Origin of the sequence: Pseudomonas sp. DL, from assembly GCF_047199225.1 — a bacterium.
Classification (GTDB): Bacteria; Pseudomonadota; Gammaproteobacteria; order Pseudomonadales; family Pseudomonadaceae; genus Pseudomonas; species Pseudomonas aeruginosa.
In genome coordinates this window covers 6,403,826-6,459,062 of sequence record NZ_CP178323.1, presented here as the reverse complement: position 1 = coordinate 6,459,062, position 55,237 = coordinate 6,403,826, and the positions used below count along the sequence as shown (strand labels likewise).

At 64.2% G+C, this 55,237-nt stretch carries 56 protein-coding genes (2 of these 56 cut by a window edge); 37 read left to right on the top strand and 19 right to left on the bottom strand.

Annotation, left to right across the window (positions count from 1 at the left end):
- The 19 genes from mnmE to glmS all read left to right on the top strand — a co-directional run.
- Window positions 1-313: the end of a tRNA uridine-5-carboxymethylaminomethyl(34) synthesis GTPase MnmE gene (mnmE, locus tag ACI766_RS30090; protein WP_003100248.1), read on the top strand. 1,055 nt of this gene lie to the left of the window's left edge; the window shows 313 of its 1,368 coding nt (coding positions 1,056-1,368); its start codon lies off the left edge, out of view; the stop codon is at window positions 311-313.
- A gap of 486 nt (window positions 314-799) precedes the next feature.
- Window positions 800-1,024, top strand: coding sequence for a hypothetical protein (locus ACI766_RS30085; RefSeq protein ID WP_003100246.1), 225 nt, complete (start codon window positions 800-802; stop codon window positions 1,022-1,024).
- Between the two features lie 473 nt (window positions 1,025-1,497).
- Window positions 1,498-3,390, top strand: coding sequence for a tRNA uridine-5-carboxymethylaminomethyl(34) synthesis enzyme MnmG (mnmG, locus tag ACI766_RS30080; protein WP_014603452.1), 1,893 nt, complete (start codon window positions 1,498-1,500; stop codon window positions 3,388-3,390).
- Window positions 3,390-4,034: a 16S rRNA (guanine(527)-N(7))-methyltransferase RsmG gene (gene rsmG, locus ACI766_RS30075; protein WP_003100242.1), complete on the top strand. Its 645-nt coding sequence runs from the start codon at window positions 3,390-3,392 to the stop codon at window positions 4,032-4,034. Before mnmG ends, rsmG begins: the two co-directional genes overlap by 1 nt.
- Window positions 4,035-4,052: 18 nt before the next feature.
- Window positions 4,053-4,841, top strand: a complete 789-nt coding sequence (gene soj, locus ACI766_RS30070) for a chromosome partitioning protein Soj (protein WP_033943560.1) — start codon at window positions 4,053-4,055, stop codon at window positions 4,839-4,841.
- A 9-nt stretch (window positions 4,842-4,850) separates the two neighbouring features.
- A complete protein-coding gene (locus ACI766_RS30065; RefSeq protein ID WP_003100240.1) occupies window positions 4,851-5,723 on the top strand; it encodes a ParB/RepB/Spo0J family partition protein in 873 nt (290 codons plus the stop codon).
- A 163-nt stretch (window positions 5,724-5,886) separates the two neighbouring features.
- A complete protein-coding gene (locus ACI766_RS30060) occupies window positions 5,887-6,267 on the top strand; it encodes a F0F1 ATP synthase subunit I (protein WP_003118473.1) in 381 nt (126 codons plus the stop codon).
- A 16-nt stretch (window positions 6,268-6,283) separates the two neighbouring features.
- The gene (gene atpB, locus ACI766_RS30055) at window positions 6,284-7,153 is read left to right on the top strand and encodes a F0F1 ATP synthase subunit A (protein WP_003100237.1); all 870 of its coding nucleotides are present in this window, start codon (window positions 6,284-6,286) and stop codon (window positions 7,151-7,153) included.
- A gap of 49 nt (window positions 7,154-7,202) precedes the next feature.
- Window positions 7,203-7,460 (top strand): F0F1 ATP synthase subunit C, encoded by a 258-nt coding sequence (gene atpE, locus ACI766_RS30050; protein WP_003097235.1) that lies wholly within the window; start codon window positions 7,203-7,205, stop codon window positions 7,458-7,460.
- A gap of 57 nt (window positions 7,461-7,517) precedes the next feature.
- Window positions 7,518-7,988 (top strand): F0F1 ATP synthase subunit B, encoded by a 471-nt coding sequence (locus ACI766_RS30045; protein ID WP_003100235.1) that lies wholly within the window; start codon window positions 7,518-7,520, stop codon window positions 7,986-7,988.
- 11 nt (window positions 7,989-7,999) lie between these two features.
- Complete coding sequence (locus ACI766_RS30040; RefSeq protein ID WP_003097135.1) at window positions 8,000-8,536, top strand: F0F1 ATP synthase subunit delta; 537 nt, start codon at window positions 8,000-8,002, stop codon at window positions 8,534-8,536.
- Window positions 8,537-8,554: 18 nt separating this feature from the next.
- Window positions 8,555-10,099 carry a F0F1 ATP synthase subunit alpha gene (gene atpA / locus ACI766_RS30035; RefSeq protein WP_003097134.1) on the top strand — a complete coding sequence of 515 codons (1,545 nt, stop codon included), beginning with the start codon at window positions 8,555-8,557 and terminating at the stop codon, window positions 10,097-10,099.
- Window positions 10,100-10,149: 50 nt separating this feature from the next.
- A complete protein-coding gene (gene atpG / locus ACI766_RS30030; RefSeq protein ID WP_003097132.1) occupies window positions 10,150-11,010 on the top strand; it encodes a F0F1 ATP synthase subunit gamma in 861 nt (286 codons plus the stop codon).
- A 30-nt stretch (window positions 11,011-11,040) separates the two neighbouring features.
- Window positions 11,041-12,417 carry a F0F1 ATP synthase subunit beta gene (gene atpD, locus ACI766_RS30025; protein WP_003097130.1) on the top strand — a complete coding sequence of 459 codons (1,377 nt, stop codon included), beginning with the start codon at window positions 11,041-11,043 and terminating at the stop codon, window positions 12,415-12,417.
- A 41-nt stretch (window positions 12,418-12,458) separates the two neighbouring features.
- Window positions 12,459-12,884, top strand: a complete 426-nt coding sequence (locus ACI766_RS30020) for a F0F1 ATP synthase subunit epsilon (protein ID WP_003097128.1) — start codon at window positions 12,459-12,461, stop codon at window positions 12,882-12,884.
- A gap of 120 nt (window positions 12,885-13,004) precedes the next feature.
- Window positions 13,005-14,369: a bifunctional UDP-N-acetylglucosamine diphosphorylase/glucosamine-1-phosphate N-acetyltransferase GlmU gene (gene glmU / locus ACI766_RS30015; RefSeq protein WP_003114651.1), complete on the top strand. Its 1,365-nt coding sequence runs from the start codon at window positions 13,005-13,007 to the stop codon at window positions 14,367-14,369.
- 13 nt (window positions 14,370-14,382) lie between these two features.
- A complete protein-coding gene (locus ACI766_RS30010) occupies window positions 14,383-14,892 on the top strand; it encodes a M23 family metallopeptidase (RefSeq protein WP_003114652.1) in 510 nt (169 codons plus the stop codon).
- Window positions 14,893-14,959: 67 nt separating this feature from the next.
- Window positions 14,960-15,733: a DeoR/GlpR family DNA-binding transcription regulator gene (locus ACI766_RS30005; protein ID WP_003114653.1), complete on the top strand. Its 774-nt coding sequence runs from the start codon at window positions 14,960-14,962 to the stop codon at window positions 15,731-15,733.
- 15 nt (window positions 15,734-15,748) lie between these two features.
- Window positions 15,749-17,584, top strand: a complete 1,836-nt coding sequence (glmS, locus tag ACI766_RS30000) for a glutamine--fructose-6-phosphate transaminase (isomerizing) (RefSeq protein WP_003097120.1) — start codon at window positions 15,749-15,751, stop codon at window positions 17,582-17,584.
- Between the two features lie 54 nt (window positions 17,585-17,638).
- On the opposite strand, the gene ACI766_RS29995 is transcribed toward glmS, so the two are convergent.
- The 9 genes from ACI766_RS29995 to ACI766_RS29955 form a co-directional block, all read right to left on the bottom strand.
- Window positions 17,639-18,844, bottom strand: a complete 1,206-nt coding sequence (locus ACI766_RS29995; RefSeq protein WP_003122302.1) for an MFS transporter — start codon at window positions 18,842-18,844, stop codon at window positions 17,639-17,641.
- Between the two features lie 159 nt (window positions 18,845-19,003).
- A complete protein-coding gene (locus tag ACI766_RS29990) occupies window positions 19,004-19,894 on the bottom strand; it encodes a 2OG-Fe(II) oxygenase family protein (RefSeq protein WP_003100219.1) in 891 nt (296 codons plus the stop codon).
- 47 nt (window positions 19,895-19,941) lie between these two features.
- The gene (locus ACI766_RS29985; protein ID WP_014603451.1) at window positions 19,942-20,889 is read right to left on the bottom strand and encodes a 2OG-Fe(II) oxygenase family protein; all 948 of its coding nucleotides are present in this window, start codon (window positions 20,887-20,889) and stop codon (window positions 19,942-19,944) included.
- A gap of 28 nt (window positions 20,890-20,917) precedes the next feature.
- Window positions 20,918-21,799 carry a 2OG-Fe(II) oxygenase family protein gene (locus ACI766_RS29980; protein ID WP_023132409.1) on the bottom strand — a complete coding sequence of 294 codons (882 nt, stop codon included), beginning with the start codon at window positions 21,797-21,799 and terminating at the stop codon, window positions 20,918-20,920.
- Between the two features lie 25 nt (window positions 21,800-21,824).
- The gene (locus tag ACI766_RS29975) at window positions 21,825-23,255 is read right to left on the bottom strand and encodes a cytochrome P450 (protein WP_003100210.1); all 1,431 of its coding nucleotides are present in this window, start codon (window positions 23,253-23,255) and stop codon (window positions 21,825-21,827) included.
- Window positions 23,252-24,193: a 2OG-Fe(II) oxygenase family protein gene (locus ACI766_RS29970; RefSeq protein WP_003100208.1), complete on the bottom strand. Its 942-nt coding sequence runs from the start codon at window positions 24,191-24,193 to the stop codon at window positions 23,252-23,254. Before ACI766_RS29970 ends, ACI766_RS29975 begins: the two co-directional genes overlap by 4 nt.
- The gene (locus tag ACI766_RS29965) at window positions 24,190-25,158 is read right to left on the bottom strand and encodes a 2OG-Fe(II) oxygenase family protein (RefSeq protein WP_003100204.1); all 969 of its coding nucleotides are present in this window, start codon (window positions 25,156-25,158) and stop codon (window positions 24,190-24,192) included. Before ACI766_RS29965 ends, ACI766_RS29970 begins: the two co-directional genes overlap by 4 nt.
- Before the next feature lie 2 nt (window positions 25,159-25,160).
- Entirely contained in the window at window positions 25,161-25,895 is a 735-nt protein-coding gene (locus ACI766_RS29960; protein ID WP_003158562.1) for a tRNA-dependent cyclodipeptide synthase, read from the bottom strand.
- A gap of 457 nt (window positions 25,896-26,352) precedes the next feature.
- Window positions 26,353-26,976 (bottom strand): HAD-IB family phosphatase, encoded by a 624-nt coding sequence (locus ACI766_RS29955; protein ID WP_003099642.1) that lies wholly within the window; start codon window positions 26,974-26,976, stop codon window positions 26,353-26,355.
- Window positions 26,977-27,213: 237 nt separating this feature from the next.
- Here ACI766_RS29955 and cfaB point away from each other — a divergent pair, with 237 nt between their 5' ends.
- From cfaB to ACI766_RS29930, 5 genes are all read left to right on the top strand, one after another.
- Window positions 27,214-28,398, top strand: a complete 1,185-nt coding sequence (cfaB, locus tag ACI766_RS29950; protein ID WP_003099645.1) for a C17 cyclopropane fatty acid synthase CfaB — start codon at window positions 27,214-27,216, stop codon at window positions 28,396-28,398.
- A 163-nt stretch (window positions 28,399-28,561) separates the two neighbouring features.
- Window positions 28,562-29,521, top strand: coding sequence for a TAXI family TRAP transporter solute-binding subunit (locus ACI766_RS29945; RefSeq protein WP_003097103.1), 960 nt, complete (start codon window positions 28,562-28,564; stop codon window positions 29,519-29,521).
- 74 nt (window positions 29,522-29,595) lie between these two features.
- Entirely contained in the window at window positions 29,596-31,620 is a 2,025-nt protein-coding gene (locus tag ACI766_RS29940; RefSeq protein WP_003099653.1) for a TRAP transporter permease, read from the top strand.
- Complete coding sequence (locus ACI766_RS29935) at window positions 31,617-32,015, top strand: DUF1850 domain-containing protein (RefSeq protein WP_003458383.1); 399 nt, start codon at window positions 31,617-31,619, stop codon at window positions 32,013-32,015. The genes ACI766_RS29940 and ACI766_RS29935 overlap by 4 nt, the downstream gene beginning before the upstream one ends.
- Window positions 32,016-32,101: 86 nt before the next feature.
- Entirely contained in the window at window positions 32,102-33,346 is a 1,245-nt protein-coding gene (locus ACI766_RS29930; protein WP_003458380.1) for a serine hydrolase domain-containing protein, read from the top strand.
- A 44-nt stretch (window positions 33,347-33,390) separates the two neighbouring features.
- Here ACI766_RS29930 and ACI766_RS29925 read toward each other — a convergent pair whose 3' ends face one another.
- The 3 genes from ACI766_RS29925 to folE2 are packed head-to-tail and all read right to left on the bottom strand — an operon-like array spanning window position 33,391 to window position 36,184.
- The gene (locus ACI766_RS29925) at window positions 33,391-34,728 is read right to left on the bottom strand and encodes a dihydroorotase (protein WP_003161087.1); all 1,338 of its coding nucleotides are present in this window, start codon (window positions 34,726-34,728) and stop codon (window positions 33,391-33,393) included.
- A gap of 2 nt (window positions 34,729-34,730) precedes the next feature.
- Window positions 34,731-35,291 (bottom strand): hypothetical protein, encoded by a 561-nt coding sequence (locus ACI766_RS29920; RefSeq protein WP_003099663.1) that lies wholly within the window; start codon window positions 35,289-35,291, stop codon window positions 34,731-34,733.
- On the bottom strand, window positions 35,288-36,184 hold the full coding sequence (gene folE2, locus ACI766_RS29915; RefSeq protein WP_003099665.1) for a GTP cyclohydrolase FolE2: 897 nt from the start codon (window positions 36,182-36,184) through the stop codon (window positions 35,288-35,290). Before folE2 ends, ACI766_RS29920 begins: the two co-directional genes overlap by 4 nt.
- Window positions 36,185-36,283: 99 nt before the next feature.
- Between folE2 and ACI766_RS29910 the strand changes: the two genes are divergently transcribed.
- Complete coding sequence (locus ACI766_RS29910) at window positions 36,284-37,477, top strand: N-acetylmuramoyl-L-alanine amidase (RefSeq protein ID WP_003114144.1); 1,194 nt, start codon at window positions 36,284-36,286, stop codon at window positions 37,475-37,477.
- Here the strand turns inward: ACI766_RS29910 and ACI766_RS29905 are convergent.
- On the bottom strand, window positions 37,455-37,871 hold the full coding sequence (locus tag ACI766_RS29905) for a hypothetical protein (protein WP_003099671.1): 417 nt from the start codon (window positions 37,869-37,871) through the stop codon (window positions 37,455-37,457). The genes ACI766_RS29910 and ACI766_RS29905 overlap by 23 nt on opposite strands.
- Before the next feature lie 112 nt (window positions 37,872-37,983).
- On the opposite strand from ACI766_RS29905, the gene dksA reads away from it, so the two are divergent.
- Genes dksA through ACI766_RS29890 form a run of 3 tightly spaced genes read left to right on the top strand, consistent with a single transcriptional unit; the run spans window position 37,984 to window position 40,243 of the window.
- Window positions 37,984-38,388, top strand: a complete 405-nt coding sequence (gene dksA / locus ACI766_RS29900) for an RNA polymerase-binding protein DksA (protein WP_003097086.1) — start codon at window positions 37,984-37,986, stop codon at window positions 38,386-38,388.
- A 14-nt stretch (window positions 38,389-38,402) separates the two neighbouring features.
- Window positions 38,403-39,605 (top strand): zinc metallochaperone GTPase ZigA, encoded by a 1,203-nt coding sequence (zigA, locus tag ACI766_RS29895; protein WP_003097084.1) that lies wholly within the window; start codon window positions 38,403-38,405, stop codon window positions 39,603-39,605.
- A complete protein-coding gene (locus ACI766_RS29890; RefSeq protein WP_003122314.1) occupies window positions 39,602-40,243 on the top strand; it encodes a DUF1826 domain-containing protein in 642 nt (213 codons plus the stop codon). Before zigA ends, ACI766_RS29890 begins: the two co-directional genes overlap by 4 nt.
- A 152-nt stretch (window positions 40,244-40,395) precedes the next feature.
- On the opposite strand, the gene ACI766_RS29885 is transcribed toward ACI766_RS29890, so the two are convergent.
- Window positions 40,396-40,764, bottom strand: coding sequence for a hypothetical protein (locus ACI766_RS29885; RefSeq protein ID WP_003121401.1), 369 nt, complete (start codon window positions 40,762-40,764; stop codon window positions 40,396-40,398).
- A gap of 102 nt (window positions 40,765-40,866) precedes the next feature.
- On the opposite strand from ACI766_RS29885, the gene ACI766_RS29880 reads away from it, so the two are divergent.
- Window positions 40,867-41,835, top strand: a complete 969-nt coding sequence (locus ACI766_RS29880; protein ID WP_003099680.1) for a CobW family GTP-binding protein — start codon at window positions 40,867-40,869, stop codon at window positions 41,833-41,835.
- A 92-nt stretch (window positions 41,836-41,927) separates the two neighbouring features.
- Window positions 41,928-42,959, top strand: coding sequence for an energy transducer TonB1 (gene tonB1 / locus ACI766_RS29875; RefSeq protein ID WP_003121399.1), 1,032 nt, complete (start codon window positions 41,928-41,930; stop codon window positions 42,957-42,959).
- Between the two features lie 415 nt (window positions 42,960-43,374).
- On the opposite strand, the gene ACI766_RS29870 is transcribed toward tonB1, so the two are convergent.
- Complete coding sequence (locus ACI766_RS29870) at window positions 43,375-44,682, bottom strand: MFS transporter (protein ID WP_003097074.1); 1,308 nt, start codon at window positions 44,680-44,682, stop codon at window positions 43,375-43,377.
- A 315-nt stretch (window positions 44,683-44,997) separates the two neighbouring features.
- Window positions 44,998-46,755, bottom strand: coding sequence for a cation:proton antiporter (locus tag ACI766_RS29865; RefSeq protein WP_003099684.1), 1,758 nt, complete (start codon window positions 46,753-46,755; stop codon window positions 44,998-45,000).
- A 361-nt stretch (window positions 46,756-47,116) separates the two neighbouring features.
- Here ACI766_RS29865 and ACI766_RS29860 point away from each other — a divergent pair, with 361 nt between their 5' ends.
- From ACI766_RS29860 to ACI766_RS29850, 3 genes are all read left to right on the top strand, one after another.
- Window positions 47,117-47,971, top strand: coding sequence for a Tim44 domain-containing protein (locus ACI766_RS29860; protein ID WP_003099685.1), 855 nt, complete (start codon window positions 47,117-47,119; stop codon window positions 47,969-47,971).
- 196 nt (window positions 47,972-48,167) lie between these two features.
- Complete coding sequence (locus tag ACI766_RS29855) at window positions 48,168-48,569, top strand: SMI1/KNR4 family protein (protein ID WP_003099687.1); 402 nt, start codon at window positions 48,168-48,170, stop codon at window positions 48,567-48,569.
- A 217-nt stretch (window positions 48,570-48,786) separates the two neighbouring features.
- Window positions 48,787-48,999 carry a YgdI/YgdR family lipoprotein gene (locus ACI766_RS29850; protein WP_003097061.1) on the top strand — a complete coding sequence of 71 codons (213 nt, stop codon included), beginning with the start codon at window positions 48,787-48,789 and terminating at the stop codon, window positions 48,997-48,999.
- 16 nt (window positions 49,000-49,015) lie between these two features.
- Here ACI766_RS29850 and ACI766_RS29845 read toward each other — a convergent pair whose 3' ends face one another.
- Together ACI766_RS29845 and ACI766_RS29840 are read right to left on the bottom strand one after the other, a co-directional pair.
- Window positions 49,016-49,696 (bottom strand): GntR family transcriptional regulator, encoded by a 681-nt coding sequence (locus ACI766_RS29845; RefSeq protein WP_010792434.1) that lies wholly within the window; start codon window positions 49,694-49,696, stop codon window positions 49,016-49,018.
- A 64-nt stretch (window positions 49,697-49,760) separates the two neighbouring features.
- A complete protein-coding gene (locus ACI766_RS29840; protein ID WP_003099690.1) occupies window positions 49,761-50,543 on the bottom strand; it encodes an SDR family NAD(P)-dependent oxidoreductase in 783 nt (260 codons plus the stop codon).
- Window positions 50,544-50,658: 115 nt separating this feature from the next.
- On the opposite strand from ACI766_RS29840, the gene ACI766_RS29835 reads away from it, so the two are divergent.
- From ACI766_RS29835 to ACI766_RS29825, 3 genes are all read left to right on the top strand, one after another.
- Window positions 50,659-52,053, top strand: coding sequence for an aspartate aminotransferase family protein (locus tag ACI766_RS29835; RefSeq protein WP_010792435.1), 1,395 nt, complete (start codon window positions 50,659-50,661; stop codon window positions 52,051-52,053).
- A 1-nt stretch (window position 52,054) separates the two neighbouring features.
- On the top strand, window positions 52,055-53,422 hold the full coding sequence (locus ACI766_RS29830) for a glutamine synthetase family protein (RefSeq protein WP_003114138.1): 1,368 nt from the start codon (window positions 52,055-52,057) through the stop codon (window positions 53,420-53,422).
- Between the two features lie 94 nt (window positions 53,423-53,516).
- Complete coding sequence (locus tag ACI766_RS29825) at window positions 53,517-54,275, top strand: SDR family NAD(P)-dependent oxidoreductase (RefSeq protein ID WP_003097046.1); 759 nt, start codon at window positions 53,517-53,519, stop codon at window positions 54,273-54,275.
- Window positions 54,276-54,322: 47 nt separating this feature from the next.
- On the opposite strand, the gene ACI766_RS29820 is transcribed toward ACI766_RS29825, so the two are convergent.
- Entirely contained in the window at window positions 54,323-55,066 is a 744-nt protein-coding gene (locus ACI766_RS29820; protein WP_003118448.1) for a hypothetical protein, read from the bottom strand.
- A 160-nt stretch (window positions 55,067-55,226) separates the two neighbouring features.
- On the opposite strand from ACI766_RS29820, the gene ACI766_RS29815 reads away from it, so the two are divergent.
- Window positions 55,227-55,237 carry the 5' end (the start) of an acyl-CoA thioesterase gene (locus ACI766_RS29815; RefSeq protein ID WP_003097040.1) on the top strand. Its footprint extends 472 nt past the window's final position, so the window shows 11 of its 483 coding nt (coding positions 1-11); it begins with the start codon at window positions 55,227-55,229; the stop codon falls past the right edge of the window.

Sequence of the window (55,237 nt, the reverse complement as noted above, 5' to 3'; positions counted from 1 at the left end):
CCACGTCACCATCACCCTCTCGGCGCGCACCGGCGCCGGCCTGGAGCTGCTGCGCGAACACCTGAAGGCCTGCATGGGCTTCGAACAGACCGCGGAAAGCGGTTTCAGCGCCCGCCGGCGCCACTTGGAAGCGCTACGCCTGGCAGGGCAGGCGCTGGAGCATGGCCACAGCCAACTTATCCACAATGGCGCCGGCGAACTGCTGGCCGAGGATCTGCGCCAGGCCCAGCAGCACCTGGGCGAAATCACCGGCGCATTCACCCCCGACGACCTGCTGGGTCGCATCTTCTCGAGTTTCTGCATCGGCAAGTAATGGGGCTCGGCCCACGCCGAGTTGTGGATAACCAGGGCAAGGTTCGCTGCGTACTTTCCTTTCACTGTGCCCCTTGCCGCCGGCACTCAACCACGCAGGCATGGATTGCCGGCGCGCCGCTTCGTCCCCGAGAAAACCATCTGCGCCGATGTCGGTCTGCATGGGATGGATATCCACCTGGGAGAGGTTTATGCACAGGCACCGCGCTCCGATCCGGCGTCCGCGAAGGCGCTGCGCTGTGGTCAATCTCTATCTGCTCGCCCCTCTCGAACGGCGTATCTATCCCGTTGTCTCGCCTGGCGCTATCGCCACGCGCCGGGACGTTCCGTGCACGCAAGTCAACCCGGTAAGCGGTTTATCCACAAGCCTGGAAGAGATTCTGCGAAAAGAGCTGTTGCAGACCCTGGACTCCGTCGATACCGGCCAGGCGGGGCCCTCGCCTTCGGCTCCCAAGGCGTCCCACGGCGAGCACTCGGACACTACAGCATGGAGATCGTAGCCAACCTGGCGGTGTGGCTCGGCGGCGAATGCCAGGTCGGACAGATGATCGACTGGTTCGGCAGTTACGACCGCACTAGCGGGCTCAGTGCTCGGCTACTGCTGCGCAAACCCGCTAACGAGGGCTCCGAGCGGGATTTCCAGGTCTCCGCCAAGCGCCGCTTCGAGCGCCTGTCGTCATCCATCGATACGCTGGAAAGCGGCAACGACTGAGCCTTTCCCACGCCTTGCCATCTCCTTCTTCCTACCTGGCTGCGGTCCTGCCGCGGCCCGGATACGCTCGCCTGAAACCTGTGGAAAACCCCAGGGACAGGAGGGTAGATAAACCCGCCGAAGCTCTGTGCATAACTCCACATGTTGATAACGAGCCATTCCATCCACAGCTAAAAAACGCTTATCAACAGGGCCCAGATAGGGTTTGGGACAGCCTTATCATTCGCTACAGGCTATGTCTTTACTGGGCTCGACGTACTTATCAACAGAAAAGCCGCTGCTAAGTAATAAACACAAGTTCTAAAAAGATATAAACATTCCTTTCCTTTTATTTTTTGTAAGCCCGCCGAGCCGTTTTGCTCCCTCGATCTGGATTGGCTATTTTTTGTCCAGGAGTCTTCATTCAGGTTCGCTAAATCCTTATACTGTCCGGCTTTCCTGAATTCCTGCTTCTGAACAGGCCGAGGTGCGTGGTGGATTTCCCTACCCGTTTTGACGTAATCGTGATCGGCGGTGGCCATGCAGGCACCGAAGCCGCACTCGCGGCTGCGCGCATGGGTGTGAAAACCCTGCTGTTGACCCACAATGTGGAAACCCTGGGGCAGATGAGCTGCAACCCCGCCATCGGCGGCATCGGCAAGAGCCATCTGGTCAAGGAAATCGACGCCCTTGGCGGCGCCATGGCCGAAGCCACCGACAAGGGCGGTATCCAGTTCCGCATCCTTAACAGCCGCAAGGGGCCGGCAGTGCGCGCCACTCGTGCACAAGCCGATCGCGTGCTCTATAAGGCCGCTATCCGCCATACACTGGAAAACCAGCCGAACCTGTGGATATTCCAGCAGGCCTGCGACGACCTGATCGTCGAGCAGGATCAGGTCCGCGGCGTAGTGACCCAGATGGGACTACGCTTCCATGCCGACAACGTGGTCTTGACTACCGGCACCTTCCTCGGCGGACTTATCCACATCGGCCTGGAGAACTACTCCGGCGGACGCGCCGGCGACCCGCCGTCCATCGCTCTGGCGCGGCGTCTGCGTGAATTGCCGCTGCGGGTCGGCCGGCTGAAGACCGGCACGCCGCCGCGGATCGACGGGCGCAGCGTGGACTTCTCGGTGATGACCGAGCAGCCGGGCGACACGCCGATCCCGGTGATGTCCTTCCTCGGTTCGAAGGAACAGCATCCCGAGCAGGTCAGTTGCTGGATCACCCATACCAACGCACGGACCCACGAGATCATCGCCGCCAACCTCGATCGTTCGCCGATGTATTCCGGTGTGATCGAAGGCATCGGCCCGCGCTACTGCCCGTCGATCGAAGACAAGATCCATCGCTTCGCCGATAAGGAAAGCCACCAGGTCTTCCTCGAGCCGGAAGGCCTGACGACCCACGAGCTGTATCCCAACGGCATTTCCACGTCCCTGCCGTTCGACGTGCAACTGCAGATCGTGCGTTCCATCCGTGGCATGGAAAACGCCCACATCGTGCGGCCGGGCTATGCGATCGAGTACGACTTCTTCGATCCCCGCGATCTCAGGTACAGCCTGGAGACCAAGGTCATCGGCGGCCTGTTCTTCGCCGGCCAGATCAACGGCACCACCGGCTACGAGGAAGCTGGCGCCCAGGGCCTGCTGGCCGGCGCCAATGCTGCGTTGCGTTCGCAAGGCAAGGACAGCTGGTGCCCGCGCCGCGACGAGGCCTACATCGGCGTGCTGGTGGACGACCTGATCACGCTCGGCACCCAGGAGCCGTACCGCATGTTCACCTCGCGGGCGGAATACCGCCTGATCCTCCGCGAGGACAACGCCGACCTGCGTCTCACCGAGAAGGGACGCGAGCTGGGCCTTGTCGACGATCGGCGCTGGGCTGCCTTCGAAGCCAAGCGCGAAGGTATCGAACGCGAGGAACAGCGGCTGAAGAGCACCTGGGTGCGGCCGAATACCCCGCAGGGCGACGCCATCGCCGAGCGCTTCGGTACGCCGCTGACCCATGAATACAACCTGCTCAACCTGTTGAGCCGCCCCGAGATCGATTACGCCGGCCTGGTGGAGATCACCGGCGACGCTGTGGATAACCCCCAGGTGGCCGAGCAGGTGGAGATTCGCACCAAGTACGCCGGCTACATCGACCGCCAGCAGGAGGAAATCTCCCGTCTGCGCGCCAGCGAAGATACCCGCCTGCCTGTGGATATCGATTACCTGGGGATTTCCGGCCTGTCGAAGGAAATCCAGAACAAGCTGAACCAGGCCCGTCCGGAAACCCTCGGACAGGCTTCGCGGATCCCCGGCGTCACGCCGGCTGCGATTTCGCTGTTGTTGATCCACCTGAAGAAGCGTGCCTCTGGCCGCCAACTGGAGCAGAGCGCTTGATGTCTGCGGTAACCCAACACCACGCCGACGAACTCGCGCGCGGTGCTGACGAGCTAGGCGTCGCCCTCGACGCCGACAAGCAACGCCAGCTGCTGGCCTACCTGGCCCTGCTGATCAAATGGAACAAGGCCTACAACCTGACCGCCGTACGCGACCCGGACGAGATGGTTTCGCGCCACCTGCTCGACAGCCTGAGCATCGTGCCTTATGCCGAGGCTGGGGATAACTGGCTGGATGTCGGCAGCGGCGGCGGCATGCCCGGCGTGCCGCTGGCCATCCTGTTCCCGGAAAAGCGCCTGACCCTGCTCGACAGCAACGGCAAGAAGACCCGCTTCCTGACCCAGGTGAAGCTCGAGCTGAAGCTGGCCAACCTCGAAGTCGTGCACAGCCGGGTGGAAGCCTTCCGTCCCGAGAGCCCCTTCGATGGCATCGTTTCCCGCGCTTTCAGCAGCCTGGAGGACTTCGCCAACTGGACCCGCCACCTCGGTGGCCAGGAAACCCGCTGGCTGGCGATGAAGGGCGTGCATCCGAACGAAGAGCTGGCGGCACTCCCGGAGGATTTCCGGGTCGAAGCCGAGCACGCGCTGGCGGTACCCGGTTGCCAAGGTCAGCGGCATCTGCTGATACTGCGGCGCACAGCATGAGGGGGAACAGGGATAACCATGGCTAAGGTATTCGCGATCGCCAACCAGAAAGGCGGTGTCGGCAAGACCACGACCTGTATCAACCTCGCGGCCTCCCTCGTGGCGACCAAGCGCCGCGTCCTCCTGCTGGACCTGGATCCCCAGGGCAACGCCACCACCGGCAGCGGCATCGACAAGCACAACCTGGAGCACTCCATCTACGACGTGCTCACCGGCGAGTGCAACCTCGCCGAGGCCATGCAGTTCTCCGAACACGGCGGCTACCAGTTGCTGCCGGCCAACCGCGACCTGACCGCCGCGGAAGTGGTGCTGCTGGAAATGGACATGAAGGAAAATCGCCTGCGCAACGCGCTGGCGCCGATCCGCGAGAACTACGACTACATCCTCATCGACTGCCCGCCGTCGCTGTCGATGCTCACCGTCAACGCGCTGACCGCCGCCGACGGCGTGATCATCCCCATGCAGTGCGAGTACTACGCGCTGGAGGGGCTGACCGACCTGATGAACAGCATCCAGCGCATCGGCCAGTTGCTCAACCCGACGCTGAAGATCGAGGGTCTGTTGCGGACCATGTACGATCCGCGCATCAGCCTGACCAACGATGTCTCCGCGCAGTTGCAGGAGCATTTCGGCGACACCCTCTACAGCACCGTCATCCCGCGTAACGTGCGCCTCGCCGAAGCCCCCAGCTTCGGCATGCCGGCGCTGGTTTACGACAAGCAATCCCGCGGCGCCATCGCCTACCTGGCGCTGGCCGGCGAGCTGGTCCGCCGCCAGCGCGCCAAAGTCCGCGCCGCAACCGCATAAGGAACCCGCATGGCAGCCAAGAAACGTGGACTGGGACGCGGGCTCGATGCCCTGCTGGGCGGCTCGAGTCCCGCCAAACTGCAGGAGGAAGCCGTACAGGCCGACCGCCGCGAGTTGCAGCAGATCCCCCTCGACCTGATGCAGCGCGGCAAGTACCAGCCGCGTCGCGACATGGACCCTCAGGCGCTGGAGGAACTGGCGCAGTCGATCAAGGCCCAGGGCGTGATGCAGCCCATCGTGGTGCGGCCGATCGCCAATGGCCGCTACGAGATCATCGCCGGCGAGCGGCGCTGGCGGGCCAGCCAGCAGGCCGGACTGGAAAAGATCCCGGCGCTGGTGCGCGACGTGCCGGACGAAGCGGCCATCGCCATGGCGCTGATCGAGAACATCCAGCGCGAGGACCTCAACCCGATCGAGGAAGCCGCTGCCCTGCAGCGCTTGCAGCAGGAGTTCCAGCTGACCCAGCAGCAGGTCGCGGAAGCGGTCGGCAAGTCGCGCGCGACCATTACCAACCTGCTGCGCCTGATCGGCCTGCCGGAAGAGATCAAGACCCTGCTTTCCCATGGCGACCTGGAGATGGGCCATGCCCGTGCGCTCCTCGGTCTGCCGGCAGAACGGCAGGTGGAAGGGGCGCGACATGTTGTCGCACATGGGCTGACCGTACGTCAGACCGAAGCCCTGGTTCGGCAGTGGACGCATGCCCCGGGCAAGCCTGCGGGACCGGTCAAGAGCGACCCGGACATCGCCCGCCTGGAACAGCGCCTGGCCGAGCGCCTGGGCGCTTCGGTGCAGATCCGGCATGGTCAGAAGGGCAAGGGACAGTTGGTCATCCGCTACAGCTCCCTGGATGAACTGCAGGGCGTTCTCGCCCACATCCGTTGACACACTTTGGGTTGTAGCGGGTAGTCGGAAATCACTACCAGCCAGTTGAACAGGGGGGACTCCCCCCCTATACTCTGCGCGCTATTTTGTGGGCACTTTTTATGCCAAGTCGTTGATTTGGCAGTGCCGACACCAGAAGACTGAGAGCGCGATGGAGTCCCGCATGCCAAGTCGCCTGCCGGCATTCAGATTGCTGCTCGTCCAACTGGTAGTAGTGCTTGTTGCTGCGATCTCCCTGTGGATTTCTTGGGGACCGGTAGCCGGATATTCCGGACTGCTGGGAGGGATGATCGCCTGGTTGCCGAATTGTTATTTCGCCTACAAGGCGTTCCGTTTCAGCGGAGCGCGGGCTGCCCGGGAAATCGTTCGCTCTTTCTATGCGGGCGAAGCCGGGAAACTGATTCTGACGGCGGTGCTCTTCGCACTGACGTTCGCAGGCGTGAAGCCACTGATGGCGCCGGCTCTGTTCGGTGTCTATCTGCTGACCCTGATGGTCAGCTGGTGCGCACCCCTGCTGATGGGAAAAACATTTACAAGACCTTAGAGCGATTGAGGCAAACATGGCAGCAGAAACCGCTTCGGGTTACATCCAGCACCACTTGCAGAACCTGACCTTCGGGCGTCTGCCTAATGGTGATTGGGGGTTCGCCCACACCGCCGAGCAAGCCAAGGAAATGGGCTTCTGGGCATTCCACGTAGACACCCTGGGCTGGTCGGTACTGCTCGGCGTGGTGTTCCTGTTCATCTTCCGCCTGGCGGCCAAGAAGGCCACCAGCGGCCAGCCGGGTGGACTGCAGAACTTCGTCGAGGTGATGGTCGAGTTCGTCGACACCAGCGTCAAGGACACCTTCCACGGGCGTAACCCGTTGATCGCGCCCCTGGCCCTGACCGTGTTCGTCTGGATCTTCCTGCTCAACCTGATCGACCTGGTACCGGTGGACTACCTGCCGATGCTGGCCGCGAAGATCACCGGCGACGAGCACCTGTTCTTCCGCGCGGTGGCCACCACCGACCCGAACGCCACCCTCGGCCTGTCGATCTCGGTGTTCGCCCTGATCGTCTTTTACAGCATCAAGGTCAAGGGCATCGGCGGCTTCCTCGGTGAACTGACCCTGCACCCCTTCAGCAGCAAGAACATCGTCGTTCAGATCCTGCTGATTCCGGTGAACTTCCTGCTCGAGTTCGTGACCCTGATCGCCAAGCCGGTTTCGCTGGCGCTGCGTCTGTTCGGCAACATGTATGCCGGCGAACTGATCTTCATTCTGATCGCCGTCATGTTCGGTAGCGGAATGTTCCTGCTGAGTGCCCTGGGCGTAGCCCTGAACTGGGCGTGGGCTGTGTTCCACATCCTGATCATCACCCTGCAGGCCTTCATCTTCATGATGCTGACCATCGTCTACCTGTCGATGGCGCACGAAGACAACCATTAATCGATTCGCTTCAACCTTTAACCAACACGACAAAAAGTCGGGAGGAAAAATGGAAACTGTAGTTGGACTGACTGCTATCGCCGTTGCTCTGCTGATTGGCCTGGGTGCCCTGGGTACCGCCATCGGTTTCGGTCTGCTGGGTGGCAAGTTCCTGGAAGGCGCAGCTCGTCAGCCTGAAATGGTTCCGATGCTGCAGGTGAAAATGTTCATCGTCGCCGGCCTGCTGGACGCCGTGACCATGATCGGTGTGGGTATCGCCCTGTTCTTCACCTTCGCGAATCCCTTCGTTGGTCAAATCGCCGGCTAATCACTCGAATCATTCGATTTGAGTGTTTGACGGACAACGAACGAGCGAGGTGTTGGCGTGAACATTAATGCAACCCTGATTGGCCAGTCCGTTGCGTTCTTCATCTTTGTGCTGTTCTGCATGAAGTTCGTGTGGCCTCCGGTCATCGCGGCTCTGCAAGAGCGTCAGAAGAAGATCGCTGACGGCCTGGACGCTGCCAACCGCGCGGCTCGTGATCTGGAGCTGGCTCATGAGAAAGCGGGCCAGCAACTGCGCGAAGCCAAGGCTCAGGCAGCCGAAATCGTCGAACAGGCGAAGAAACGCGCTAACCAGATCGTCGATGAAGCCCGCGACCAGGCCCGTACCGAAGGCGAACGCCTGAAGGCCCAGGCCCAAGCGGAAATCGAACAGGAACTGAACAGCGTCAAGGACGCCCTGCGTGCCCAAGTGGGTGCCCTGGCCGTCACCGGCGCAGAGAAGATCCTGGGTGCTTCGATCGACGCAAACGCGCACGAGCAGCTGGTTTCCAAACTGGCAGCCGAGATCTAAGCGAGGGCGCTATGGCAGAACTGACCACGTTGGCTCGTCCCTACGCAAAGGCGGCTTTCGAGTACGCCCAGGCTCATCAGCAACTGGCCGATTGGTCGGCTGCGCTGGGTGTGCTGGCCGCAGTGTCGCAGGACGACACCGTGCGCCAGCTGCTCAAAGAGCCTCAGCTGACCTCTTCGGCCAAGGCCCAGAGCCTGATCGATGTGTGCGGCGACAAGCTGAATGCACCAGCCCAGAACTTCGTCCGGACTGTGGCTGAGAACAAGCGGCTCGAACTGCTGCCGACCATCGCTGAGATGTACGAGCAGTTGAAGGCCGAGCAGGAAAAGTCGGTCGAGGTAGAAGTCACCAGTGCCTTCACCTTGAGCAAAGAACAGCAGGACAAACTCGCCAAGGCTCTCAGCGCCCGGCTCAGTCGCGAAGTGCGGCTACATGCGTCGGAAGACGCGAGCCTGATCGGCGGCGTGATCATTCGCGCCGGTGACTTGGTAATCGATGGCTCGGTGCGCGGCAAGCTCGCGAAACTGGCCGAAGCGTTGAAATCTTGAGTTTGAAGGGGCAGCGGCATGCAGCAACTCAATCCTTCCGAAATTAGTGAAATCATCAAGGGGCGCATCGAGAAACTCGACGTCGCCTCCCAAGCACGAAACGAAGGCACCATCGTCAGCGTGTCCGACGGTATCGTGCGCATCTACGGTCTGGCCGACGTCATGTACGGCGAGATGATCGAGTTCCCGGGCGGCGTCTACGGTATGGCGCTGAACCTGGAGCAGGATTCCGTGGGTGCCGTGGTCCTGGGTGAATACCAGGGCCTCGCCGAAGGCATGAACGCCAAGTGCACCGGGCGCATCCTGGAGGTTCCGGTCGGTCCGGAACTGCTGGGTCGCGTAGTCGACGCACTGGGCAATCCGATCGACGGCAAGGGTCCGATCGACGCCAAGGCCACCGACGCGGTCGAGAAGGTCGCTCCGGGCGTGATCTGGCGTAAGTCGGTAGACCAGCCGGTACAGACCGGCTACAAGTCGGTCGACGCCATGATCCCGGTAGGCCGTGGCCAGCGCGAGCTGATCATCGGCGACCGCCAGATCGGCAAGACCGCCCTCGCGGTCGACGCCATCATCAACCAGAAAGACAGCGGCATTAAGTGCGTCTACGTGGCCATCGGCCAGAAGCAGTCCACTATCGCCAACGTCGTACGCAAGCTGGAAGAGAACGGTGCCCTGGCCAACACCATCGTGGTCGCCGCCAGCGCTTCCGAGTCCGCCGCCCTGCAATACCTGGCGCCGTACTCCGGTTGCACCATGGGCGAATACTTCCGCGATCGCGGTGAAGACGCCCTGATCGTCTACGACGACCTGTCCAAGCAGGCCGTGGCTTATCGCCAGATATCCCTGCTGCTGCGCCGTCCGCCGGGCCGCGAAGCCTACCCGGGCGACGTGTTCTATCTCCACAGCCGTCTGCTGGAGCGCGCTTCCCGCGTTTCCGAAGAGTATGTCGAGAAGTTCACCAACGGCGCCGTGACCGGCAAGACTGGCTCGCTGACCGCGCTGCCGATCATCGAGACCCAGGCCGGCGACGTTTCCGCGTTCGTTCCGACCAACGTGATCTCGATCACCGACGGCCAGATCTTCCTGGAATCCGCCATGTTCAACTCGGGTATCCGTCCGGCCGTCAACGCCGGTATCTCGGTATCCCGCGTAGGTGGCGCGGCCCAGACCAAGATCATCAAGAAGCTGTCCGGCGGCATCCGTACCGCTCTGGCCCAGTACCGTGAACTGGCGGCCTTCGCCCAGTTCGCCTCGGACCTGGACGAAGCGACCCGCAAGCAGCTGGAGCATGGTCAGCGCGTTACCGAGCTGATGAAGCAGAAGCAGTACGCGCCGATGTCGATCGCCGAGATGTCGCTGTCCCTGTATGCCGCCGAGCGTGGCTTCCTGCAGGACGTCGAAATCGCCAAGGTCGGTAGCTTCGAGCAGGCGTTGATCTCCTACTTCCAGCGCGAGCATGCCGCTCTGCTGGCGAAGATCAACGAGAAAGGTGACTTCAACGACGAAATCGACGCGGGCATCAAGGCCGGCATCGAGAAGTTCAAGGCCACCCAAACCTGGTAAGCCGCAGCGGGAGCCGCGAGGCTCCCGCCTGCTAACCCGATAGGTGTCAAATGGCAGGCGCAAAAGAGATTCGCAGCAAGATTGCGAGCATCAAAAGCACGCAAAAGATCACCAATGCCATGGAAAAAGTGGCGGTGAGCAAGATGCGCAAGGCACAAATGCGCATGGCGGCCGGCCGTCCCTACGCGGAGCGTATTCGCCAGGTGATCGGCCATCTGGCCAACGCCAACCCGGAATACCGTCACCCGTTCATGGTCGAGCGTGAAGTCAAGCGCGTCGGCTACATCGTGGTGAGCAGTGACCGTGGTCTGTGCGGCGGTCTGAACATCAACCTGTTCAAGTCCCTCGTCAAGGACATGAGCGGCTACCGCGAGCAAGGGGCGGAAATCGACCTTTGCGTGATCGGTAGCAAGGGCGCTTCGTTCTTCCGCAGTTTCGGCGGCAACGTCGTGGCAGCTATCAGCCACCTCGGCGAAGAGCCTTCGATCAACGACCTGATCGGCAGTGTCAAGGTGATGCTCGACGCATACCTCGAAGGCCGTATCGATCGCCTGTTCGTGGTCTCCAACAAGTTCGTCAACACCATGACCCAGAAGCCGACCGTGGAACAGCTGATTCCGCTGGTGGCCGATGACGATCAGGAGCTGAAGCACCACTGGGACTATCTCTACGAACCCGACGCCAAGTCGCTCCTCGACGGGCTGCTGGTGCGTTACGTGGAATCCCAGGTGTACCAGGCCGTGGTTGAGAACAACGCCTGTGAGCAGGCGGCCCGGATGATTGCAATGAAGAACGCTACCGACAACGCCGGCGAGCTGATCAGCGATTTGCAGCTGATCTACAACAAGGCGCGTCAGGCGGCGATCACCCAGGAAATCTCGGAAATCGTCGGCGGCGCTGCCGCGGTGTAAGAACAGGTTCAAAATTCAGAGGAACCAGACATGAGTAGCGGACGTATCGTTCAAATCATCGGCGCCGTGATCGACGTGGAATTCCCGCGCGATGCCGTGCCGAGCATCTATGAAGCCCTGAAGGTTCAGGGCGTTGAAACCACCCTGGAAGTCCAGCAGCAGCTGGGCGACGGCGTGGTTCGTTCCATTGCGATGGGTTCCACCGAAGGCCTCAAGCGTGGCCTGAACGTGGACAGCACTGGTGCTGCCATCTCCGTGCCGGTCGGTAAAGCGACCCTGGGCCGGATCATGGACGTACTGGGCAACCCGATCGACGAAGCCGGTCCCATCGGCGAAGAAGAGCGCTGGGGCATCCACCGCGAAGCTCCGTCCTATGCCGACCAGGCTGGCGGCAACGAGCTGCTGGAAACCGGCATCAAGGTGATCGACCTGGTCTGCCCGTTCGCCAAGGGCGGCAAGGTAGGCCTGTTCGGCGGCGCCGGCGTGGGCAAGACCGTCAACATGATGGAACTGATCCGTAACATCGCCATCGAGCACAGCGGTTATTCCGTGTTCGCGGGTGTGGGCGAGCGTACTCGTGAGGGTAACGACTTCTACCACGAGATGAAGGACTCCAACGTACTGGACAAGGTAGCCCTAGTATACGGCCAGATGAACGAGCCGCCGGGCAACCGTCTGCGCGTCGCACTGACCGGCCTGACCATGGCCGAGAAGTTCCGTGACGAAGGCCGTGACGTTCTGTTGTTCATCGACAACATCTACCGTTACACCCTCGCCGGTACCGAAGTATCCGCACTGCTGGGCCGTATGCCGTCCGCGGTGGGCTATCAGCCGACCCTGGCCGAAGAGATGGGCGTTCTGCAGGAGCGCATCACCTCCACCAAGAAAGGCTCGATCACCTCGATCCAGGCCGTATACGTTCCCGCGGACGACCTCACCGACCCGTCCCCGGCGACCACCTTCGCCCACCTGGACGCGACCGTCGTACTGTCCCGTGACATCGCCTCGCTGGGTATCTACCCCGCGGTCGACCCGCTGGACTCCACCTCTCGCCAGCTCGATCCGCTGGTGATCGGCCAGGATCACTACGACACCGCTCGCGGCGTCCAGTATGTTCTGCAGCGCTACAAGGAGCTGAAGGACATCATCGCGATCCTGGGCATGGACGAACTGTCCGAAGCCGACAAGCTGCTGGTGGCGCGCGCTCGTAAGATCCAGCGCTTCCTGTCCCAGCCGTTCTTCGTAGCGGAAGTCTTCACCGGTTCGCCGGGCAAGTACGTTTCCCTGAAGGACACCATCGCTGGCTTCAAGGGCATTCTCAACGGCGACTACGATCACCTGCCGGAGCAGGCGTTCTACATGGTCGGCGGTATCGAAGAAGCGGTCGAGAAAGCCAAAAAACTGTAATCCTGTGCGCCCGGCGACGGGCGCTCATGTGAGGCAAGCGTATGGCCATAACAGTCCATTGCGACATCGTCAGCGCCGAGGCGGAGATCTTCTCCGGCCTGGTCGAGATGGTTATCGCGCACGGCGCTCTGGGTGACCTGGGTATCGCCCCGGGCCACGCGCCGCTGATCACCGACCTGAAACCGGGCCCCATCCGCCTGGTCAAGCAGGGCGGCGAGCAGGAGGTGTACTACATCTCCGGCGGTTTCCTCGAAGTCCAGCCGAACATGGTCAAGGTCCTCGCCGACACCGTGGTTCGTGCCGGCGACCTCGACGAAGCGGCCGCCCAGGAAGCCCTGAAGGCTGCCGAAAAGGCGCTGCAGGGCAAGGGCGCCGAGTTCGACTACAGCGCCGCTGCCGCGCGTCTGGCCGAAGCCGCAGCCCAGCTGCGCACCGTCCAGCAACTGCGCAAGAAGTTCGGCGGCTGATTTCCAGCCGGTACTTCTAGCGGTGTCAGGGAAAAGGGTAGCCTGTGGGCTACCCTTTTTTCGTTTTGCATCTTCACTCACAGGTTTTGCCTGTGACCACCAGGAACGGTAGTCCAGTCCATGTCCCTTGAAATCGTGATTCTCGCCGCCGGCCAGGGCACCCGCATGCGTTCGGCCCTGCCCAAGGTCCTCCATCCCATTGCCGGCAAGCCGATGCTCGGCCACGTCATCGACTGCGCGCGCCAGTTGCAGCCGGAACGGATCCACGTGGTGATCGGCCACGGCGCGGATCTGGTGCGTGAGCGGATGGCCGCCGACGACCTGAATTTCGTGCTCCAGGCCGAACAGCTCGGTACGGGCCATGCGGTGGCCCAGGCCCTACCGTTCCTCAGTGCAGACCAGGTGCTGATCCTCTACGGCGACGTGCCGCTGATCCAGCTGGACACCTTGCAGCGCCTGCTGGCGCAAGTCACCCCGGACCAGTTGTCGTTGCTCACCGTCGACATGCTCGACCCCACCGGCTACGGCCGCATCGTCCGTGACGACCAGGGCGCGGTGCAGGCCATCGTCGAGCACAAGGACGCGACCCCGGCGCAGCGCCAGATCGGCGAGATCAACACCGGCATCCTCGCGGTGCCGGGCAAGCGCCTTGCCGACTGGCTCGGCCGCCTGTCCAACGACAACGCCCAAGGCGAGTACTACCTGACCGACGTGATCGCCATGGCGGTCGGCGACGGCCTGGTGGTGGCCAGCGCCCAACCGCTGGACGCGATGGAAGTGCAGGGCGTCAATGACCGCATGCAACAGGCCCAGCTGGAGCGTCACTACCAGCGCCTGCGCGCAGAGGAGCTGATGCGCCAGGGCGTGACCCTGCTCGATCCGCAGCGCCTGGATGTCCGTGGCGAAATCTCGGTCGGCCGCGACGTGCTGATCGACGTCAATGTGGTGCTGGAAGGCCGCGTGGTGATCGAGGACGACGTGCGCATCGGACCGAACTGCGTGATTCGCGACAGCGTCCTGCGGCGTGGCGCGGTGATCAAGGCCAACAGCCACCTGGAAGGCGCGGAGCTGGGCGAGGGTAGCGATGCCGGTCCGTTCGCCCGCCTGCGTCCGGGCAGCGTGCTCGGCGCTCGGGCCCATGTCGGCAACTTCGTCGAACTGAAGAATGCCCGCCTGGGCGAGGGCAGCAAGGCCGGCCACCTGAGCTACCTGGGCGATGCCGAGTTGGGCGCCAACTGCAACATCGGCGCCGGCACCATCACCTGCAACTACGATGGCGCGAACAAGTTCCGCACCGAGCTGGGCGACGATGTGTTCATCGGCTCGAACAACTCGCTGGTGGCGCCGCTGAAGATCGGCGATGGCGCGACGACCGCGGCCGGCTCCACCATCACCCATGAGGTTCCGGCGAAGAACCTGGCCTTCGGCCGCGCCCGGCAGAAGAACCTGGAAAACTGGAAGCGCCCGGAAAAAATCAAGAAGTAACGGAGCGGCACGGATGCCGAAGCCTGCGAAACGGATCGTGCTGGGGCTGCTCATAGCCTGGGCGGTGCTGCCCGAATGGCCGCGGATACCCGTCGAAGGCGCCAGTGCCCGCGACTGGAATCCGCGAACCTTCTGGTTCGAGCCCTGGGGGCGCTCCGGAGTGCACAAGGGCATCGACATCTTCGCCCGCAGCGGCACCCCCGTACGCTCCGCCAGCTACGGCCTGGTGCTCTATCGCGGGGAGATCGCCCTCGGCGGCAAGGTCGTCCTGGTGCTGGCGCCCAAGTGGCGCCTGCATTACTACGCCCATCTCGATAGCCTCGACGCCTATCCGGGCCAGCCGGTCCTTGCCGGTTCCCGCCTGGGTACGGTCGGCACCACCGGCAACGCGCGCGGCAAGCCGGCCCACCTGCACTACGCGATCATCACCTTGCTGCCCTATCCCTGGCTGGCCGACGACAGCACCCAGGGTTGGAAGAAGATGTTCTACCTCGATCCCGATACGGTGCTGCCGAGCCGATGAAAAGTCATTGACGGGAAGCGCCGGATAAGTTTTGATTCGCACACTTTTCTTTCGAAACGAAACTTAAGTGATCTCGAAACGTAATACGCCGCAACGTCGCCATGCCATCCTCGCGCTGCTTTCCGAGCAGGGCGAGGTCAGCGTGGACGCACTCGCCAAGCGCTTTTCCACCTCGGAAGTGACCATCCGCAAGGACCTCGCCGCCATGGAAAGCCACGGCCTGCTGTTGCGTCGCTACGGCGGTGCGGTGCCGATGCCGCAGGAACTGATAGGTGAAGCTGCGCAGCCCGTCTCGCCCTACAAGCAGGCTATCGGTCGCGCCGCCGCGGCGCGCATCCGCGAGCATGCGCGGATCATCATCGACAGTGGCAGCACCACCGCGGCGATGATCCCCGAACTCGGGCACAAGCCGGGCCTGGTGGTGATGACCAACTCGCTGAACGTGGTCAACGCCCTGCGCGAACTGGAGCACGAGCCGGTGCTGCTGATGACCGGGGGGACCTGGGATCCGCATTCCGAGTCGTTCCAGGGGCAGGTTGCCGAGCAGGTGCTGCGTTCCTATGACTTCGACCAACTATTCATCGGTGCCGACGGCATCGATCTCGAACGCGGGACGACCACGTTCAACGAATTGCTGGGCCTGAGCCGGGTGATGGCCGAGGTCGCCCGCGAGGTGATCGTCATGGCCGAGGCCGACAAGGTCGGTCGGCGCATTCCCAACCAGGAATTGCCCTGGAGCAGCATCCATACCCTGATTACCGACGAGCGCCTGGAATCTTCCGCGCGCGAACAGATAACCGCCCGGGGCGTCACGCTGATCTGCACCCCGGTCGAGGCCTGAAAGGAGAAAGACCCCATGTGTGGAATCGTAGGCGCGATCGCCGAGCGCAACATCACCCCCATCCTTATCGAAGGCCTCAAGCGCCTCGAGTATCGCGGCTACGACAGCGCCGGCGTGGCGGTCTTCGATAACGAAGGCAGGCTGCAGCGCTGCCGCCGGGTCGGCAAGGTCGCCAGCCTGGAGGAAGGCCTGGCCGGTACGCCGCTGCTCGGCCGCCTGGGCATCGCCCATACCCGCTGGGCGACCCACGGCGCGCCAACCGAAGGCAACGCCCACCCGCATTTCTCCAGCGACGAACTGGCGGTGGTGCACAACGGCATCATCGAGAACCACGAACCTCTCCGTGAGCGGCTCAAGGGGCTGGGCTACGTGTTCACCTCGCAGACCGACACCGAGGTCATCGTCCACCTGCTGCACCACAAGCTGCAGTCCATCGGCGACCTGACCCTGGCGCTGAAGGACGCGGTCAAGGAATTGCACGGGGCCTATGGCCTGGCAGTGATCAGCGCGGCGCAGCCGGACCGCATCGTCGCCGCTCGCAGCGGCAGCCCGCTGGTGATCGGCCTCGGGCTTGGCGAGAACTTCCTCGCTTCCGACCAACTGGCGCTGCGCCAGGTGACCGACCGCTTCATCTACCTGGAAGAAGGCGATATCGCCGAGATCCGTCGCGACAGCGTGCGCCTGTGGGATGTCCAGGGCAACGACGTGCAGCGCGAGACCGTGCAGTACCACGAAGGCGCCGAAGCCGCCGACAAGGGCGAGTACCGGCATTTCATGCTCAAGGAAATCCACGAGCAGCCCAGCGTCGTGCAGCGTACCTTGGAAGGCCGCCTCGGGCAGAACCAGGTAATGGTTGAAAGCTTCGGTCCGCAGGCGGCGGAGCTGTTCGCCAAGGTCCGCAACGTGCAGATCGTCGCCTGCGGCACCAGTTACCACGCCGGCATGGTCGCCCGTTACTGGCTGGAAAGCCTGACCGGGATTCCCTGCCAGGTGGAGGTCGCCAGCGAGTTCCGCTACCGCAAGGTCGCGGTGCAGCCGGATTGCCTGTTCGTCACCATCTCCCAGTCCGGTGAGACCGCCGACACCCTGGCTGCCCTGCGCAACGCCAAGGAGCTGGGCTTCCTCTCCAGCGTGGCGATCTGCAACGTTGCCACCAGTTCGCTGGTGCGCGAATCCGACCTGACCCTGCTGACCCAGGCCGGCCCGGAAATCGGCGTGGCCTCGACCAAGGCCTTCACCACCCAGTTGGTCGCCCTGCTGCTGCTGACCCTGGGCATCGGCCAGGTGCAGAAGCGCCTGGCCGATGGCGTCGAAGCCGAGCTGGTGGACGAACTGCGTCGCCTGCCGACCCGGCTGGGCGAGGCGCTGGCGATGAACCGGACGGTGGAGAAGGTTTCCGAGCTGTTCGCCGAGAAGCACCACACCCTGTTCCTCGGCCGTGGCGCGCAGTTCCCGGTGGCCCTGGAAGGCGCGCTGAAGCTCAAGGAAATTTCCTATATCCATGCCGAAGCCTACCCGGCCGGCGAACTCAAGCATGGCCCGCTGGCGCTGGTGGACAGCGACATGCCGGTGGTTACCGTGGCGCCGAACAACGAGCTGGTGGAGAAGCTCAAGTCGAACCTGCAGGAAGTCCGCGCCCGCGGCGGCGAACTGGTGGTGTTCGCCGACGAAGGCGCGGGCATCGAGGCTGGCGAGGGCACCCATGTGGTGGGCATGCCGCACATCGGCGACGTGCTCTCGCCGATCCTCTACACCATCCCGTTGCAATTGCTCTCGTACCATGTCGCCGTGCTCAAGGGCACCGACGTCGACCAGCCGCGCAACCTGGCCAAGTCGGTCACCGTCGAGTAACGCCGGCCGCGTGCCCGAGAAGCCGGGGCAGGCATGCGGCCCCGGCGCTCGCCGTCAATCGCGCAACGGCAGCGCCTCGTCGCTCCTGCGGCTGGCGAACCAGTCCAGCACGGTGAGCCAGGCGCCGATCCCCAGGCCGATGCCCAATACCCACAGGGTGGCGGGCGGCCCCTTCAGCTCCAGCAGTCGCACAGCCAGGGGCACGCTGGCGAGAATGGCGATGTTGTTGAACGTCTCGGCGAACGACAGCACCATGCCCTTGTCCGGCCCGGAGCGCGAGGCGAGTACCACCGTGCCCGCCGGCGCGCCCAGGCCCAGCGCGGCGCCCCAGGCGCCCAGGCAGCAGAGCGCCACGGGTAACGGTAGCGGCAGGAGCATGAAGGTCGACATCGATAGCACCAGGAGCGCCAGCACCAGCAGGAGCATGTCTTCGTCGCGCTTCAGATAACGTCGCAGGTAACCCGCGGCGAGGTTGCCCACGGCCAGGCCCACGCCGAAGGCGGCGATGCTGACGCCTATCTGCGCGGTGCTGAAGCCGTAGCGCTGGCGCAGCACCTCTCCCGAGAGAAGCAGGCCGGCGACCCCGGTGCCGTTCCAGGCACCCTTGGCGATCAGTGGCCTGAGGATGCTCCATTGCCTGCACCAGCCCAGCGCATGGCCCTCGGCGCGCGGTGCCACGGCTTGCACGGGAAGGCGCTGGCGTGCCATCAGGAAGACCAGCACGCAACCGCACGAGACCATCAGGAAGGGCGCCGCCCAGCCGAAGAAGTCCGAGAGGAGGCCGGCCAGTGCCGGGCCGGCGGCAATGCCGAGGGTCATGCCGAGCATCACCTGGCCCATGGCACCGGCCTGTCTTTGCGGGGCGACCACCTCCGCGACCAGGGCGAAGGTGGTCGGGATGATGATTGCCGAGGCGATGCCCCCGATCACCCGCAGGACGACGGCAATTTCCAGGGTCGGGGCGATGACGATGGCCAGAGTATCGACCGCGAAGAGGACCAGGGCGAGCAGCAGCAGCTTCCTGCGTTGCATGCGGTCGGAGAAGTAGCCCAGCAACGGCGCGGCGATCGCATAGGAGAACGCGTAGCTGGAGATCAGCCAGGCGGCGCCGCTGGTAGTGGTGTGGAACGCCTGCGCCAGCGGCCCGAGCATGGAGGACAGCATGAACTCGGTCACGCCGACGAAGAATACGGCCATCGACAGGGCCAGCAGGAACAGGCCGTCGAGCTTCTGTGAAGGCGGGGAAATTTTCTGGTTCATGATGTTCTCTTTGGCTGAATGAGCGGACGAACGCCAAGGGGGCGCCGGCTCGTGGAGCCGGCGCCAGGGTCAGGGATGAGTTGATCTGCCGAGGACTGGGGAAGGAAAGCCGACTTTGCGGCGGCTCTCCGGGGAATGCAGGTACTGCGGGGAGGAGGGTCAATATAGACCCTGGGTATTCTCTTGGTAAGTATTGTGCAGAATTTCGTTGAGGAACATTTCGAAATCTGCTTCCAGCACCAGGCCGTGGCCTGGAAGATAGCGAAACAGGCCAGGGCATGTCCGTGGGTCCAGGCTGCTATCCACGAACAGGGCATAGGAGAAGCGATCGGCTTGGCCTGGCAATTGTTCCTGCACTCGGTGAGCGACGGCGGCGACAGGAGTGGCCGAGTGACGGGTCAGTATCTCCATCGCGCAGCCGAAGTTGACGATGAATTCGCCGGGACGGGGCGAGACCGGCAGCCAGTCTCCCTCGCGAAGAACCTCAAGTCCAGGCTCCAGCGAGCGCAGGATGGTCACCCAACCCGAGTCCTTGTGCACATTCAGCCCGCGGGCCCGGACGTGGCTGCGGAAATGGTTAAAGGTCAGGTGATAGGTGCCTTGCATGGAGAGGCAGCGTCCCGTGGCCTCGTCCCACAGCTCTACCGGCAGGTCCAGTTCCGCGAGTACGGCCCGCAGCACCTCGAGACTGAAACTCCGCATCCGTTCGGCCTGCCGCAGCAAAGGGCCTGGGAACACTGTCTGCCAGAATCGGCTCTCGAGGAAGAACTGCTCGACCTGGTCGACGTCGCGGGAGAAATATCCTTCCCGGCGCGCCAGCCGATCTTCGGTCCACTGCGAGAAACCCTGGTAGGGCGCGCCGAGGCCCTCCTGGCGAGGCAGGTAGAAGTTGCGGGCGAAGGTATCGCCGGCTGCCAGGTCCAGGCTCGGTGACTTGACGAAGAAGAACCCGTCGGCGATGGCGCGGGCGAAGCCATCGCTGCTGTCGAAGCGTAGCTTTCCGTCGATCAGTTCGGCCGAAGCCAGAGCATAGGTGGCGTTTGGGTTCATCGTTTGTCATCCCCGGGACCGGTTGGGTGAACTCCTCTGGCATGGGGTCAGAGGAGGATGTCGTCGTTGTAGGTCCGGCTGACCTCCTGTTCGGCGAATTCGAGGACCGTCTGTACCTTCTGGGCTCCGGCCGGACCGTATCGGTAGATGTCGCCGCCCAGATCGCTATCCAGGAAAACGACATAGGAGTAGCGTTCGTCCGGGCTCGCGCGCTCGGTGCGGGCTACCCCGTGGACATTAGCGTGGACCTTTCTCGACAGGTGTTCGGAAAGCACTTCCATGGAACTGCCGAAGTTGATGATGAGATGGCCAGGCAGTGGGTTGATCGAGCGGAGCTGGCCGTCGATATAGGCGATCAGTCCGGGTTCGGTGGAGCGCAGGACGGTGACCCAGCCCGAGTCTCGATGGAACTTGGAACCACGGATCGGCTTGCTGGCGCGGAAATGATTGAAGCCGAACATCTGGTGGCCCTGTCCTTCGGACAGGCCGCTGGTCAGGCGTGCCCATTCCGCGCGGGGGATGTCTAGCTCCGCGAGCACCGCGCGCAGGACGCCAATACCCAGCTCCGCCATTTGTACGCCCAGTGCAGCCACGGCCTCAGGTATAAGAGACCAGTTGCCTCGTTCGATGTAGACGTTCTCCCACTGATCGTGCTCCCTGTCGAAATAGCCTTGGTAGGCCCCTGGTATCTGGCATTCCTTGAACCCCGTATAGGTGGACAAGGCGCCCTCTGCTCGGGGAAGGAAGCAATTGCGGACGAATAGGTCGCCAGGGCAGAAGTCCATCCGAGCTGGAACTTCCAGCAGGAAGAAGCCGTGCCTGCGCGCCTGTTCGAAGCCGTCTGGATGATCGAAGACGAGTCTGCTTTCCAGCAGGCGCGATCGCGCCATCTCGATGGGTGGGTATTGGTGGACCTGGCTCTCCAGTGGCATTGCCGGAAGGTTGACCGGAGCGCGTAGCGTCGGAGAGCTGGCGGTTTTCGGTTTCGTGTTCACTGGCGCCTCCTGCGAAGGATGTATGGGCTCAGCGATGAGCCGTCTCCACCTTGGGATGGAATTCGTAACCCATTTCCGCGGCTTTGCGTTTCTGAAACTCGAGGAAGGATTGCACCGGCTTAACGGTCTCGCCGCTGATCTGGTACAGGTCCTGGTCCCAGCGCGGACCGATGTAGGAACCGAAGGTGAACCTGTCCGCTTTTCGCTCTTGCGGTTCCATTCTGCGGACGCGGTGATAGCTGGCCTGGACAGGGGTGGCGGACTTCTCGGTTAGGAGTTCGAAGGAGTGTCCAAGTACCAGGGTGAAATGGCCGGGCATGGGATCGAAAGGAATCCAGGAGCCATTTTCCAGCGACTCCAGCCCAGGCTCCGTGGTGTAGAGCAGGGTGGTAAAACCGCTGTCCTTGTGGGCGGTGAGACCCACCGGGTGGGCGCTGTCAGCGCGGAAATGATTGAAGATGCAGTACTGCAGCGCCTGGTTGGAAGACATGCCGCCGGCTATCAGGTCGAAATGTCTTTCCTCGATGCCGACCAGCGCGAACAGTTGCGAGAGAACACTGCGGTTCAGGTCGTTCATTGCCCAAAGCAGGTCGGCGGCGGGGGCGGGAAGATATTCCCGCCACAGGCCGCATTCGATCTGCAGCAGTTCGTCCTGGTCGGCACCTGTGCGGGAATAGCCCAGCAGGGACTTGCCGAGATCCTTGCGATGGAACCCCCGGAAGGCGTTGTCGGCGTCTACCTCGGATTCCAGATAATAGCTCTGGGCCAGGGCGATGCCGGCCGAAAAGTCCCAGCCCCGTGGGTGCTCGAGGTGGAAGGCACCTAGCTTGCGCGCGCGACTGAAACCGTCTTCTTCCTTGAAGTGCAGCATGCCGTCGAGCATCCGGGCGGATGGAAGGATATTGCTCATCAAGCGTTCTCCATGACGTACAGGTTCACAGGGCGGCGGCCCTGGCAGTGAGGATGATGTTTCCCGAACGTCGGGGCCGCGGCATGGAACTGTGAGGTGCCAGCGTGGAGTCGGCTTCTGTCACGCAGACCTTGTAGAGGCGGTACAGCTCCGTCAGGATCAGCGCCTGTTCCCTGACGGAGAACAGGCGGCCTGGGCATTTGCGCGGGCTTCTATGGGTGTTGACCATGTTGAAGGAGTTGATTTCGTAGCGGTTCCTGGCCAGCAGCGACACGGCCTGGCCGTGGCTGGTCTGGTTGCGGATGAGCTGCCGGATGTTGTCCGTATCGAACCGCTCGGCGTGGGGGAACAGCGACGCGTCGCGATTGGCCCGCCGTCGATCGAGCCAGAGCATCGTATTGGCGGGAATCGTAACCTCGGTGCCGCGATGGCGGATGCGTATCGGCCGGTTGGTCCGGCGCCACAATGCAGTGGGGTTGCTGCCACCCAGGCGGATCGCTTCAAGCACCAGTAGGTAGGCCTCGTCCAGCGCTTGTTCCGGGTTGTCTACTACACCCAGCAGACGTTCTTTCTCGGCTGGATTGTCCTCCAGGTAGGTGAGCGTCCAGAGCAGACTGAGGGCCGTGGTGTCATAGGTCGCGACGATGATCGTACCCAGTTCCTTGAGTGATGCGGCATCCAGCGTTCGTATGGTTTCGCGTGTGAAGGGCCGGGAGAAGCAGTCGAACTGGGCGAGGATCATGTTCGTTGGAGGAGCCCGGACAATCGATTCGTAGTTCGAATCCAGCATGTCGCGCGTCATCTCGACGATCATGTCGGCGTTCTCGATCGATTCCGGATTCATCTTGCTGATGACCTCCGAGGCGATCTCGAAGAAGTCCCTGGCGATCACTCCGTATTCGGTGCTTTGCAGGTAGTGGGTCAGGGGCTTCTGATGAAAATCCAGGACGCCGGGCAACCCGCTGTCGATGCGCGCTACCATGTGCAGGCAGAAGTCCTGCAAGGGCAGCGAGCGACCTGCCACCTCTCGCAGGTAGTGTTGGGCCATTTCGCGTACATGCGGGTCCAGACTGGTAACGAACCGGTTGCTGCCGAGCACGCGTTCGACCACGGCGCGCTTGGCCTTGCGTCGCTCGTCCTGCGCGGGCAGGGAACCGAGGAAGGAACCGAAGAGCTCGGCGTTCGCATTGATCGAGGGCGCCAGATCCTCGTCGTCGACGAGGGGCGCGTTGGTCGTCTGGTAGAGCGCCAGGTCGTCTCCGAGCCAGAAGGTACAGAGTCCTTCGTTGTTCTCCGCCAGTTCCGCGATGCCGGAACGGGCGAAGTAGGTGGAGGCGTCCAGGCCCTGGCACACCGTGGCATGGTGGAAAGCCTCGGCGTGTCCGGTAGCCGGACAAGAGCCGGAATGATGGGCGATGAGGCCGGGGAAGGGAGCGCTATTCTCTTTGCTGTTCATGGGCGCAGGTACCGGTTTGCGTGGTCGTCGGCTGGGGCGGCGGCCCCAGGCCCTTCGGCGATGCCGAAATCGGTATAGCTGTCCTTCCAGGTCTGCTCGTTGAATTCGCGAAGGAAGGTCTCTACCGGAATGACCGGCTCGGCGCGCTGGCCGTCGGCGGTGAGGCTGTAGAGCGCTCCGGTCGCAGGTGGATTGAGGAATGCCGCGAAGGAGTAGCGATCGCCCCGCTCCACCGTCGATGAACTCTGTCGGACCTGGTGGAGAACCGCGGCGGCCGGGATTGGCAACCTGGCGGTGAGAAGTTCCAGGCTGCCCCCGAAATTGATCAGGAAATGCCCTTCCATGGGGGGGACCTCGACCCATCCTTCCTCGAGTCGCGCCTGCAGGCCTGGCTGGTCGCAGTACAAGACGGTGACGAAGCCGGTGTCCTTGTGCGCTGGAGCGCCCTGCATGTTGCGCTCGGGTCGGTAGTGGCTGACGGCGAACCAGGTGACGCCCTTCCCTTCGCTGGTCCCGCCGGTGACGTCGGGCCACAACCGTGGCGCTACGCCGAGGCTGCCGAGGATCTCACGCAGGATGAGCCGGGCGATCTCGTGCATCCGTTCGCACAGTCGGTTCACTTCGTCTGGAAACGACGCCTGGCGTTGTCTGGCGTCGGCAAGGATATGTTCGGTCTGGAAGTTCTCCCGGTCGAAATAGATGTCGGGAAGGTTCCTGAAACCCCGGTAACGGGCGTCTGCATGGGGCTCTTCCACGGCAGGTTGGTAGAACTCTTGGGCGAAGCGGATACCTGGTGCGAGATCCAGTTCTTCTGGAATACGCAGGGCGAAGAAGCCGTCGCGTAGCGCCCGCGCAAAGCCATCCGCCTGGTTGAAGACCAGGTGCCTGGAATCATCCAGATAGGCCTTGCAGGGATGGAACTGGGGAAGCCCGCTCATGGATTGTCCGTCTCCCTGATGACCGTACCCTGGTAGATCTCCTCGTCGTTCGCGTCGATGATGTCGCGCGAACTGCAGACTCTCCTGAGTCCCTCTCCCGTTGCATAGCTGTAGATGCCTGCCTCGGTGCCGGGAGTGCAGTGACTGGAGGTGAAATGAGCGAAGCTGCAGCGGTCGTGGGTCTGATGCCTGACCCTGTGCATGATGGCCCTGACGGGTGTGGAGGAGCCGCGAGTAAGCACTTCCATGGAGAGACCAAAGTTGACCACGAAATGATCGGGTGAGGGCTCCAGCGCCTCCCAGCGATCATTGCGGTTGACTTCCAGCCCCGGTTCGGTGGTGCGTAACAGCGTCAGGAACCCATCGTCCTTGTGGGAAGCCAGCCCGACACCCGCGAAGCGCGGGCGATAGTGATTGAAGGTTAAATGGTAGGAACCCTGGGCGTCCGAGGCACCGCCGGTAGCCAGGCTCCAGAATTCCGGATCGATGTCGGTGAGCGACAGGATGGCACGCAGCAACTGCCGACTGTAAGCGGTCAGCTGTTCGCCGGCCTGGAGGATTTCCTCTGGGTAGTGGGTTTTCCAGAAGCGTCGTTCCAGCAGGAATTGCTCAATCTGGTTGATTCGTTCGTGAAAACCCAGCAGGGGATCGTCGAAGGTTTCCGCTGTGAGTTCGCGAAATGCACCGTAGGGGGCGATGGCCGGGCCCTTGAAGAAATTGCTGGCGAACAGGTCGCAGTCGCGGACCTGGAAATCGTCCGGTATCCGCAACAGGAAAACGCCATCTCTCAACGCCGCCACGCGGGTTTGTTCGGAGGGGAAGACCAGATGCTCGTCCTCCAGATAGGCCTCTTGCAGTTTTGCCAGGGTATCTACAGGACGTTTATCGATTCTCTTCTCGTAGACATCCTGGTAGATCGAACCTCGGTTCAATTGCCAGGCCACCGGCTTGGGAGAGGAACTCATTCCTATCTCCTTTTCAATTGCAGGGAAACCACGGTAAGTTTCTGCAATTCATCGAGCATTCCTGGAAAGTCACCCGCTGCTATTTCTGCCAACGTACTGAAAGCACCGGGATAGGCCATGACTTTGAAGCCTTTTCTTACTAGGCAGGCGAATACGGAAAACTCTTCGAGAAAATATCGCGAGGAAAAGTCGAGGCGATGCCTCTGCTGTTCTTCACTCAACTTCTCCCAATTATGCCGGTGGTAGTTTCTTCCAAACTTTTCCACCGAATCTCGGAATCCAGAGTGCTCCAGGAAATAGTTACGCAAACTTGAATAGAAGTCCTTGCATTCTGTACTGGCCTGGATCTCCGAACAGGTTATGTACTGGAAGTCCGTGGCGTGTCGGTAGGCATCGACGATGAGCCGGCTTTCCTCCATGAACGCGTCGCCCAGTCTGACGGCCTCGCGGCGGGCATCTTCCTCGGGCATGTCCCGCGTGGACTGCAAGGTAATCCGGTGAATATGGTCGCCTATCAAAATACTGCATTTCTCAAAGCGCCGAGCCGCCCACTCGACCATGGAGTGGAAGCGGTTGGGAGTGAAATTTCTATTTTCCAGGCTGACGCCCAGAAAGCACTTTGGCTCGTCCTCAAAACTGTTACGCCTGGTGTGTGGTGAAACGAAAGCGATCTTCGCTTTATACCGCTCACCCGCTAGAAGGCTTCGTGTGCTGAAATCTTCCGCTATCAGGTTCATTGGCTAATTCCAGAAATAATGAATTGTTCGAATTATTTGCGTAAATTGGTTTTCGCAACTTCTGGGCGTTGTGAGGGTAAGCGCTGTAGAATATCGAACAACTATTAATTTTAATGGGCGGAGAAGAAATCCAGATTTCCGGATATTGCCGGAAGCCCTATAGGGCAAATAGCCACCAATAGCCCTAAGTCCAAGCCAGACCGAGAATTTTCTTTTTCGCTGACTGCCGCTTCGAGATGACCGAAGAGGTTTCCGGCAGACCAGATTCCTCTTGCCGGTTCCGACCAAACGTCGATCTGGTTTTGGCCATCGGTTGATGGCGAAAGGCTATTTTTCTGCGGGCATCGGCTTTTTCGCAGGCGATGGTTTCAGGCCAGCCAGCTTTCTTCGGCTCCGAAGGGGGAGCGCTACCAGCAGTCCCGTTTCAAGTGGGTTACGGTGCCTTGAGGCGAACCGGTCAGCGGAACGGTTTCCAGAAGCGCTCCAGCGCCGCCGCCAGCAGTTCCGTATCGCCGCGCGAGTCGCCCCAGGCGCGCAGGGAGTATTGGGTCAGCGGACCGTAGTGCCGCTCCAGGCGGCAGACTTTCTCGTCGCGCCGGCAGTTGCGGCCGACGATCCTGCCGGTCAGTACGCCGTCTACCACTTCCAGCTCGGTGGCGATCAGGTGCACGCCGAGCTTCTCGGCGAACGGCCTGAGTAGCAGCGAAGGGGAGGCGGAACAGATGGTCACGGTGCTGCCGCTGCTGACCTGGTCGGCCACCGCGGTCAATGCGTGGGGACGCATCAGTGTTTCCCAGAAGCGGTTCTGGTAGGCCAGCGCCCGCTCTTCCAGCACATGTACGGGCACATCGGTGAGGAAGGTGGCGATCAGGCGCGCCTTCAGGTCGTCGCGGTCGATACGCCGGCAGAGATAGGCCAGGCTGGGTCCTGCCATGCGCAGCATGCGGCGGACGAACACCCGGTTGCCGAAGGCGAAACGCAGGAAGGGCACGAAGCTGTCTCGGTATGTCAGGGTACCGTCGAAGTCGAACACGGAGAGAAAGCGTACTTCGCGTGTTTCGAGGGATACGGTCTCGTTCATCGGCATTCCTTATGTCGCTTCCGCTTCCTTTGACAGGGTGTATGCGTCATTCCGTTATTGCAGCAAGGGAAAGTTTGTATATCAGAACTGTCAACTATCCATGGGCAGACTGGCTGCTAACCTGAATCGGAGTGCTCAGGGGTTTTGCATCGATAGATAGGAGGCTAAGTAGTCGATAGCAAAACTCTATCAGGTACTGGACTATAGTGTTCCCGTCTTGTGACCAGGAGGTTTGGCATGATTGCACAGCTCCCCTCTGAGTTGCTGTCCCTGCAACTGCCGTTGCGGATCCGCATCGGCGATGCTCAGGCGTTCGATCTGGGGCCGGATCCACAGGTAACCATGGTCATTCGCGACCCCTCGCTGCTAACCGAGATCACCCATCCCAGCCTCGATGCGCTGGGCAAGGCCTACGTCGAGAAGCGTCTCGACATCGAAGGACCGATCAGCCAGGTCATCGGTATCGGCGATGCCCTCAGCGAAGCGCTCGGCGAACCCGATGGCGGCGCGCCGCCGGTTCGCGAAAGCCATGACAAGGACACCGACGCCGAAGCCATCCATTACCACTACGACCTGTCCAACGACTTCTACCAGCTCTGGCTGGATCCGGAAATGGTCTATTCCTGCGCTTATTTCGAGACCGGCAAGGAAGACCTCGCCACTGCGCAACTGGCCAAGCTCCGTCACCTGTGCCGCAAGCTGCGTTTGCAGCCGGGCGAGAAGCTGCTCGATGTCGGTTGCGGTTGGGGGGGGCTGGCGCGCCTGGCCGCTCGCGAGTTCGGCGTCGAGGTCACCGGCATCACATTGAGCAAGGAGCAGCTGGCGCTCGGCCGGGAGCGGGTCAAGGCCGAAGGCCTGGAGGACCGGGTCACCCTCAAGCTGCTGGATTACCGCGACCTGCCGCGCGATGGCCGCTTCGACAAGGTGGTCAGCGTCGGCATGTTCGAGCACGTCGGGCACGCCAACCTGGGGCTGTACTTCCAGCAACTGTACGATGCGGTGCGTCCCGGCGGCCTGGTGATGAACCACGGCATCACCTCGCGCTACACCGACGGCCGCCCGGTTGGCAAGGGGGCCGGCGACTTCATCGATCGCTACGTGTTTCCCCACGGCGAGCTGCCGCACCTGTCGCTGGCGGTGGCGCGGATGAGCGAAGCCGGGCTGGAAGTAGTCGACGTGGAAAGCCTGCGTCTGCACTACGCCCGGACCCTGGATTTCTGGAGCGCCAACCTGGAAGCCAGGCTGAAGGAGGCGGCTCGCCTGGTGCCCGAGGAAACCCTGCGGATCTGGCGGCTGTACCTGGCCGGATGCGCCTACGGCTTCAAGCGCGGCTGGATCAACCTGCACCAGATCCTCGCCATTCGCCCCCACGAGGATGGCTCCCACGAGCTGCCCTGGTCGCGGCGCGACCTGTACGCCTGAACGCCGGCGACCGGCTCCCTTGCGGAGCCGGTCGCGCAATCGGTCCTTGCTGATTGTCCTGCGTGGCGGGGCGGTCTAGTCTGCACGAAGTCCTGCGCGGTCGAAGGAAGCCGGGACGCTTCCGCGACAGCGCGACAACAACGATAAGAACAGGAGACTTCCCATGTCGCTGAGCAGACGCTTCGGTCTTTTCACGCTTGCCGCAACGGTGACCTTCAGTACCGCGGTCTTTGCCGCGCCGACCTTCATCAATATCCTCACCGGCGGCACCAGCGGGGTCTATTACCCCATAGGGGTCGGCCTCTCGCAGATCTATGGGCACGATATCCAGGGCGCGAAAACCTCGGTGCAGGCCACCAAGGCTTCGGTCGAGAACCTCAACCTGTTGCAGGCCGGGCGTGGAGAACTGGCGCTGGCGCTGGGCGACTCGGTCGCCGACGCCTGGAACGGGGTCGCCGACGCCGGCTTCAAGGCGCCGTTGAAGAAGCTGCGGGCTATCGGCAATACCTATCCGAACTATATCCAGGTAGTGGCCAGCCAAGCCTCGGGCATCAAGACCCTGGCCGACCTGAAAGGCAAGCGCATTTCGGTGGGCGCGCCCAAGAGCGGTACCGAGCTGAACGCCCGGGCGATCTTCAAGGCCGCCGGCCTGAGCTACGAGGACATGGGCAAGGTGGAGTACCTGCCCTACGCCGAGTCGGTGGAGCTGATCAAGAACCGCCAGCTCGACGCTACGCTGCAATCCTCCGGCCTGGGCATGGCGGCCATCCGCGACCTGGCCTCGACCATGCCGATCACCTTCGTCGCGATCCCGGCGGACGTGGTGGCGAAGATCGACAGCCCGGCCTACCACGCCGCGAGCATTCCCGCCGGCACCTACGACGGCCAGGAGCAGGACGTGCCGACGGTGGCGATCGACAATATCCTGGTCAGCCACTCCGGGGTCAGCGACGAGCTCGCCTACCAGATGACCAAGCTGATGTTCGACAACCTGCCGCGCCTGGTCACCGCCCATGCTGCCGCCAAGGACATCGCCCTGGACAAGGCGGCGAAGAACCTGCCGATTCCGCTGCATCCCGGCGCCGAGCGCTTCTACAAGGAGAAGGGCGTACTGCCCGAGTGAGGCCCGTTTCTCCGTAGCCCCGGTCCGTGCGGCGGACCGGGTTCCCCGCGTTTCCGGCTGTAGGGAGTCGATGCATGAGCGATCATCAGAACGGGCTGCATCTTGAGGCGGAAAACTGGCCGCGCGCGTTGTTCGCCGTGGCCCTGGCCTTTTCCGTGTTCCAGGTCGTCACCGCGGCCTTTCCCCTGATTTCCACCCAGGTCCTGCGGGCAATGCACGTCGGACTGCTGTTGCTGGTGGTGTACATCAGCTATCCCGCCTTCGGCATAGGTCGCCCCTGGCAGCCGCTGGCCTGGTTGCTGGGCATGGCCGGCCTGGGCACGGCGGTCTACCAGTGGGTTTTCGAGGGCGACCTGATCCAGCGCTCCGGAGAGCTGACCCAGGCCGACATGGTCGTCGGCGTGGTGCTGATCGTCCTGGTCTTCGAGGCGGCGCGACGGGTGATGGGCATCGCCTTGCCGATCATCTGCGCGCTGTTTCTTGCCTATGGCCTGTTCGGCGAACACCTGCCGGGCGACCTGGCCCACCGCGGCTACGGCTTCGACCAGATCGTCAACCAGCTGTCGTTCGGTACCGAAGGTCTCTACGGCACGCCGACCTACGTATCGGCCACCTACATCTATCTGTTCATCCTGTTCGGCGCCTTCCTCGAGCAGGCCGGCATGATCCGCCTGTTCACCGATTTCGCCATGGGCCTGTTCGGTCACCGGGTCGGCGGGCCGGCCAAGGTCTCGGTATTCTCCTCGGCGCTGATGGGCACCATCACCGGCTCCGGCGTGGCCAACGTGGTCACCACCGGACAGTTCACCATCCCGCTGATGAAGCGTTTCGGCTACAAGCCGGCGTTCGCCGGCGGCGTCGAGGCGACCGCGAGCATGGGCAGCCAACTGATGCCGCCGGTGATGGGGGCGGTGGCGTTCATCATGGCCGAGACCATCAACGTCCCCTACGTGGAGATCGCCAAGGCGGCGCTGATCCCGGCCCTGCTGTATTTCGGCTCGGTGTACTGGATGGTCCACCTCGAGGCCCGCCGGGCCGATCTAAAGGGCCTGCCGCGCGATCAGTGTCCGAGCGCCTGGGGTGCCGTCCGCGAGCGCTGGTTCCTGCTGATTCCGTTGCTGGTGCTGATCGCGCTGCTGTTCTCCGGGCGCACGCCGCTGTTCTCCGGAACCATCGGCCTGGCGCTGACCGCCATCGTCATCCTCGGTTCGGCGATCATCCTGCGGGTGTCCTCGCTCGGCCTGCGCATCGCCTTCTGGGTGGCGCTGGGGCTGCTCTGCGCGGGGTTCTTCCGCCTCGGCATCGGAGTGATCTTCGTTGTGATCGCGGCCCTGGCCCTGGCCTGCTGGTTCGTCCGTGGCGGCCGGGAAACCCTGCGCATCTGCGTCCGCGCCCTCGCCGAAGGTGCGCGACATGCGATCCCGGTGGGCATCGCCTGCACCCTGGTGGGAGTCATCATCGGGGTGATTTCGCTGACCGGCATCGCCACCACCTTCGCCAGCTACGTGCTCGACCTGGGACGGGAGAACCTGCTGCTGTCGCTGGTCCTGACCATGGTCACCTGCCTGGTCCTGGGAATGGGCATCCCGACCATCCCCAACTACATCATCACCAGCTCCATCGCCGCGCCGGCGCTGCTGGAACTGGGGGTGCCGCTGATCGTCTCGCACATGTTCGTCTTCTACTTCGGCATCCTCGCCGACCTCACCCCTCCGGTGGCGCTGGCCTGTTTCGCGGCCGCGCCGATCGCCAAGGAAAGGGGATTGAAAATCAGCTTCTGGGCGGTGCGCATCGCCCTGGCGGGTTTCGTGGTGCCGTTCATGGCGGTGTATTCCCCGGCGCTGATGCTGCAGGAAGGCGGTTGGGGGGCGACGCTCTATGTCACCTGCAAGGCGGTGCTGGCCATCGGCCTGTGGGGCATGGCTTCCATCGGCTACCTGCAGGGGCCGCTGGCCTGGTGGGAGCGCCTGGTGGCGTTCGCCGCCGGGGCCAGCCTGGTCCTGGCCTTGCCGATCAGCGACGAGCTGGGCTTCGTCCTCGGCGCGCTGGTGATCGGCTGGCACCTCTGGCGCCAGCGTGCGCGCGAGGCGGTGGCGTGATCGCGCTGTGTCTGGGCATGGCCGGCAGCGTCTGGGCGACGCTGCCGCTGCAGTCGTTCACCCTGGCCTGGCAACACACGGTCGAGAAGGTGCTCTGGGAAGAAGACTATCGCCTGAGTGAGCGCGGCCTGCTGCTGGAAGAGGCCCGGGTGCGGGGCAGCGGGGCGGGGATGGAGATTCCCGAGGGCGCCGTGCTGCGTGACGGCGCCTGGCATTACCACCGTGGGGTGCCGCCGTTGCAACCGTTGCGGCTGGGGCGCACACCGGAGGCCGGCGACTACCGGATCTGCCGTCAGGGGCGCTGCGATGCGCTGGCGCGCTGGATCGGTCCGCCGGACCGTGAGCGCCCGGCGGTCGAACTCTGGGCGTGTCCGATACGGGACCCGAGCGACTGAACGTCCTGTGGATAACCCTGAGACGCCAGTCCACATCCATAAAAACGACGAAGCCGGAGCTGCTTCCGGTCATAAGGAAAACGTCCATGCGTAGCTGTATATCAGTCTTCCGGCCGGCCCTGCTGGCACTGTTCGTCTCGGCAAGCGGCTCGGCCGGCGCCGACGCGGCTGTGGAAAACCCGCGGATCGGCCGTGCCGCCGATCTCTATGAACTGATCCCGGAATACCAGCCGGACACCTACCGGAACATGGACAAGGTCTATCCGACCCGGGTTATCCACAAGGGGACCAAGGTCCGTCCGCTGCCGGCGGGTGTGGCCATCGCGCCGCGCTACCGGATCGGCGGCGAGGAATACGGCGTCGACGATTTCATGCGGCGCAACCGCGTTGGCGGGGTGCTGGTCCTCAAGGATGGCAAGGTCGCCCTGGAGCGCTACGGCCTGGGCAACGACGAACGCACGCGCTGGACCTCGTTCTCGGTGGTCAAGTCGATCTCCTCGACCCTGGTGGGCGCCGCCGTGCAGCAGGGCCTGCTGGCTCTCGACCAGCCTGTGGACAAGTACCTGCCGAGCCTGGCCGGCTCCGCCTACCAGGGGGTGACGGTGGAGCAGGTCCTGCAGATGAGTTCCGGGGTCCGCTGGAACGAGACCTATCGCGATCCGAAGTCCGACCGCCGGCAGATGTTCGACGCCCAGCTCGCCGAACGTCCCGGTGGCATCCTGCGGCTGCTGGCGAGCCTGCCGCGGCAGTACCCGAGCGGTACCCACTTCACCTACAGCACCGGCGAGTCGCACCTGCAGAGCGAGCTGCTGCACGCGGCGACCCGCATTCCGGTGAGCGACTACCTGTCCGAGCGGATCTGGGCGCGAATGGGCATGGAGAGCGACGGCTTCTGGCAACTGGAATCGCCGGCCGGGCAAGAGATCGGCAGCAGCGGCTTGAGCGCGACCCTGCGCGACTATGGCCGCTTCGGCCAGTTCGTCCTCGAGGACGGGGTGATCGATGGCGAACGTATCCTCCCCGAAGGTTGGGTCGATCGTGCCAGTCGCGTCGAGGCTACTTCCCACCTGGCCCCGGGCAAGCTCTACGATGGCGAATACGCGCTCGGCTACGGCTACCAGTGGTGGACCTTCCCGGTGGGCGCCAAGGCCCTGCCCGAGCATGACGGCGGGGCCTTCGAAGCCCAGGGCATCTTCGGCCAGTACCTCTACATCAACCGCAAGGAGAAGATCGTGGCGGTGGTCTGGAGCGCCTGGCCGAAGCCGGAGATGGACGATCGCGAGGAGGAGACCTATGCCTTCCTTGGCGCGGCGGTGAAAGCCCTGCGCTAGGGCCGTGGGCTAACGGATATCCACAGCAGGCTGTGGACAAGACTTCAGCGGGAAAACCGCAGGGGCAGTCCCTGGCAATCGTCGGACAGGCGTCCCGCGTGCCAGGCGAGTTGCCCGGAGACGATGGTGGTATCGATCCGATGGTGGAATGCCCGGTGGCGGAACGGCGTCCAGTTGCAGCGCGACAGCAGCGGCATGGCGCTGGCCAGCGCCGGGTGCTCCAGTTCGCTGACCAGCACCAGGTCGGCCCAGTAACCTTCGCGGAGGAAACCGCGATCGGCGATGGCGAACAGTTCGGCGACCCGGTGGCTGGTCTTCGCCACCAGGGTGGCAAGCGACAGCCAGCCTTCGCGGACCAGCTCCAGGAGTGCCGGCAACGCATGCTGGACCAGTGGCAGGCCGGCCGGCGCCTGTGGATAAGCCTGCTGCTTCTCGGCCCAGGCGTGCGGCGCGTGGTCGGTGCCGATCACGTCCAGGCGGTTGCCGGCCAGCGCCCTGCGCAGGGCGTCGCGGTCCCCGCGGCTCTTGATCGCCGGGTTGCACTTGAGCAGATGGCCGAGGCGGGCGTAGTCGCTGTCGTCGAACAGCAGATGGTGGACGCAGACTTCCGCGGTGATGCGTTTCTGGCACAGCGGCTTGTCCTCGAACAGGGCCAGTTCACGCGCTGTGGATAAGTGCAGGACATGCAGCAGCGTGCCATGTCGTTGCGCCAGTTCCACCGCCAGGGCGGTGGAACGGTAGCAAGCCTCGGCGTCGCGAATGCGCGGGTGGGCGGCTGCCGGAATACGTTCACCGAAGCGTTGTCGCCAGCGCGCCAGGTTGGCTTCGATCCGCGGCGTGTCTTCGCAATGGCTCAGCAGCAGGGTCGGAACGCTGGCGAACAGGCGCTCCAGGGTCGGCAGGTCGTCCACCAGCATGTCGCCGGTGGAGGCGCCCATGAACACCTTCACCGCGGCGACCTCGCGTGGATCGAGGGCGGCCACGGTGTCGAGGTTGTCGCGGCTGACGCCGAAGTGGAAACCGTAGTTGGCCACGCTATGGGCGGCGGCGAGGCGCTTCTTTTCCGCCAGCGCTTCGAGGCTCAGCGTCGCCGGGCGGGTATTGGGCATGTCCATGAAACTGGTGATGCCGCCCGCCACGGCGGCGCGGGATTCGCTGGCGATCGAGCCCTTCTGTGGATAACCCGGCTCGCGGAAGTGCACCTGGTCGTCGATCATTCCCGGCAGCAGGTAGCGTCCGGCGGCATCGATCTCCCGGCTGGCGCCGCAGTTTTCCAGGCAGCCGGCAATGCGTTCGATGCGACCGTGGCGGACCAGCAGATCGCCTTCGCGTACCTGCCCCTCGTTGACCATCCGGGCATTGCGGATCAGCAGGCTTTGCATGTTCAGAACTCGTTCTGCAGCGACTTGTAGCCGCGTACCAGGTCGACGTTGGTGCGCGCCACGTCTTCCGAGAACTCGCTGGCGGAAACGCTGACCCGCGGCATGCTCGCCAGGTCGGTGCGCGGACCGATGCGCTCGGTGGACGGTACGTAGAAACCCGCTGGCAGGTCGCAGCCGTCGACCACCGCGTTGTGGCGGACCACGCAGCCATCGCCGACCCGGCAGTTGAACAGCACGCTGTTGAAGCCGATGAAGACCCGGTCGCCGACTTCGCAAGGACCGTGGACGATGGAGCGGTGGGCGATGGAGCTGTGCTCGCCGATGGTCACCGCGGCACCCGACTTGGAATGGATCACCACGCCGTCCTGGATGTTCGAGTTGGCGCCGATCACGATCGGTTGCATGCCGCCGTCGGCGTCGACTTCGTCGGCACGGATCACTGCGTAGGGACCGACGAAGACGTTGGCCTGGATGATCACCTTGCCGCAGATGATCGCGGTCTTGTCCACATAGGCCGATTCGTCGATCACCGGCAGGTCGCCGGAGGGATTCTTGCGGATCATGCTGCACCTCGCTGCCAATGGCTTTCGGCGACGGCGTCATGGGCATGCAGGCTTTCCGCATGGACGACCCGTATGGAGAACCGGCTCGCCTGTGGATAACCCTGCAGGGCGCGGTGCAGCCGGCGCACCGCGTCCTCGCAGAACATCAGGTTCTGCCCGTTGGCGAGGGCGAAGGCCTGCTCGTCGGCGCGTTTCACCGCAGTCTGCACCGCGGTGCCGAGGGCGCTTTCGCCGAGATCCGCCAGCTCTTCCAGGGGCAGTCCGATGCAGTCTTCCGCCAGGCCGATGCGCAGGTGCGCGCTGCTGCGCTGGCTGTGCGGGGTGGCGACGATGCCGGCGCTGCTGCCGAGCCAGGCGAGCACGCTGGCATGATCGAGCGGCTGTCCGGCGAAGTCCTGGTCGAAGCGCTCCTGGATCAATTGCCGGGCCAGTGCCGCCGAACAGGGGCAGGTCGAGGAGTAGGTCAGCTCGAGATGGACTTCGGCCTGGAAGTCATCGCCTTCCAGGCGCGTGTCCAGCACCAGTGGATAACGTTTCCAGCCGCTCAGCGGGCTGACCAGCGCCGGACGCCGCAGCAGCGGCGCGAGGCGTAGGCGCAGGTAGGCGCGACGCGACAGGCCGGCGTGGCTGTCGAGGAAGCGTTGCAGGACGGCGCGCAGGCAGGAAAGGTCCAGCTCGCCCTGTTCCAGTTCGGCCAGCGCCAGGTAGAGGCGCGACATATGGATGCCGCGGGCCTGCGGGTCGTCCAGGCTGACACCGGCATCGGCTTCGGCGGCGACCCTCTGCCCGCCGATCTGCACGGGAAGGGCGATGCCCTGCATGCCGACCCAGTCCAGGGGAAGATCGGCGGTGGTGGTCTGGCGGGCGATATCGGGAAGCGTCAAGGCATTCATGGAGAACTCGAAGAAGGGCAGGCAAGGCCTGGAAATGGCTTGAATGTTATAATATAACGTATTAGCTAATACCGACCCTTGCAATCGGGTATTTCGTCGATGAAGCGCCGTCGTCTCCTGCAAAGCCTGCTCGCCGGCCTGGCCCTCCAGCCGTTCCTGGCCGCCAGCGCCAATGTACGAATCCGCCAGGCCCGGGCCTGGAATTCCTCGGAAAGCTGGCGCCTGGTGCTGGAACTGGACGGCCCGCCGCGTTATCGAACCTTTTCCCTGCAGGCCCCCGAGCGGTTGATCCTCGACCTGCCCGACGCGCAATTGCTCGCAACGCTCTCCGAGCTGCCGCTGGACGGCCCCGTGCGCGCCATACGCAGTGGCCAACTGGGTGGCGGCGGGACGCGCATCGTCCTCGACCTGCGCCAGGCGGTCAGGCCGCGCAGCTTCGCCCTGGAACCGCAGGCGGGAAAGGGCCATCGCCTGGTCCTGGACCTTTATCCACAGGCGCTGGCGGCGCCCCCCGAGCCAATGCTGGCGCTGGCCCGCCCGCTACCCTCGACGGGCCGCGACATCCTCGTGGTGGTCGATGCCGGCCATGGCGGCAAGGACCCCGGCGCGGTCGGTAGCAAGGGCGAGCGCGAAAAGGACGTGGCGCTGGCCATCGCCCGCCTGCTGGCGCGGCGGATCGACCGTGAGAAAGGCTTCAAGGCGCGCCTGGTGCGCAACGGCGATGTGTTCGTCCCGCTGCGCAAGCGGCCGGAAGTGGCCCGGCGCTACAACGCCGACATGTTCGTTTCGGTGCACGCCGACGCGGCGCCGCGACTGACCGCCTCCGGCGCATCGGTATATGCCCTCTCCGAGCATGGCGCCAGCTCGACCATGGCGCGCTGGATGGCCGAGCGCGAGAACGGCGCCGACCTGATCGGCAACAGCGGCAACCTGCCGCTACAGGGCCGCGACAAGGTACTCGCCGGGGTGATCCTCGACATGGCCCTGAGTTCGACCATCGCCAGCAGCCTGGACCTCGGCCACAGCGTTCTCGGCCAGTTGTCGGACGTCACCGCGCTGCACCAGAAGCGTGTCGAGCAGGCCGGCTTCGCCGTGCTCAAGTCGCCGGACATCCCTTCGATCCTGGTGGAGACCGGCTTCATCTCGAATCGCGGCGATTGTCGCCGGTTGATGGACGAACGCCATCGCCAGCGCCTGGCCGAGGCGATCTTCGCTGGCGTGCAGGGCTACTTCCGGCAACGCCCTCCCGCCGGCAGCTACCTGGCGGCGCTCAGCGCGCAGCCTCCCGGCTAGGGCCTTCGCTGCAGCCGCTGACCCGCCCGCAGGTCAGGCGTTGGCGCTGGCCCGATGAACTGCTCAGGCGGCTGATGCTGGTCCAGCCGATGTTGCGGCTGAGGCCGACCCAGATTTCCCCATCGCTGGCGATGCCGCTGAAGAAGGTCAGGCGCCCGTAGCGCGTATTGGTCTGGGCCCAGCGTCGTCCGCTTGCCGCGTCGTAGCCGCGCAGCCAGGTGTCGTTGCCGCCGGTGGCGACGCTGTAGTGGTTGCCCAGCCGATCCATGCAGGCCAGAACGGTGCGCAGGTAGGCGCATTCCGCCGGGCGGGTGCCGGGAAGAAAGCCCTGCGCCTGTGCCGCCGGAGCGAGCAGCAGGAGGGCCAGGCAGTAAAGGCGGAGGACGCGGCGCATCGGTGGATCCCGGGATGACGTGGGCCCAGGGTAGCCGGAAGGCGATTGGCGGGCCATCGATTGTGGTGTTAATTGTTATAGTATAACGTTTTAAATTTCCCAGGTTCAGCCTATGACCGAACAGGAACTGCTTGCCCAGCCCGACGCTGCCTACATGGACGAAGCCCAGCAGGACTTCTTCCGCGACCTGCTGCTGCGCCAGCGCCAGGAACTGCAGGCGCGCATCGAAGGCGAATTCGGCGAGCTGCGCGATCTCGAACGCCCCAGCGACGAGGCCGACCTGGCTTCCCGCGAGGAACAGCGGCAATGGCAACTTCGCCTGCTGGAGCGGGAGAAGAAGCTGCTCGACAAGATCGACGAAGCGCTGGAGCGCCTGGCCCGCGGCGACTACGGCTGGTGCCAGGAAACCGGCGAGCCGATCGGCCTGCGCCGCCTGCTGTTGCGTCCCACCGCCACCCTCTGCATCGAGGCGAAAGAGCGCCAGGAGAAGCGCGAACGCCACGTGCGGCACAACTGAAGAGGTTACCAACCGTGAACCAACGCCTACCTGTCACCGTGCTGTCCGGCTTTCTCGGCGCCGGCAAGAGCACGCTGCTCAACCATGTGCTGAAGAACCGCGAGAACCGCCGGGTTGCGGTGATCGTCAACGATATGAGTGAAATCAATATCGATGGCAGCGAAGTCCAGCGCGATGTTAGCCTGAACCGCGCTGAAGAGCGCCTGGTGGAGATGAGCAACGGCTGTATCTGCTGCACCCTGCGCGAAGACCTGCTGGAAGAGGTCGGCCGTCTCGCCCGGGAAGGCCGCTTCGACTACCTGCTGATCGAGTCCACCGGGATTTCCGAACCGATGCCGGTGGCCGAGACCTTCACCTTCCGCGACGAGCTGGACCGCAGCCTGTCCGACGTGGCGCGACTGGATACCATGGTCACGGTGGTCGACGGGATGAATTTCCTCCGCGACTACCAGGAGGCCGCCAGCCTGGCCAGCCGTGGCGAAACCCTCGGTGAGGAGGATCAGCGCTCGATCACCGACCTGCTGATCGACCAGGTCGAATTCGCCGATGTGATCCTGGTCAGCAAGATCGACCTGATCTCCAGCGAGCAGCGCGAGGAACTGCTGGCGATCCTGCGCCAGCTCAATGCCGAGGCGGAGATCCTGCCGATGGTGATGGGTCAGGTGCCGCTGGCGAAGATCCTCGATACCGGTCGCTTCGATTTCGATCGCGCGGCGTCCGCGCCGGGCTGGCTGAAGGAACTGCGCGGCGAGCACCTGCCGGAAACCGAGGAATATGGCATCGCCTCCATGGCCTACCGGGCGCGCCGTCCGTTCCACCCCGCGCGCTTCCACGCCTTCCTGCACAATCCGCTGAAGCAGGGGCGGCTGCTGCGCTCCAAGGGCTTCTTCTGGCTCGCCAGCCGGCCCCGCGAGGCTGGCAGCTGGTCGCAGGCCGGCGGCCTGATGCGCTACGGCCTGGCGGGCCGCTGGTGGCGCTTCGTGCCGACCGGACAGTGGCCACAGGACGAAGAGGGCCTGCGGGCGATCATGCGGCACTGGGAGGAAGGCGTCGGCGACTGTCGCCAGGAGCTGGTTTTCATCGGCCAGAACCTGGACTTCACGGCCCTGCGCGCAGCCCTCGATGCTTGCCTGCTGGATGATGCCGAGATGAACCTGGGCATTCCGGGCTGGCAGGGCCTGGACGACCCCTTCGAGGACTGGGGGCACGCCGCATGAGCGCACTGCCACAGGAAAGTCTGTTGCCGCGCCAGGCGTTCGGCGAAGACCCCCAGGTGCTGGCCGAGGTGCTTCGCGACGGGGTCAACCTGGCGGTCTGGACACGCCGGCTGAACCCGGCGCTGCGCGACTTCGCCGCCGCCCTGGTACGCAACCGGCCGGGACTGGCGCTGAGCCAGACGCTGGAGATGGAAGAGGAACGGCTACCCGCCTTGGACGGCCTGCTCGACGCGCGGCAACTGCCGGGACAAGCCGATTTCCTCGACGACCTGGGCTGGCTGGTCGAGGCCTTCTTTTGCCTGACCGGGGCGCGGCGTATCGGCCTGCGCCTGCGCGTTCTGGATAAACCGATGTGCCCGCGTTTCCATGTCGACCACGTGCCGCTGCGGCTGGTCACCACCTACCAGGGCGCTGCCAGCGAATGGCTGGACGAGTCCGGCCTGGACCGTCGGCTGCTTGGTGGAGCACAGGCGGAAGTTGTCGATGAACAGCTTATCCATAGCTTGTCCACAGGCGACGTGGCGCTGCTCAAGGGCGAACGCTGGGAGGGTAACGAAGGTGCCGGACTGGTGCATCGCTCGCCGCGAGCGGAGCCCGGGCTGGCGCGCCTGCTGTTGACCCTGGACTGGATTGCCTGAGCCTGTGGACAAGTGTCTTTCGAGGAATAAAAAAAGGCCATCCGCAGATGGCCTATCACCAAAAAGTCGTCCTACCTTGGGGATGGGGACGAAGGGTGCTGAGGTACCCGACTCCCATTTAGCCCGGACGCTGTGACAGGCTGATGACGCGCTCAGGGCTTTTTCGCGGCGCTAGGCTCTTCCCAGCGGCCTTGGCTCTGGCTGGCGCAGAACGGCTCCAGGTAGCGTGCGTCGGTCGCGATGCCGTAGTAGAAGATGTCCTGCCGATAGGGCGCGTTGGGTACCCTGGCGTCGCGGCAGACACCGAAGGCGCCCGTCGGACACTCCTCGGCGAACGTCACCTCGACCTTCTGGCCCTGCAGTTGTGGCTGGCAGAAGCCTTCGTGGAACAGCTTGGCCGGGATGCTGCGGTTCTGCTGGCAGACCTTCACGTCGAGATTCTTCGCCTGGCTATGGACGATGCAGGCTTCGGCCAGGGCCAGGCCCGGCAGGCAGGACAGGAAGAACAGGAACGGACGCATGCGAGGACTCCATTGCAGACGGGCGCGACTCTAGCACGGGGCCTGGCTCCCCGCAGGCAAGGACCGCATTGATCCACAGGCTTTCACATTCCGGTTGCGCAGATGCTTCGAGAGATACCCACACACCTGATCGGCGGCCCCCTGGGGGCCGGCAAGACCAGCCTGATCCGCTCGCTGCTGGCGCAGAAGCCGGCGGGCGAGCGCTGGGCGGTGCTGGTCAACGAGTTCGGCGAGATCGGCCTGGATGCCGCGCTGCTGGCCACGGACGTCGACGGCGTGGCCATCGGCGAGGTGGCGGGCGGGTGCCTCTGCTGCGTCAATGGCGTGCCGTTCCAGGTGGGGCTCGGTCGCTTGTTGCGTCGGGCACGGCCGGACCGGCTGTTCATCGAACCCTCCGGGTTGGGACATCCGCTGGCGCTGTGGAAACAGCTGCAGGCTCCTCCCTGGTCCGGCGTCCTGGCCCTGCAACCCCTGGTAGTGGTGCTGGATGCCGCCGCGCTGGCCTCCGGCCAACCGCTGCCGGAGGCACAGGAACAGGCGCTGGAAGCGGCCGGCATGTTGCTGCTGAACAAATCCGAAACGCTCGACGCGACGCAGCGCTGCGCTGTGCGCGCGCGCCTGCCGGTCCTGCCGTTGCGCTGGAGCGTGCGCGGTCACCTGGCATTGCGCGATCTGCCGACCAGCGTTGCCGGGGAAGGTAGCGCGACGACCTGGGCGGCCCTGCCGGAGGCGCCTGCTCAGTTGGGAACGGTGCTGCCCGCCGAGCGACCGCTGCGCGCCGTGCGCGAGCAGGACGGCCAGTTCGCCATCGGCTGGCGGCTGGCGCCGTCGGTGCGTTTCGATCGGGCCGCAGTGGACGCCTGGCTGAACCGTCTGTCCGGACTGCGGCGGGCCAAGGCGGTGCTGCATTGCGCGGACGGTTGGTATGCAGCGAATGCCGCGCCGTTTGTGGATAACTGGGGCAAATCCTCGTGGCGGCGGGATAATCGGCTGGAACTGATCCTCGCCGCAGGCGCGGATGAAGAGGCGCTCGAAGAGGCGTTCCTGGCGTGTCGGATGGTCGCGGAATGATCCGCCAAGGTTGCCCTGAGGACGCGACTGAATGATAATAATTATCAGAAGACTCTACTTCCTTACCTTTCACTTCTCCGCAGGTCGCCCTCATGTCGCCACAGCCTTCACGGTCGCCTGACCGTTTTTCGCTGGCCGCGCTCGCCGAAGACCACCCCACCGCTCCCGCCCAGGGAGATGAAAGCGAGTCCCTGCCATGCGTGAATGCCCAGCGCGGAGAACCCAACCTGCGCGTGGTGGACTGCTCCGGTGCGCGCCGCGACGAGGAAGTGGCGGTCGAGGAAGTGCTGATCCCCTACGCCCATGGCAGCGATCCCGAAGACGTCCCCGGCGAGCCGCCCAAGTCGCGCTGGTGGTTGTCCTCCGGCGCGGCGGTGGCGATGCATGTGGCGATCATCGGTGCGCTGGTGTGGGTGATGCCGACCCCGGCCGAACTCAACCTTGGCCACGGCGAACTGCCGAAGACCATGCAGGTGAATTTCGTCCAGCTCGAGAAGAAGGCCGAGCCGACCCCGCAGCCGCCGGCTGCCGCGCCGGAGCCGACGCCGCCGAAGATCGAGGAACCCAAGCCGGAGCCGCCGAAGCCGAAGCCGGTGGAAAAACCCAAGCCCAAGCCGAAACCCAAGCCCAAACCGGTGGAAAACGCCATTCCCAAGGCCAAGCCGAAGCCGGAACCCAAACCCAAGCCGGAACCCGAGCCGAGCACGGAGGCATCCAGCCAGCCCAGCCCGTCCAGCGCCGCCCCGCCGCCGCCCGCACCTACCGTCGGGCAGAGCACGCCCGGCGCGCAGACCGCGCCCAGCGGCTCGCAAGGTCCGGCCGGCCTGCCCAGCGGCAGCCTCAACGACAGTGACATCAAGCCGTTGCGCATGGATCCTCCGGTCTATCCCCGGATGGCCCAGGCCCGGGGTATCGAAGGCCGGGTGAAGGTGCTGTTCACCATCACCAGCGATGGCCGCATTGACGACATCCAGGTGCTGGAGTCGGTGCCGTCGCGCATGTTCGACCGCGAAGTGCGCCAGGCCATGGCCAAGTGGCGTTTCGAGCCGCGTGTCAGTGGTGGCAAGATCGTCGCCCGCCAGGCGACCAAGATGTTCTTCTTCAAGATCGAGAAGCGCCGCTGAGGCGGTTCTCTGACAACGAAAAGAGCCGCGCCTTCGAGCGCGGTTTTTTTATTCCCGGTAGGTCTCGCAGACGGGGCTTCGCTGCCTGGGGACGGCAGGCCCCTTGCGCTGTTCCACCGTGGGAACGCGAGGAGATCGGCGTTTGCGCGCCAAGGTTCCAGCCCCGCCGGAATGACGAGCCGCAGGGCGAATAACCGCTTGCGGTTATCCGCCGTGGAACGCAGGGACACCGGAGGGTTACGCCGCCGGCGTTGCGCGCCTTAGGGCTCCGGTCGGGATGCCGTGCCGTAGACCAACAGTCGGCGGGTGTGGGGGAATCGGTTGCCGGGCCAAAAAGCAGGACGGCGACCCGAAGGTCGCCGTCCTGTGGATAAAAAGGCCCGGAGTGTGTCGGGGCCATGAGCACGAGGCTCAATCAATCGGTCGTGATCTTCGAGTGCTTCTGGGTGTCCTTCATGAACACATAGACCAGCAGCGAGCAGGCGATACAGGCGGTGACGTACCAGTAGAAGCCGCTCTCCAGGCCGACGCTCTTGAACCACAAGGCAACGTATTCGGCGGTGCCGCCGAAGATCGACACGGTCAGGGCATACGGCAGGCCGACGCCCAGGGCGCGGATCTCGGTGGGGAACAGTTCGGCCTTCACCACCGCGTTGATCGAGGTGTAGCCGCTGACGATCACCAGCGCCGCCATGATCAGGAAGAACGCTCCCCACCAGCTGTCGACGCTGTGCAGGGTGCTGAGGATCGGGTAGGTGAAGACGGTGCCGAGTACGCCGAAGGCGATCAGGATCGGCCGCCGGCCGATCTTGTCGGAGAGGGCGCCGACGATGGGCTGCAGCAGCATGAAGAGGAACAGGGTGGCAGCCGAGATCATGGTCGAATCGGTCTTGCTCATGCCTACCGTGTTCACCAGGTACTTCTGCATGTAGGTGGTGTAGGTGTAGAAGGCCAGGGTGCCGCCCATGGTCAGGCCGACCACGGTCAGCACTTCCTTCGGGTGGCGCAGCAGGGTGCGCAGCAGGCTTTCCTTCGGCTCTTCCTTCTTCTTCGAGAAGGACTCGGTCTCTTCCATGCCGCGACGCAGGAACATCGCCACCACTGCGCACAGCGCGCCGATGAAGAAGGGGACGCGCCAGCCCCAGCTTTCCAGTTGTTCTACGGTCAGGGTCTGTTGCAGGACGATCAGCACCGCCAGGGCGATGAGCTGGCCGGAAATCAGGGTCACGTACTGGAAGCTGGAGAAGAACCCGCGCTGTTCCTTGTTCGCCATCTCGCTCAGGTAGGTGGCGGAGGTGCCGTATTCGCCGCCGACCGACAGGCCCTGGAGCAGGCGCGCGACCACCAGCAGGATCGGCGCGGCGACGCCGATGGTTTCATAGCTGGGGGTCAGGGCGATGATCAGCGAGCCAAAGCACATCAGCAGCACCGAGGCCAGCAACGCCGCCTTGCGGCCCTTGCGGTCGGCATAGATACCCATCAGCCAGCCACCGATCGGGCGCATCAGGAAGCCCACGGCGAAGATAGCTGCGGTGTTCAGCAGTTGGGCGGTCATGTCGCCCTGGGGGAAGAATGCCTTTGCGAAGTACAGCGAGAAGGCGGCGTAGACGTACCAGTCGTACCACTCGACCAGGTTGCCGACGGAACCGCTGAAGATCGACTTGATGCGTTGCGAAGTGGTGCGGGGCTGGGCAGACGCGGAAATGGCGTTGGCGCTTTCCATCGTGTTTCCTCTTTTCGTTGTTGTCTTGGATGTGCTGATCAGGGCGCAGCACACCGGCACATCGCGAGGGCGACGTATTGGATGGCTCGATAGCAGGTGCCGTGCCAACGCGGGAAAGCCGCGTGGGGACTGGGTTGGAAGAGGAGCGGGGTGGTCTTGGCCGAGCGGGAGTCCGCCGACCGGGAGAGTGGATAAGCGGAAATCCGCCGATCCTTCAGGGCAAAGGGTCCGATAGCGACACCAGATGCAGGCGAGGGCGAATAACCGCAGCGTGGTTATCCGCCGATTCGACGGCAGGCCGGGATCGCTTGGCTCTCAGTGGCTGCCCTTTTCCTGGTCGAGGGTTTCCATCAGCGCGATCTGCATCCGCGAATGCACGCGGATCAGCCAGCGCCAGAGCACTGCGATCACCAGGCCGGCGACCAGCACCACTACGACCAGCAACTCGCCCGGCGGCAGGATGCTCGAGCTGAGCGCCGCCAGCAGCACCATCATGCCGGCCAGCGACAGCAGCGGGATTATCTCGGAGATCACCCGACGTACCCGCGCCGTATGGCGTCCGGCTTTCTCCGGCTTGACCCCGAGTTCGGCCAGCAGCATCGACAGGGCCTTGAGCTTGCGGTACGCGGCGATCAGGAAGGCCAGCGAGACCAGCAGCGCGCCGCCCCAGATCAATGCCTTGTGTAGCCCGTCGTAGGCGACCCACTGGCTCATCCAGGCGGAAAGCGTATCGGCGAAATAACCGCCGGCGAGGAAGATCGCGATCACCAGCGCCAGGTTCACCCCGACCTGCAGCAAGATGCGCCGGATCATCGCCGCCAGCACCGCACGGTCGCCCTGCGGCTGGATGCTGCGCAGCCAGTCGCCGTAGTGGCCGAAGATCCTCGCCATGCGCTGCGGCATGGCGTTGGCCAGGTGCTGCGAGAGCGGGTCGGCGGCGCGGATCAGGTACGGGGTGAGCAGGGTGGTGATGGCCGAGACCGCTACCGCCACCGGGTAGAGGAAGTCGCTGGTGACTTTCAGAGTCATGCCCAGGGCGGCGATGATGAAGGAGAACTCGCCGATCTGCGACAGGCCCATGCCGACCCGCAGCGAGGTGCGTCCGTCGTTGCCGGCGATGAACGCACCCATGCCGCAGGAGAACATCTTGCCGAGCACTACCGCGACGGTGATCAGGGCGATCGGCCAGGCGTACTCGACGAGGATCTTCGGGTCGATCAGCAGGCCGATGGCGACGAAGAAGATCGCACTGAACATGTCACGGACCGGCTCGATCAATCGTTCGATCTGCACCAACTGGCGCGACTCGGCCATGATCGCGCCGATCAGGAAGGCGCCGAGCACCATGCTGTATTCCAGCTTCACCACCAGCAGGCAGAAGCCGAAGCACAGGCCGAGCACGGTGACCAGCAGCATCTCGTTGCTCTCGAACTTCGCCACGTAGGCCAGCAGGCGTGGCACCAGGAGGATGCCGACGACCAGCGCGACGATCATGAACAGGCTGAGCTTGCCGACCGTGGAGAACACCTCGCCGGTTTCCACCGAACCGCTCACGGCGATTCCCGACAGCAGGGCGATGATGCCGATGCCGAGGATGTCCTCGACGATCAGCACGCCGAAGATCAGTTGGGCGAAGCGCTCGTTCTTCATCTTCAGGTCGCCGAGCGCCTTGACGATGATGGTGGTGGAGGAGATCGCCAGGATCGCGCCGAGGAACAGCGAGTCCATGGTGCTCCACTCGAAGAAGCGACCGATCTCGAAGCCGATCCAGATCATCAGGACGATTTCCAGGAACGCCGCGATGAACGCCGTGGCGCCGACCTGGAAGAGCTTGCGCAGGCTGAACTCCAGGCCGAGGCAGAACATCAGGAAGATCACCCCGAGTTCGGCCAGGGTCTTGATCGTGTCTTCGTCGTGGATCAGTCCGAAGGGCGGGGTGTGCGGGCCGATGATGAAGCCGGCGACGATGTAGCCAAGGACCACCGGTTGGCGCAGGCGGTGGAAGAGGATAGTGACCACACCCGCCACCAGCATGATCACGGCGAGGTCCTGGATGAAATCGACGGCATGCATGGCGGCGGTCCTCGCTCGGGGAATGGGTCGGCAGACGCGGCGACCGGGCGGCCTCGCAGACCCGCAGACTAGCATCCGCAAGTGCTTGATCGGTGGGCTGAAAAAAACTGTAACAGACGTTTCGGCGAGGCTCTGCGTTGTGCTTCCCGGGTCGCCGGGCGGATCTTCGCGCGCCGATCCGCGTGCATGCCTGTCGTCCCCGGCAACGAAGGTGTACCCTGGCGCCGACCCGCGAGCCAGACGCGGCGGGCGAAAAAACGGCGGCCGGGGAGCAATAGCCCGAAACAAAATCCGGCTGGTCCTGTCGCCCGTACCGCCGCAACATGGCGCGCGTCGATTCCCCCAAGAGAGAAAGACTACAATGCAGCGTGTTCTCAGCATCGCCCTCGCCTTCTGCCTGGCGCTGACCGTCAGCCTGGATGCCAATGCCAAGCGCTTCGGCGGCGGCAAGAGCCTCGGCTCGGCACCCAGCCACCAGACCCGCCAGGCGCAGCCGGCCACTGCGCCGAACGCCACTGCTGCCGCCCCCAACGCCGCTCGTCCCGCCGCTGCCGCCAGCGGTGCTTCGCGCTGGCTCGGCCCGCTGGCCGGTATCGCCGCGGGCGGCCTGCTCGCTTCCATGTTCATGGGCGACGGCTTCGAGGGCATCCAGATGCTCGACATCCTGTTGATCGCCCTGGTGGCCTTCATCGCCTTCCGCTTCATCGCCGCTCGCCGGCGCCAGCAGAACCAGGGCCAGCCTGCGATGGCCGGGCACGCGCCGATGCAGCGCGAAATGCCGGCCCAGGCGCCGATCTTCGGTGGCGCCGCCGCTGCTGCCGCTGCGCCGAGCCCGGTGATCAACGCGCCGAGCTGGTTCAACGAGGAGCGCTTCGTCGGTGCCGCTCGCGAACACTTCATGTCCCTGCAGCAGCATTGGGATGCCAACGAGATGGACAAGATCGCCGAGTTCGTCACCCCGCAGATGTTGCAATGGCTGAAGCAGGAGCGCGCCGAGATCGGCGACGCCTACCAGTCCACCTACATCGACAACCTGGTCGTGCAACTGGACGGCGTCGACGACCAGGCCGACAAGACCATCGCCACCCTGACCTTCAGCGGTGTGTCGAAGACCTCGCGCTTCGACCAGGGCGAAGCCTTCAGCGAAAGCTGGCGGATGGAGCGCGCCCAGGGCGAGAACCAGCCATGGCTGGTGGCCGGTATCCGGCAGAACTGATCCCGAGTGGTTGCGGTCCCTTCGGGGGCCGCCGAACCCCCCGCTTCCGCCAGGGAACGGGGGTTTTTTCATCTCCGTTGGTGGGTTGACCGACCATTCGTCCGGCGCCATGGCCGAAGGCCAGCCGCGACACTTGTCTTGCGCTCGGTGCGGCTACTGTATAAAAAGCGCGCCACCCGTTGCGAGAGAGCCTGTCGTGGAAGACGTCATCGAAAAACTGCGTGAACTCAACGAACCGGTTCCGGTGCCCCTGGAACTGCCGGAAGAAGAACTGCTGGTGGAAATCGAGGAAGAGCTGCTGATCGGCATTCCCGCCGAGTTCCGCGAATTCCTCCTGCTGGTCAGCGATGTGGTCTACGGCCGCCTGGAGCCGGTGACCGTGACCGATCCGCACTCGCACACCTATCTGCCCGAAGTGGCGGCCACTGCCTGGGACCTGGGCGTTCCGCGCGAGCTGATCCCGCTTTGCGAGGACGACGGCAGCTACTACTGCGTGGCGGAGGACGGCGAGGTGGTGCTCTGGGCCGATGGCGACCTCACCGATGAAAGCTGGGATTCGGTGTGGGTCTGGGCTCGCGACGTCTGGCTGGAGAGCTGAGCCTGAACCGCCGCAAAGGCTCTGCAACGCGCCTTTGCGGCTGACTTCCCGACGTCGCGCGAGGCTGCCTGGAGGCCCTGCGCGTCGCCGTCGGCGCTTCGTCTCCGACAAAGCGCCGCTGCGCTAAGGAATTTCCCTCGATTGCGACGGTCACAAGGGCAATTCCGCACTTGTCGCTCCGGATGTAGGCAAGTGCGCTGCCCCGTGTGGAGATTCTATGAAGTTCAAAGCTCTGTTCGCTGCATTGCTGCTGACCAGCCTGGCGGGTTGCGCCAACCAGGCGGTGGTCACTTTGCAAGATGGCAGCGAGGTCCTGGTCAAGGATCAGTCGGATTACGACAAATACAATGACTACTACGAGTTCGAACAGCTGAATGGCGACACCATCCTGATCAAGAAGGACAATGTGCGCACCATTCGCCCGCAGTAGCGGCGCTTATCTCCCGTCAGGCGTGCTCGCCGGAACGGTGTCGCTTTCGTGGCCGGGCCTCCAGCTCCAGGAGGTTCAGCAGGTACTGGCCGAAGTAGGCCAGGTCCTGTTCGATCGCCGCGCGCGCGGCCGGGCCGTCGCCGCGGCGTAGCGCGTCCAGGGCGTCCTCGTGGAAATCGTTCAGACGTAGGGAGAGGTCGGCCTCGGTGAACAGCCGGTTGAAGAACGGCCCGACCTGTAGCCAGAGCGTCTCGATGAGACGCAGCAGCACCGGGTTGCCGCAGGCGCGGTAGAGCGTCAGGTGGAATTCGCTGTTGGCTTCCAGGTAGGCCTGTACCTCGCGTTGGCGCAAGGCGTCCTCCATTCGCCGCAGACAACCTTCGAGTCCTTCCAGTGCCTGCTCGTCCAGCCGGCCGCTGGCGCTTTCGGCCGCCAGCCCTTCGAGGGACAGGCGCACCTGGAGGATCTGCAGGAAACGCTCGCGGGTCATCAGCGGCACCCTGAGCGAGCGTTGTGCCTCGCCCTCCAGCGCCCCTTCCGCCACCAGCCGTTGCAGGGCGGCGCGAACCGGCATCGGGCTGGTGCCCCACTGGTTCGCCAGGTCGCGGATCTTCAGTCGCTCGCCGGGCTGGAAACGTCCGGCCAGCAAGTCTTCCCGCAGTCGTTGGTAGAGTCGTTCCTGGAGATTCTCGGCCATGGTCAGCTCCGGGTCGCCGGTGGCGCCGGAAGCTGGGAAAGCGTCAGGCTGCAGTTGCGCATGTTCAGCTCCGTTTGTTTTCGATCAGGCAGTTGCCGCCATCCACCACCAGCAGTTCGCCGTTGACGAAGCTGGCTTCGGGCGAGGCGAGGAAGGCCACCGCGGCGGCCACCTCTTCGGGCCGGCCGGCACGTCCGCTGGGGCTGGCCAGGGCGGCCTGGCGTTCTTCGGCGGTGCTCGAGGCGGTGGCGATCCAGCCCGGCGCGACGCTGTTCACCGTGATGCCGCTCTTCGCCACCTCCAGCGCCAGGCCCATGCTCCAGCCGACCAGACCGGCCTTGGCCGCGCTATACGCGGCTTCGCCCGGGTTGCTGCCGCGGGTTCCGGTGGTGGAGGCGACGTTGACGATCCGCCCGTAGCCGCGCTCGCGCATGCCCGGCAGCAGGCCGCGGGTGAGCAGGAAAGCGCTGGTCAGGTTGCGCGACAGGGACAGTTGCCAATCCCGCAGCGAGGTCGCTTCCACTGCGCTGAAGGGCTCCGCGCTGTCCAACTGGGCCATGCCGGCATTGTTCACCAGGATGTCGACCCGTCCCCACTGGGCTTCGGCCCAGTCCAGCAGGCCCTGCACCTGGGCTTCGTCGGTCAGGTCGGCGCTCGCGGCGCGCACGTCGTGACCACATGCGCTCAGTTCCTCCGCTCGTTGCCTAATCCGCTCGCTGCTGGCGGTGATCAGCAGGCGCACGCCTTCGCGGGCCAGCCGCCGGGCAATGGCGAAACCGATGCCGAGTTCGCTGCCGGCGCCGCTGATGAGCGCGACCTGACCTGTCCACTTCGAAAAGTCATTCATTTTTGTGATCACAAAATTGACATGGAAAACAGATTATCAGTGCTTTCAAATACTGTATTGACTTTTTTGTGATCACAAATGAAAGTTGTGCGAAATAAAAAACGAGGTGTTCGAAATGACCGCCAGTGGCATCGCCGAAGCCGCCGTGGAAACCTTCATGGCCCGCGAGCAGCAACGTTTCCTTGCGCAGAATCCACAGTCCGTCGCGCTCGCCGAGCGAGCCCGGCGCGCCTTGTTCGACGGCGTACCGATGCACTGGATGAGCGATTGGTCAACACCCTGTCCGCTGTTCGTGGAACGTGCCCACGGCGCGCGTTTCCATGATGTGGACGGCCACGCCTACGTGGACTTCTGCCTGGGCGATACCGGCAGCATGTTCGGCCATTCTCCGGCGCCGATCGCCCGGGCGCTCGCCGAGCAGGGCGCGAACGGCCTGACCACCATGCTTCCGGGGGAGGATGCCATCGTCGCAGGCGAGCTGCTGGCGCAGCGCTTCGGCCTGCCGTTCTGGCAGGTAGCGACCACCGCTACCGACGCCAACCGCTTCGTCCTGCGCTGGGCGCGTGCGATCACCGGTCGCAAGGTGGTGCTGGTATTCGACGGTTGCTACCACGGCACGGTCGACGACACCCTGGTTCGCTGCCGCGACGGCCGCACCGTGCATCGCTCCGGCCTGCTCGGCCAGGCCCACGACCTCACCCAGTTCAGCCGCGCGGTGCCGTTCAACGACCTCCAGGCCCTGGAGCGGGCGCTGGCCAGCGAAGACGTGGCCGCCGTGCTCTGCGAGCCGGCGATGACCAACATCGGCATGGTCCTGCCGCAACCCGGCTTCCACCAGAAGCTGCGCGAGCTGACCCGTCGTCACGGCACGCTGCTGATCATCGACGAGACCCACACCATCTCCACAGGTCCTGGCGGCTGTACCCGCGCCTGGAAGCTCGAGCCGGACTTCATCACCCTCGGCAAGCCGATCGCCGGCGGCGTACCGTGCTCGGTGTATGGTTGCAGCGCGGCGATGGCCAGCGCCATGCAACTGGCCAGGGCACGTGCCAGCGAGCAGAGCGAAGGCCACGGCCACAGCGGCATGGGTACCACGCTGTCGGCCAACGCCCTGGCGATGCGCTGTATGCGCGCCAACCTGGAAGAGGTGATGACCGATACCGCCTACGCCCACATGCTGTCCCTGGCGGCGCGTCTGGCCGAGGGCTTCCGCAGGATTATCCACAAGTACGGCCTGGCCTGGTCGGTGACCGAGCTCGGCGCGCGCAGCGAGTTCCAGTTCTGCCCGCAACCCCCACGCGACGGCGCGGCCGCCGAGGCGGCGTTCCACGACAGCCTGCAGATGGCCTTGCACCTGTATCTGATCAACCGCGGCATCCTCATCACGCCGTTCCACAACATGACCCTGTGTTGCCCGGACACTCGCGAAGAAGATGTCGACCGCCTGCTCTCCAGCCTCGACGAGGCGCTCGGCGAGCTGCTCGCCATACCCGGCGCGCGGGAGGCCTGAGATGCATTTCGCCGATCCGCGGGAAGCCCGCGAGTTCCTCGCCGCACACCCCGAGGTGCGCAGCATCGAGCTGTTCCTGATCGACGCCAACGGCGTGCCGCGCGGCAAGCTGCTGCATCGCGACGAGCTGCTGGCGGTCTACGAAAGCGGGCGGCCGCTGCCGAGCACCATCCTCGGCCTGACCATCAATGGCGATGACGTCGAGGAGACCGGCCTGGTCTGGGACGTCGGCGATGCCGATTGCTGGACCTTCCCGCTGCCCGGCAGCCTGACCCTGCAACCCTGGCGGCAGTCACCGACCGGCCAGGTGCAGGTAAGCATGCATCCCGAGCTCGGGCTACCGGCCGCGGCGGGCGATCCCCGGCATGTGTTGCAGCGGGTTATCCACAGCCTGCAGGCGGAGGGTTTCCACCCGGTGATGGCGGTGGAGCTGGAGTTCTACCTGCTCGACCGCGAACGCGACAGCGACGGCCGGCCGTTGCCGGCGTTACAGATGAATGGCCAGCGGCCGCGGGCGACCCAGGTCTATGGCGTCTACGAGCTGGAGCAGTTGCAGCCATTCCTCGATGACTTGTATGCCGCCTGCGAGGCCCAGGGCCTGCCGGCGCGCACGGCGATTTCGGAGTACGCGCCGGGGCAGGTGGAAATTACCCTGCAGCATCGCTTCGACACGCTCCAGGCGATCGACGAAGGCGTGCGCTACAAGCGCCTGGTCAAGGGCGTGGCGAATCGCCATGGGTTGCAGGCCTGCTTCATGGCCAAGCCGTTCGCCGATCTTTCCGGCAGCGGCCTGCACCTGCACGTCAGCCTGGCCGACGCCGCTGGCAACAATCTGTTCGCCAGCGAGGACCCGGCCGGGACCCCGCTGCTGCGCCAGGCCATCGGTGGAATGAAGGCGTGCCTGCTGGAGTCTTTGGCGCTGTTCTGTCCGAACGCCAACTCGTTCCGCCGCTTCCAGGCGAACAGCTACGCGCCGCTGGCGCCGACCTGGGGAATCAACAACCGCACCGTGTCGCTGCGGGTTCCCGGCGGCCCGGCGTCCAGCCGGCACATCGAGCACCGCATCTGCGGCGCCGACGCCAATCCCTACCTGGCGGCGGCGGCGTTGCTCGCGGCGGTGCGCCTGGGTATTCGCGAGCGACTCGACCCCGGTGCGCCGATCACTGGCAACGGCTACGCTCAAGCCACCCAGGCGTTGCCGAGCGACTGGCTGACCGCGCTGCGCGCGCTGGAGGGCTCGGCCTGGGCGCGCGAGGCGCTCGGCGAGGATTTCCTGAAGATCTACCTGGCGATCAAGCAGGCCGAATACCGTGCCTTCATGGGCGAGGTCGGCGAGCAGGACTGGCGCTGGTATCTCAACCAGGCCTGAATGAACGGCTGCCGGCGTTGCCGGTCAGTCATTGAAGCGGGCGGCCGATTGGCCGTCGGTGTTTTCCACGCGGCACAGGAGTAAGGAAAAGCAGATGAGCACGCCCGTCGTTCTTATCACTGGTGCAGCCGGCGGCTTGGGCCGGGCAATCGCCAAGCGTTTCGCCCAGAGTCATTGGCGCATCGCCGCCACGGATGTGGATAAGGAGGGCCTGCACGCGCTGAACGCGCAGGTGCCGTTGGACGCCAGCGGGGTCGCCGACCTGCGCAGCGCGGATAACTGCCATACCCTGATGTCGAAGATTCTCGCCCGTACCGGACGTCTCGACGCCCTGGTGAATGCCGCGGGCGTCTGGCGCGAGGGGCCTGTGGAAAACTTCACCGAGGAGGATTTCGACCTGGTCCTGGGAGTCAACCTCAAGGCCTCCTTCTACATGTGCCAGGCCGCGATTCCCTACCTGAAGGAAAACCAGGGCAGCATCGTCAACATCTCCAGCGACTCCGGACGCCAGGCCTACCGGGGTTCGGCGGCGTATTGCGCGAGCAAGGCGGCGCTTACCATGCTGAGCAAGACCCTGGCGCTGGAACTGGCCGAGCAGGGCGTGCGGGTCAACGCCGTGTCGCCGGCGGATATCGCCACGCCGATGCTCGACTACCAGGCCGAACGCTATGGGATGGGCAATCCGGATGGCTACAAGCGCGCGCTGCTGAAGGATTATCCACAGGGCAAGGCGGCACGCTTCATCCGCCCGGAAGAAGTCGCCGAGCTGGTCTGGTATCTCTGCGGCCCTCAGGCCGAAGCGATCACGGGTGCCGACCTGGCGGTGGACTTCGGCCTGTCCGCTGGCCGCTGAGTGGATTTTCCACGGGTCGCTCCGCTGGAGCGGCCTGTGGAAAAGTTTCAGTCGTCCCTGGCCTGACTGGATATCTTCACCCAGTTACCGGCGGCGGCGATGCCCATGCCGCCGTAACCCTGGCAGTTCCCGCCAAGGCTCTCCACCACTCGCAGGTCGATGCCTTCCTGCCATACCAGCAGGCTGCAGCCGGCGCCCAGGCCTTCGCTGCGCAGCCGGTAGAGCGCGCCTTGCCCCTCCAGCCGACCGGACAGCTCGCCGACCGCCGCGGGCCCATATTCCATCAGTTTCTCCGGATTGCCGATGCGCATCAGGGCGAAGCTCGCCTGGTAGCCGCCCTTCACCGGTTCGATCTGCAGGCTTTCCCATTCGGCCTGCCCGGCGTAGCGCAGGTAGTGCCCGGCGAGGCCCTGGAGGGACGGATAGTCGACTTTCAGGGCAACCTGTTCCAGGTTGTAGCGCGTGGCTTTGCCGCTGTAGCCGCGATCCAGCGCCAGGTTCATCCAGGCGCGGGCGCGTCCCGGTTGCCCGGCCTTGAGGCTGGTCAGCGCGAGATTGTTCAGCGCCTGTTCCGAGTCGGCTCCGCCCTGCTCCTGGCGCTCGGCCAGGCGCAATTGCCAGGCGAAGGCGTCCAGCGCCTGTGGATAACTCCCCTGTCGATAAGCCTGGGTGCCGCGCGTGTTGCATTCCGCGGCGGTGGCGCAGGGCGTATCCTCGGCCTGGATGGCAGCGGCACCGATGCCGGCAAGCACGGCCAGGGCCAGGAGAAGGATGCGTATGGCGGCAGGCATTGGAGCGATTCCCGGTGGAAAAGGGCCAGTCTAGAAAAGCCCGCGGATGTCTGCACGACCCGGCGCGATTTCGATCATGACGATTGAAAATTTGTGGCCGCTGCCGTCTTCGTTTGCGTCTATGGTGTCCCCCGCCCGTCCTGATGAGAGAAAAAGCGCTATGCAACCCGG

Bases quoted from the DNA above. Each gene is read 5' to 3' on its own strand.
- ACI766_RS30085 (WP_003100246.1), top strand. From the start codon at position 800: ATGGAGATCGTAGCCAACCTGGCGGTGTGGCTCGGCGGCGAATGCCAG.
- rsmG (WP_003100242.1), top strand. From the start codon at position 3,390: ATGTCTGCGGTAACCCAACACCACGCCGACGAACTCGCGCGCGGTGCT.
- soj (WP_033943560.1), top strand. From the start codon at position 4,053: ATGGCTAAGGTATTCGCGATCGCCAACCAGAAAGGCGGTGTCGGCAAG.
- ACI766_RS30065 (WP_003100240.1), top strand. From the start codon at position 4,851: ATGGCAGCCAAGAAACGTGGACTGGGACGCGGGCTCGATGCCCTGCTG.
- ACI766_RS30060 (WP_003118473.1), top strand. From the start codon at position 5,887: ATGCCAAGTCGCCTGCCGGCATTCAGATTGCTGCTCGTCCAACTGGTA.
- atpB (WP_003100237.1), top strand. From the start codon at position 6,284: ATGGCAGCAGAAACCGCTTCGGGTTACATCCAGCACCACTTGCAGAAC.
- atpE (WP_003097235.1), top strand. From the start codon at position 7,203: ATGGAAACTGTAGTTGGACTGACTGCTATCGCCGTTGCTCTGCTGATT.
- ACI766_RS30040 (WP_003097135.1), top strand. From the start codon at position 8,000: ATGGCAGAACTGACCACGTTGGCTCGTCCCTACGCAAAGGCGGCTTTC.
- atpA (WP_003097134.1), top strand. From the start codon at position 8,555: ATGCAGCAACTCAATCCTTCCGAAATTAGTGAAATCATCAAGGGGCGC.
- atpG (WP_003097132.1), top strand. From the start codon at position 10,150: ATGGCAGGCGCAAAAGAGATTCGCAGCAAGATTGCGAGCATCAAAAGC.
- atpD (WP_003097130.1), top strand. From the start codon at position 11,041: ATGAGTAGCGGACGTATCGTTCAAATCATCGGCGCCGTGATCGACGTG.
- ACI766_RS30020 (WP_003097128.1), top strand. From the start codon at position 12,459: ATGGCCATAACAGTCCATTGCGACATCGTCAGCGCCGAGGCGGAGATC.
- glmU (WP_003114651.1), top strand. From the start codon at position 13,005: ATGTCCCTTGAAATCGTGATTCTCGCCGCCGGCCAGGGCACCCGCATG.
- ACI766_RS30010 (WP_003114652.1), top strand. From the start codon at position 14,383: ATGCCGAAGCCTGCGAAACGGATCGTGCTGGGGCTGCTCATAGCCTGG.
- glmS (WP_003097120.1), top strand. From the start codon at position 15,749: ATGTGTGGAATCGTAGGCGCGATCGCCGAGCGCAACATCACCCCCATC.
- ACI766_RS29995 (WP_003122302.1), bottom strand. From the start codon at position 18,844: ATGAACCAGAAAATTTCCCCGCCTTCACAGAAGCTCGACGGCCTGTTC.
- ACI766_RS29990 (WP_003100219.1), bottom strand. From the start codon at position 19,894: ATGAACCCAAACGCCACCTATGCTCTGGCTTCGGCCGAACTGATCGAC.
- ACI766_RS29980 (WP_023132409.1), bottom strand. From the start codon at position 21,799: ATGAGCAATATCCTTCCATCCGCCCGGATGCTCGACGGCATGCTGCAC.
- ACI766_RS29975 (WP_003100210.1), bottom strand. From the start codon at position 23,255: ATGAACAGCAAAGAGAATAGCGCTCCCTTCCCCGGCCTCATCGCCCAT.
- ACI766_RS29970 (WP_003100208.1), bottom strand. From the start codon at position 24,193: ATGAGCGGGCTTCCCCAGTTCCATCCCTGCAAGGCCTATCTGGATGAT.
- ACI766_RS29965 (WP_003100204.1), bottom strand. From the start codon at position 25,158: ATGAGTTCCTCTCCCAAGCCGGTGGCCTGGCAATTGAACCGAGGTTCG.
- ACI766_RS29960 (WP_003158562.1), bottom strand. From the start codon at position 25,895: ATGAACCTGATAGCGGAAGATTTCAGCACACGAAGCCTTCTAGCGGGT.
- ACI766_RS29955 (WP_003099642.1), bottom strand. From the start codon at position 26,976: ATGAACGAGACCGTATCCCTCGAAACACGCGAAGTACGCTTTCTCTCC.
- cfaB (WP_003099645.1), top strand. From the start codon at position 27,214: ATGATTGCACAGCTCCCCTCTGAGTTGCTGTCCCTGCAACTGCCGTTG.
- ACI766_RS29945 (WP_003097103.1), top strand. From the start codon at position 28,562: ATGTCGCTGAGCAGACGCTTCGGTCTTTTCACGCTTGCCGCAACGGTG.
- ACI766_RS29940 (WP_003099653.1), top strand. From the start codon at position 29,596: ATGAGCGATCATCAGAACGGGCTGCATCTTGAGGCGGAAAACTGGCCG.
- ACI766_RS29930 (WP_003458380.1), top strand. From the start codon at position 32,102: ATGCGTAGCTGTATATCAGTCTTCCGGCCGGCCCTGCTGGCACTGTTC.
- ACI766_RS29925 (WP_003161087.1), bottom strand. From the start codon at position 34,728: ATGCAAAGCCTGCTGATCCGCAATGCCCGGATGGTCAACGAGGGGCAG.
- ACI766_RS29920 (WP_003099663.1), bottom strand. From the start codon at position 35,291: ATGATCCGCAAGAATCCCTCCGGCGACCTGCCGGTGATCGACGAATCG.
- folE2 (WP_003099665.1), bottom strand. From the start codon at position 36,184: ATGAATGCCTTGACGCTTCCCGATATCGCCCGCCAGACCACCACCGCC.
- ACI766_RS29910 (WP_003114144.1), top strand. From the start codon at position 36,284: ATGAAGCGCCGTCGTCTCCTGCAAAGCCTGCTCGCCGGCCTGGCCCTC.
- ACI766_RS29905 (WP_003099671.1), bottom strand. From the start codon at position 37,871: ATGCGCCGCGTCCTCCGCCTTTACTGCCTGGCCCTCCTGCTGCTCGCT.
- dksA (WP_003097086.1), top strand. From the start codon at position 37,984: ATGACCGAACAGGAACTGCTTGCCCAGCCCGACGCTGCCTACATGGAC.
- ACI766_RS29890 (WP_003122314.1), top strand. From the start codon at position 39,602: ATGAGCGCACTGCCACAGGAAAGTCTGTTGCCGCGCCAGGCGTTCGGC.
- ACI766_RS29885 (WP_003121401.1), bottom strand. From the start codon at position 40,764: ATGCGTCCGTTCCTGTTCTTCCTGTCCTGCCTGCCGGGCCTGGCCCTG.
- ACI766_RS29880 (WP_003099680.1), top strand. From the start codon at position 40,867: ATGCTTCGAGAGATACCCACACACCTGATCGGCGGCCCCCTGGGGGCC.
- tonB1 (WP_003121399.1), top strand. From the start codon at position 41,928: ATGTCGCCACAGCCTTCACGGTCGCCTGACCGTTTTTCGCTGGCCGCG.
- ACI766_RS29870 (WP_003097074.1), bottom strand. From the start codon at position 44,682: ATGGAAAGCGCCAACGCCATTTCCGCGTCTGCCCAGCCCCGCACCACT.
- ACI766_RS29865 (WP_003099684.1), bottom strand. From the start codon at position 46,755: ATGCATGCCGTCGATTTCATCCAGGACCTCGCCGTGATCATGCTGGTG.
- ACI766_RS29860 (WP_003099685.1), top strand. From the start codon at position 47,117: ATGCAGCGTGTTCTCAGCATCGCCCTCGCCTTCTGCCTGGCGCTGACC.
- ACI766_RS29850 (WP_003097061.1), top strand. From the start codon at position 48,787: ATGAAGTTCAAAGCTCTGTTCGCTGCATTGCTGCTGACCAGCCTGGCG.
- ACI766_RS29845 (WP_010792434.1), bottom strand. From the start codon at position 49,696: ATGGCCGAGAATCTCCAGGAACGACTCTACCAACGACTGCGGGAAGAC.
- ACI766_RS29840 (WP_003099690.1), bottom strand. From the start codon at position 50,543: ATGAATGACTTTTCGAAGTGGACAGGTCAGGTCGCGCTCATCAGCGGC.
- ACI766_RS29835 (WP_010792435.1), top strand. From the start codon at position 50,659: ATGACCGCCAGTGGCATCGCCGAAGCCGCCGTGGAAACCTTCATGGCC.
- ACI766_RS29830 (WP_003114138.1), top strand. From the start codon at position 52,055: ATGCATTTCGCCGATCCGCGGGAAGCCCGCGAGTTCCTCGCCGCACAC.
- ACI766_RS29825 (WP_003097046.1), top strand. From the start codon at position 53,517: ATGAGCACGCCCGTCGTTCTTATCACTGGTGCAGCCGGCGGCTTGGGC.
- ACI766_RS29820 (WP_003118448.1), bottom strand. From the start codon at position 55,066: ATGCCTGCCGCCATACGCATCCTTCTCCTGGCCCTGGCCGTGCTTGCC.